Here is a 54,738-nt window from a genome sequence, read left to right on the forward strand (position 1 = left end):
TCCGTTCGCGTCACTTCCCCGATATTTTGGCGAAAGTCCCCGTCGCCAGCCGTCGTTTCTGGCGTTACCCTTCGCATCTGGATAAAAAGTGAAGCATCCGCGAAGAGGGTTCCGGCGATTTGGCCTACGGCGCGAAAGGCGTCGGCGGGGCGCGGCGAAGGATGTTCGCGCAATAGCTTCCACCCTTGTTTTTGCAGTTCCACCCCGCCTGGCGGGACGACTATTTTTCCGCTGCCGGCCTGCGTGGCCGGCGGCTGACTGCCTGAACCGGCCGTTCGAGTGAGCGGCCCAGTATCGAGAGGATCGACCGTGCACAACGTCGTAATCAGTGGCACCGGCCTGTATACCCCGTCCAACAGCATCTCCAACGAAGAGCTGGTGGAGTCCTTCAACGCCTATGTGCAGGCCTTCAACGCCGAGAACGCTGGCGCAATCGAGCGGGGCGAAATCGAGGCCCTGGCCGAATCCAGCGTGGCCTTCATCGAGAAGGCGTCCGGCATCAAGAGCCGCTTTGTGGTGGACAAGAACGGCATCCTCGATCCCAAGCGCATGACGCCGCGCATCCCCGAACGCACCAATGACGAGTGGGGCATCCTCTGCGAGATGGCCGTGGGCGCTGCCAAGCAGGCCCTGGAACGCGCGGGCAAGACCCCGGCGGACATCGACGGTGTGATCGTCGCCTGCTCCAATCTGCAGCGTGCCTACCCGGCGGTGGCGATCGAAGTCCAGGCTGCACTCGGCATCGACGGCTTTGGCTATGACATGAACGTCGCCTGCTCCTCGGCCACCTTCGGGATCCAGGCTGCCACCAACGCGGTACAGACCGGCCAGGCCCGCGCCATCCTGATGGTCAACCCGGAAATCTGCACCGGCCACCTGAACTTCCGTGACCGCGACAGCCATTTCATCTTCGGTGATGCCGCGACTGCAGTGATCATCGAACGTGCCGACCAGGCCACCTCCAAGCACCAGTTCGACGTGGTCGGTACCAAGCTGCTGACCCAGTTCTCCAACAACATCCGCAACAACTTCGGCTTCCTCAACCGCGCTGCGGAAGAGGGCGTGGGTGCCCGCGACAAGCTGTTCGTCCAGGAAGGCCGCAAGGTGTTCAAGGATGTCTGCCCGATGGTGGCCGAACTGATCGCCGCCCACCTGGAAGAGAACAAGCTCAACGTCACCGACGTGAAGCGCTTCTGGCTGCACCAGGCCAACCTCAACATGAACCTGCTGATCGCCCGCAAGCTGCTGGGTCGTGAAGCCGAACCGCAAGAGGCGCCGGTGATCCTCGACACCTACGCCAACACCAGTTCCGCCGGTTCCGTGATCGCCTTCCACAAGCACCAGGACGACCTGCCCAGCGGTGCGCTGGGTGTGCTCAGTTCCTTCGGTGCCGGCTACTCCATCGGCAGCGTGATCCTGCGCAAGCGCTGATGAGTCAACCGGCCGACGCCGACCTGCTTCCCCGCCTCCTGGCCGGGGAACAGGGGGCGTTTCGCGAGTTGATCGGCGCCTACCAAGGCGCCATGCGCGCGGTGGCCTACGCGATCGTCGGCCATCGGCATGCCGACGAGGTCGTGCAGGACGCCTGGTTCGCCGTAGTGCGCAACCTCGAAGGTTTTCAGCAGCGTTCCAGCCTGAAGACCTGGCTCCTGACCATCGTCGCCAATACCGCCCGCAGCCGTCTCAAGCAGAACCGCCGCGAGGTGCTGCTCGACGACCTGCCCGCCCCCCATGGAACTATCGGTGATGCCCGCTTCGCCGAGGACGGTCACTGGGCGGCGATCGTGCCGGCCTGGCACGAGGATTCGCCCGAGGCCCTCCTCACCGGGGAAGAGCTGCGCGAATGCCTGGAGAAGACCCTGCTCAGCCTGTCGGAGATGCAGCGCAGCGTGGTGTTGCTGCGTGAGCGCCAAGGGCTGGAGTTGGAGGAAATCTGTAATTTACTGGAGATATCGCTCTCCAATGTCCGGGTGCTGCTGCATCGTGGACGCCTGAAGCTGTTCGCCACCCTGGAACATTTCGAGGAGACAGGCCAATGCTGACGTGCAAGGAACTGGTTGCCCGCTCCAGCGAATTGCTCGATGGCGAACTCAGTTTTCGTGAGCGTATGGCTGTGCGCCGTCACCTCATGCTGTGCCGCAATTGCCGGCGCTTCATCAAGCAGATGAGGCTGACCCAGGCTGTCGTTCGCCTAATGCCGGAAACCCCGGGTGCCGAAGTGGACGACCTCGCCGCACACCTGGCGCAGAAGCGCCGCGACTCCCTCTAGCCGTCCTTTCCCCGCGACGTAGTAGTCGCGAATCGCCAGATTCGCAAGTCGCCAACTTCATTTCATTTTCGCCCGACGCGCTCGCCAAAATAGGCTGAAAGCCGCGTGCTAGAGCGTCTGCGTGCTTATGAAAATTCGGAGTAAAAAAGTTCCGTTGTCACAAAATATTTATATATAAGCAACTGAGCTGAAATAACCCGCCGCCAAGATTCCCCACCAGCACCGATGAGCCCAGACGCTCTCGTGTTTTCTAACGCTAAAGACCAATAGGGGAACCCTTCGATGATCCGTAAGCACTTCGCCGGTTTTGCCGCCAGCGCCATGGCTCTGGCCATTTCCGCCCAGGCTTTCGCCGGTACCGTTACCACCGACGGCGCCGATATCGTCATCAAGACCAAAGGCGGCCTGGAAGTCGGCACCACCGACAAGGCTTTCAGCTTCAAGCTCGGCGGCCGTCTGCAGGCTGACTACAGCCGCTTCGACGGTTTCTACACCGTGAACGGCAACACCGCTGACGCTGGCTACTTCCGCCGTGCGTTCCTCGAGCTGGGTGGTATTGCCTTCACCGACTGGGCTTACCAGATCAACTACGACTTCTCCCACAACGCCGGCGGCGACAACCGTGGCGGCAGCGGCACCGACTCCAACGGTGACGGCTACTTCGACGAAGCCTCCATCTCCTACCTCGGCTTCGCGCCCATCGCCATCAAGATGGGCCGCTTCGACCCCGACTTCGGCCTGGAAAAAGCCACCAGCTCCAAGTGGGTGACTGCCCAGGAACGTACCGCTGCCTATGATCTGGCTGACTACGTCAACGCCCACAACGGCGGCATGGGCGTACAGGTTTCCGGCAGCTACGGCGCTTCCCTGTACGGCTCCGCCGGCATCATGGCCAACGACGCCACCAACTCCGACAAGGACGGTGACAGCGTCAAGCAGTTCAACGCTCGCGGCGTATTCGCCCCGCTGCACGAAGCTGGCAACGTCCTGCACTTCGGCGTGAACTACGCCCAGCGCGACCTGTCCGACACTTCCTTCGACGGCCGTATCCGCAGCCGCCTGGGCATCCGCGGTGTGAGCACCGACGGTGGCCAGGACGCCGGCAACAACGGTAACCGCCTGGTACTGGCCGGTGCCAACAACACCCCGGTCGGCGCCTACGACAACGACAGCACCTGGGGCCTGGAAGCCGCCTTCGCCACCGGTCCGTTCTCCATCCAGAGCGAATACCTGAAGCGTGAAGTCGAAGCCAAGGCTGCCAACCGCGAAGACATCGACGCCGACGGCTACTACGTTCAGGTTGCCTACACCCTGACCGGCGAATCCCGTGACTACAAACTGGGCAAGTTCGACAAGATCAAACCGTCGAACAACCGCATCGGCGCCTGGGAAGTGTTCTACCGCTACGACAACATCAGTGCTGAAGACGACAACGGCGCCTTCGCGAACATCGACGACGTCGAAGCCAAGGTGCACAACGTCGGCCTGAACTGGTACGCCAACGAAGCCGTCAAGATCAGCGGCTACTACGTCAAGTCCAAAGTGGACAACGCCACCAACGCGGTGGGCGACGACGACGGCGACGGCATGGTCGTCCGTGCCCAATACGTGTTCTAAGAAGACACGGGTTTCCGCTCCTTTGCTTGAGCCCCGCCATCTGGCGGGGCTTTTTTATTGCTGCGGCGAGGATGGCACGGACAAGCGTTCCTGGCAGGCACTGCGTAGCCTACGTATGCTTTGCATCCTTGCCCCCCGGTTTACATGCCCATGCTGCTGATCTCCAACAGCGTCCACCTGCCTGACGACGAAATCGAGCTGACCGCCATCCGTGCCCAGGGTGCGGGCGGGCAGAACGTCAACAAAGTCTCCAGCGCCATGCACCTGCGCTTCGACATCAATGCTTCATCGCTGCCGGACTTCTATAAGGAGCGTCTGCTGCAACTGCGTGACAGCCGCATCACTGGCGACGGCGTGATCATCATCAAGGCCCAGCAGTACCGCACCCAGGAACAGAACCGTGCCGACGCCCTGGAGCGCCTGGCGGAACTGATCCGCAGCGTTACCAAAGTGCAGAAGGCACGACGGCCGACCAAGCCAACGCTGGGGTCGAAGAAGCGCCGGCTGGAAGGCAAGGCCAAGCGCGGGGCGATCAAGGCCGGCAGGGGAAAAGTGGATTTCTAGGACACGCCTGCGCTCCGCCAGGCAGCTTGAAATTAGATCTCCTACACATTCAGTGATGAGCCAGGACTAGTGAGCATGCCCTTCTGCATTCCCATGCCCTTCCTCCTGGGTAACTTCCTCCTCATGCCCGTGGCCTTGGCTTTCCCCACCGCCGTGCTGGTGTCCGTCGCTGGCGTCCACCAATTGGCGATAGCTATCCGCGTCCAGCTCAGGTAGTCGCTTGAGGAAGGCCACCATGCCCCAGATGTGTTCGTCGCTCATGCTCTTGCCCCAGGCCGGCATGCCGGTGGCCTTGATGCCGTGCTTGATCACCCAGAAGGCGGCTGCGGGGTCGCCGTCCACACCTTGTTGGCTCAGGTTCGGTGGAGCGGGGTAGAGGGCCTGGCTCAGCTCGGTGGCGGCGAGGCCAGGGGCCAGGTGGCAGCCTGCGCACATGGCGGCGTAGTTGCCGGCACCGGCGCGTATCAGCCCGGCGTCATTCAGCGGGGGAACCTGGATGTCGCGTGACCGAACTTCGATGGAGCGCTCGCGCGCGGCGGTGAGGAACCTGTGCACGAGAGAGTAGTGCGGGTCGTCTGCGGCGACGTTCACCACGCCGCTGTAGACCACACCGCCCACGCCGGCGGCTACCACCAGGCCGGCGAGGGCCAGGGTTTTTATTGTTCTTTTCATGGTTGGGTTCTCAGAACCAGAAGCGGATACCGGCGACGAAGCGGGCTTCGTCATTGTCGTCGCCTTCTTCGCGGGCGAAGTCGGCGGTGTTGCCGTAGTTCCGATTCCAGTTCACGCCTATATAAGGTGCGAACTGGGGCGTGAACTCATAGCGCAGGCGCAGGCCCAGTTCGGTATTGCCCAGCCCCGAACCGACACCACGCTCGTGGTCATTGCGGCCGTAGAAGTTCACCTCCGCCGCGGGCTGCAGGATGAGCCTGTTGGTCAGCAGGATGTCGTACTCGGCCTCCAGGCGCAGGGCGCTCTGGCTGCCCTCGCCGAGGTAGGCGGTGGCCTTGGTTTCCAGACCGTACAAGGGCATGCCCTGGACGCCGAAGGCCGCCCAGGTTTGCGGCGAACCCGGCTTGAAGTCCTGGCGCACGCCGGTCACCACTTCCCACCAGGGGCTGATGGCGCGGCCATAGAACGCCTGGAGTTCGGCTTCCTCGGTGGTGCCGTTGCCGCGTTCGCCCTCCGAGCGGAACCACAGTCTGTTGATGTCGCCGCCGATCCAGCCGGAAGCGTCCCAGCTCAGCACGCTGGCGTCGTCGGCGTCCTGGTACTCCAGCTGGTCCATCAGGAAGAAGCTGTTGATGCCTCCGGCGTGCATGGTATGGGCCGGCAGCGCTGGAAAGGCCGCTGCGCGGTCGGCAGCGGTCGGTGCGGGAATGGGACTGCGGCTGCCGTATCCGTCGGTTTTGGCCGGCTGCTCGCCATGGTTCATCTGGCTGTGATCCATCGCGCCGTGGTCCATCTGGCCGTGCTGCATCTGGCCATGGTCCATGGTGCCGTGATCCATCTGGCCATGATTCATCTGCCCATGACCCATGGCCCCGTGATCCATGGTTTCGGCGGCCTGCGCACCCCCAGCGACGGCAACGGCCATCGCCAGGGTGAGCAGGGTAGGGCGCTTGAGGCTATCGATCATCGCTGTTTTCCGTTTCGGGCTTGGCGTCCTTGTGCATGGCGCCGTGGTCCATCTTGCTGTGATCCATGTTCTTCATCTGGCTATGGTCCATGCCCTGCATCTGGCTGTGATCCATCTGGCCGTGGTTCATCTGGTCATGGGGCGCGACCTGCTTCTCGGCTGCGGCGGCCTTCTGGTGTGCCGCGTGATCGTTCTCTCCGGCCCAGGCAGTGGGCACCAGCAGTGCAAGGGTCAGGGCGGCGGTTAGGGTCTGCAGCGATCTGTTCATGGTTCTCTCCTTCATTCGTCCACGCGGACTTCGCGGAACATGCCCATGTCCATGTGGAACAGCAGGTGGCAGTGATAGGCCCAGCGGCCCAGGGCATCCGCGGTGACGCGGTAACTGCGCCGGGTGCCGGGAGGCATGTCAATGGTGTGCTTGCGCACCAGGAAGTTGCCCTCCTCGTCCTCCAGGTCGCTCCACAGGCCGTGGAGGTGGATGGGGTGGGTCATCATGGTGTCGTTGACCAGGGTGATGCGCAGGCGCTCGCCGTATTTGAGCAACAGCGGTTCGGCATCGGCGAAGGGAATGCCGTCGAAGGACCAGGAGAAACGCTCCATGTGCCCGGTCAGGTGCAGTTCGAGGGTGCGGCCGGGCGTGCGGCCATCGGGATCGGGGAAGGTGCTGCGCAGGTCGGCGTAAGTCAGCACGCGGCGGCCGTTGTCGCGCAGGCCGATGCCGGGGTCCGAGAGTTTCGGTGTCGGCGTCATGGTCTGCATGTCCACCAGCGGATTATCGGCTTCGGACGCGGGGTGGGCCTGCATCTGGCCGCCCATTTGCGAGTGATCCATGCCCTGCATGGTCGAGTGGTCCGTGCCAGCCATCTGCGAGTGATCCATACCCTGCATGGTCGAGTGGTCCATGCCAGCCATCTGCGAGTGATCCATACCCTGCATGGTCGAGTGATCCATGCCAGCCATCTGCGAGTGATCCATGGCCTGCATGGTCGAGTGATCCATTCCGGCCATCTGTGAATGGTCCATGCCTGGCATCTGGCTGTGATCCATCCCGGCCATCTCGCCCTGGCCCTTGGCGCCATGCCCCATTGCGCCATGGTCCATGCCCATGTCGGCCATGCTGATCAGCGGGCGCGGGTCCGGTTGCGGCACCGGCGCGCTCAGCCCTTGGCGAACGGCGAGGGTGCCGCGGGCATAGCCGGAACGGTCCATGGATTGGGCGAAGATCGTATAGGCCTCGTCGCCTGCAGGCTCCACCAGCACGTCGTAGGTTTCGGCGACGGCGATGCGGAACTCATCCACGCTCACCGGTTCCACCGGCTGGCCGTCAGCGGCGATCACGGTCATTTTCAGGCCGGGAATGCGCACGTCGAAGTAGGTCATCGCCGAGCCGTTGATGAAACGCAGGCGGACCTTCTCGCCCGGCTGGAACAGCCCGGTCCAGTTGCCGTCGGGCGCCTGGCCGTTGAGGAGGTAGGTGTAGGTGGCGCCACTGACGTCCGCGAGGTCGGTGGGGCTCATCTTCATCTCCGCCCACATCTTGCGGTCGGCCATGGCGGCGGCCCAGCCGTCCTTGCTGACGTCATCGATGAAGTCGCCGACGGTGCGCTTGTGCTGGTTGTAGTAGTCCGATTGCTTCTTCAGCTTGGCAATCACGCGCGCCGGATCTTCGTCGGTCCAGTCGCTCAGCATCACCACGTAGTCGCGCTGGTACTGGTACGGCTCGGGTACCTTCGGCTCGATGACGATGGGGCCGTACACGCCCACCTGCTCCTGGGCGCCCGAATGGCTGTGGTACCAGTAGGTGCCGTGCTGCTTCACCTGGAAGCGGTATTCGTACATGCCGTCCGGCGCGATGCCGGCGAAGCTGAAGCCCGGCACACCGTCCATGTTGGCCGGCAGGATCATGCCGTGCCAGTGAATGGACGTGTCTTCGTCCAGGCGATTGCGCACCCGCAGGGTCACGGTGTCGCCCTCGCGCCAGCGCAGCAAGGGGCCGGGGAGGGTGCCGTTGATGGTCTTGGCGATGCGTGCCTTGCCGGTGAGGTTCACCGGCGTCTCGCCAATGAACAGGTCGAACTCGGTGCCACTGAGCACCGTCGGTTGGCCCGGGCTGGTCACCGCCCAGACGGGGGTTTTCCACAGCCCGAGGCCACCGAGTATGCCGCCGGCGGCCAGGCCTTTGACGAAGGTCCGCCGCGAGGTTTTGCACTGCATGCCGTTTCAATCCAGTCAGTCGAAAAAGGCGCCGCGCAACCCGTCGTTGCGCGCTTCAAGTGCAAAACTGCCACATCGGAAAACGGTAGGTGATTACATTTCTGTCAGCTTCCCCAGGCCCGTCGTGCGTGTCTGGTCTATCGTTTCCGAACGGCAGCGGTAGGGCGCAGGCCTTTGCCGGGTTCAAGGACAACCAACCCGTTTGCGGGAGACGCAACATGGCCAACCGCACCCGTTTCAATGCCGTTCTGCTGGCCTTGCTGGCCTGCAATCCGGCCTTCGCCGCGAACGACGCCGGCATCTCCGCCGGCGAAAGTGGCGATACCCCCAGCGCGGGCGTTTCCGCCGTGCCCGAACCAGCGCCCGAAGCCGCGCCGGCGCAAGCAGCCGCTCCCGCTGCCCAGCCGGCCGTGCCCCAGGCCGTGTTCAAGACTGAAGAGCTCGACCAGATGATGGCGCCCATAGCGCTCTACCCGGACTCGTTGCTGGCCCAGGTGCTGATGGCTGCCACCTATCCGGGCAACGTGGCGGACGCGGTCGCCTGGTCCAAGGCGCATCCGGACGTCAAGGGCGATGACGCCGTGAAGCAGGTGGCCAACCAACCGTGGGATCCCAGCGTCCAGTCGCTCGTGGCTTTCCCGCAGGTGCTTGCCACCCTCGGTCAGGACCCAGCCTGGGTGCAACGCGTGGGCGATGCCTTCCTCGCCCAACCCAACGATGTGATGGATTCCGTCCAGCGCTTGCGCCGCCAGGCCCAGGCCGCCGGCAACCTGCAATCCAACGAGCAGCAGACGGTAACCGTGCAGGCGGCTCCGCCACCCAGTTCCACCACCACCGTGGTGCAGCCGGCAGCCAGCAACCAGACCATCGTCATCGAGCCTGCGAACCCGCAAGTGGTCTACGTCCCCAGCTACAACCCGACCGTGGTCTACGGCAGCTGGTCCTACCCGTCCTATCCACCCCCCTACTATCCACCACCGCCCAGCTACGGCTATCCCATCGCTACGGGGCTGGCGACGGGTCTGGCCTTTGGCGTCGGCGTGGGCATCGTCAACTCCCTCTGGGGCGACTGCGACTGGGGCGGCGGTGATGTCGATATCGACGTCAACAAGTACAACAACATCAACAGCAACCGGCAGATCAACCGCAACCAGAACAAGTTCGTCCACAACCCGGTCAACCGCCAGGGCGTGCCCTACCGCGACAATGTCAATCGTCAGCAGAATGGTCTGCGACTGAATGGCAGCCAGCAGCGCGAGGCGGCGCGTGGGTATGACGCCAACCGCACCGCGGAGCGCCAGAAAGCCCGCCAGAGCCTGCAGCAACGCGGCATCGAGGCTCCGGCCCGTACCAACCAGCAGGCTCGCGAACGCGCCCAGGCCGCCACTCGCGACATGCGCAATGACCCGCAGGCACGCCAACGTGCCGAAAGCGCCCGGCAGCAGCGCCAGGCGGGTGATGCCAACCGCCAGCAACGCCCGCGTGCGCAGAACAACCAGCAAGTGCGGCAGCAGGCCCGTCAGCAGCACACCGCCGCCCGTAAGCAGGCACCGCGCAACAACGCCTTTGCCGGCGCGCGGCAGCCATCCCAGTCGCGCGCGGCGACCAGTCGGGGTGAGGTCAGTCGGGCCTCTGCCTCGCGCCCTCAAACCCAAAGGGCTTCTGCCGGCCGGCAAGTGCAACGTCCAGCCCACTCACCGTCTCGTGGCGGTGGTGGCCGTCGGCGCTGAAAGGAGACAGCACATGAATCGCGCAATCCGCATCTTCGCCCTGCTGTCGCTCGCCACCTGCGCCATGGGCGCCGGCGCAATCGAGCGCTTCAAGACTCCGGACGCCGCAGCCGATGCCTTCGTCGCCGCTCTCGGAACCGAAAAGGCCGATGCCAATCGCCTGGCTGCGTTGCTGGGAGCCAACTGGCAGGAGTACATCCCCACCAAGGGCATCGAACGCAAGGACGTCGATGCCTTCATTGCCTACTACCGGGAAAAGCACAGCATCGACACCGCCACCAAGGGCCGCGCCCATGTCGTCGTCGGTAATGACCCCTGGACCCTGCCGATCCCAATCGTCCAGGGCAAGGAAGGCTGGAGCTTCGACGCCAAGGCCGGCGGCGAGGAGATTCGCCTGCGCCGCATCGGTCGCAATGAGCTGTCGGCCATCGAGGCGGCGGAGGCGTATCACGACGCACAGATGGACTACGCCGAGGTCGATCGCAATGGTGACGGCATCCTCGAGTACGCCCAGAAGTTCATCAGCAGCGATGGCCAGCACGACGGCCTTTACTGGGCCGATGAAGACGGTACCGAGGAGAGCCCGCTCGGCCCGCTCTTTGGTGGCCAGACCAAGGGTGATGACTGGCACGGCTATCACTTCCGCATCCTCACCGCCCAAGGGCCGTCGGCCCCCGGTGGCGCTTACGGCTACATGCTCGGCAAGGCCATGAGCCGCGGCTTCGCCCTGGTCGCCTGGCCCGCCCAGTACGGTGACAGCGGAGTGATGAGCTTCATGATCAGCCACGAGGGCCAGGTGTTTCAGAAGGACCTGGGACGCGACAGCGAGAAGATCGCCAAGGCCATGAAGATCTTCGATCCGGACAGCAGTTGGGATGAGGTCAAAACCGACGACACGCCGGACTCGTAATCGCGTAAACGGCCTTCTGCCGATGGGTATCGCTGCGCTCCACGCCATCCTACGGTCAGCGTCAGCAGGTTGATCACTCGCTAGATCCGTAGGATGCGGTAGAGCGAAGCGAAACCCATCAAATTGTCCCAACGAAAAAGCCGCAGGGGCCAATCAGGCCCCTGCGGCTTTTCTCAATAAGGTCGGGCGTCCTTGCCCGCCCACGCTCAGCAGGTAGCGAGCGCGGGGGTCATTCCAGCAGGAACCTTGGCCTGGGCCGGGGTCCGGTTGGCGGCCCACTTCACCAGCAGGGTCATCGCGACGAAGCCGAGGCAGATGAGTACCGGGTAGGCGACCATGATTTCGCCCAGGGAGTATTTCCAGCTCAGCGGACGGGCGATACCCAGCATCGCACCGTAGAACCAGGACACCCCGGAAATGACACCCGAGAACAGCGCGAGGCTACGGGCGTTGATGTCCATCTTCAGCAGGCTGCCGGCCTTGTCCATCGCAGGCATTACCACGCTGTGCAGCACCCAGCCATTGAGGGTCAGCAGGGCGACCACAAGGATCTTGGCCTGGAGTTTCGGGTTGAGGAAGTACATCGCACCCTTCTGCGAGTAATCCAGCGCGAGGATGCCGATACCGGTCACCCAGAGTGCCGCCAGGGCGAGCAGTACGGTCTTCTTCAGCGTATGCAGATGTTCTTTATCGGCCTCGGTGGAATCGCGGCCCTGGAACAGTTGCTTGACCATGGCGATATCGCTGGTCAGGACCAGGCCGATGGCCACGCAGCAAGCGATGAGGTGGGCGTAGACGACGCCCATGCGAGTCAGCTCCATGGTTGCCGGCTGCTGGAACAGGGAAGCAACAAGATGAAAAAGCTCCATGGTTTACCTCTTTCTAACAATTGGGCGCTGTACTGATGCAACAGCGGCATTGGAATTGTGGATTTCTCAGTTCGCCGTGACTGCGAACTTTTTTGGGGACGAAAAATCCCCGGTACATGAACTCATGCACTGTGGAGTTATTCAGGATTTAGATGCCAAAGTCAGGCGCGCTAATCAGTGGTGTTGATGTCAGGGCGCGTCCTGATCGCCGGGGCATAATAATCGCAACCTGCGGATTTTGATCAAAAAACGATCAAAAGTCCGACCAGCGGCAGCGCTGGAGATGGTTATAACGGCTCGTGAAAAGTGAGAGATCGCCTCTAAACCGGTGGTTTCCGATAGCCATGAAGTCCATGTGGACACTGCGGGATTTTGATGAGCGGTAGCTGGTTACTCGGTCATGTGATGGCCTATATGCCGTGTTAGTCAGTTCATTTGCAGGATGTGGGGCAGTGAAGGGGTGCCCATCGATCCGAGTTCTGCGCTCTTCAACCGCATTGCCCGCTTCTCGGTGCACCGCCAACATCAGGTTTCGATTCCGGAGGCTCTCTATGGAAAGCAATGGTTGGTTGCTGTTGGCCGCTTCGGGCACGTTCCTCGCCGCTGCGCTGCATGTCGCTTGCATCTTTCTCGGTCCAGCCTGGTATGACGCCATGGGCGCCGGCGAACGGATCGTCCGCTGGTCACGCGAGGGCCGTCGGAAGCCGGCGCTGATCACCAGCGCGATCATCCTCATGCTCGTGATTTGGGCACTGTACGCACTGGCTGGCGCCGGCCTGTTCTCGACCCTGCCGGCTGCCCGTTTCGTATTGGCCGCGATCACCACCGTCCTGCTGTTGCGTGGGATGGCAGGCCTGGCCCTTGCCCGGTTCAGACCCGGCTACAACGGTGCCCGCTTCTGGATCGTCAGTTCGGCCGCCTGCCTGGTGCTCGGCGGGATGTATCTGATCGGAACCGCCCACGCCTGGTCCCGGCTGTAGCGGCTTCTTTGTAGGAGCGAGCTTGCTCGCGAAAGGTCGGGCTCGGAGGTTCGCGAGCAAGCTCGCTCCTACAGTGCTGGCGAGGCGTAAAAAGGCCTTCACCGTACGTCGCCAAGACCTTGGCACGCCGACGCATGGCAGCCCGGAATCAGGTCAACAACTGGTCAAAAACTATACTGATCTGGCGGGGGTAAAAGCTGGGGGGACCATGCAGGAGGGCTCGCCATGCGTATCCTCAAACCGTTCGTCTTCTTCCTGGCCTGCGCGGCCAGCGGGCTGGTCCTCGCGCAGCAACCCTGGCCGACCTCCAGCAGTTCTGGCGAAACCCTGCTTGCCTGGAATGGCGGCGGCCACGGCGGTGGCAAGCACTTCAAGGGCAATCGCCACGGCTATGGCCACAAGCACTACTACCGCCACCGCGGCTACTACAACCACGGCCCGCGCGTGATCTACGCGCCACGCTACTACGGCGGTTACTACATGGGTGAACGCCCCTATTACTACCAACGCTACGGCAGTCCGCGGATCGTGATTCAGTACTACGACCCGAGGTTGGGGATATTCATCGGGTCGGATATCGGGGGTTATTGAGCAGGTACCTGAACGGCGGGCCGGCACCTGCCGGCCCGCAACGGAGTGAGCGCTCCTGACGTAGCCGTACGTTATTTCGCAGCAGCCAGGTAATACGCCACCAGGGCATTGGCATGTCCGTGGCCCATGCCATGTTCGGTCTTGAGCCAGGCCACCATTTCCATGTGCTTCTTGCCGCTCACGGTTCCCAGCAGCGTCAGCCAATGGGTGATGGGTTGTCCGTATTTCTTTTCGATGGAGGGGAAGTACGAGGCCGGTCCTTTTACCTTGGTGTCTTCCGACATGGTGAAACTCCTTTGGATGCTTTCGGGCGTAACTACGGTAGTTCAGGACGGAACGTGTCGCCTATCGGCCGTGTGCTGATTGCTCTATGTAGGAGCGAACTCGTTAGAGAAGCTTCGGAGCCCGACCTTTTCGCGAGCAAGCTCGCTCCTACAATAGCCTTGGTGCCGCTGGCCGTTTGGGCGCGCTTGAGCGTCAGCTGGAGACATGCCGACAGGTGGTAGGGAGGCGGGAGATTGGAGATTGTTGGAAAGGGGCAGAGCGGGGGGAAAGCAGGCGCCGCCGAGCGGCGGCGCCTTGGAACCATCAGTCCTGACGGCTGGTGACTTCCAGCAGGTGGTAACCGAACTGGGTTTTCACCGGGCCTTGCACGACGTTCAGCGGGGCGCTGAATACGACGGTGTCGAATTCCTTGACCATCTGGCCACGGCCGAAGGAGCCGAGGTTGCCGCCGTCGCGGCTGGAGGGGCAGGTGGAGTGTTGTTTGGCGATTTCAGCGAAATCGGCGCCGCCTTCGATAGCGGCTTTCAGTTCGTTGCACTTCTCTTCGCTGGAAACCAGGATGTGGCGGGCGGTGGCGCGTGCCATGGTGGGTACTCCTCGTCTGTTGAGGGGGCAGAGCCTAGCGGATTTGGCTGCTGATTCAAGATGCCTGGTTGGGATGGAGCATGGATAGGTCGATCCTGCGGATCGATTGGCGAATGAATTCGCCCCCACAAGGCAGTGATGGGCTCCGAACGGTGATTGTTTCCCTCACCCCCGGCCCCTCTCCGGGAGGGAGAGGGGAGAAAAGCGAAGGGGGAGGGGACCTGGGCGCGCATCAGGCGAAGACGAAGTCGTCAGCGGTGATGTTCGCGGCGGGGACGCCGGTCAGGGTGATGCTGCCGATCTCACCATTGACGTCGGCGGTCACCGTGATCTGGGTGCTGCCGAAGAAGTCTGCGATGGTGAGGTCGGCGAAGGTCTGACCGCTGGCGCTGAGGTCGACTTTTTCGACGCCGTCTTCGAAGTCGAATATTTCGTCCTGCCCCCAGATCGCGCCGAACTTGAACTGGTCCGTCCCTGCCGGTGGCTCGAAGAAGACGTCACCCACCATGAAGTCGTTGGCGCTGCTGCTCACCAGCACGTCGTCGCCCGTACCCCCCTGCATGACCGCACCCGCTTCGCCTGAAGTCAGGGTGTCGTTGCCGGCGTCACCGTTGAGGTTGGTCTGGAAGCCGAAGGGGTCAGCCCCGCCGAACAACTGGTCGTCACCGTCGCCGCCGTTGGCATTGGCGAATTCCTGGACGATGAGGGTGTCGTTGCCGGTGCCGCCGAACAGCTCGTCGAAGCCCGGTCCGCTGTCGATGACGTCGTCACCACTGCCGCCGTCGAGGAAGTCGGCGCCTTCCAGACCGAAGATCTGGTCATTGCCGCCCAGGCCGAAGATGCGGTCATCGCCGGGGGTGCCGATGAGCACGTCGTTGCCTTCGGTGCCGGCGACTATGAAATCGGTGTTTCTACCGAAGTCGTCCTGCGTCAGGTTGTGCGTGCCCTGCAGGCGCAGGGTGAAGTCGAGGCTGTCGAGCAGGCCGTCGTCATTCTCGTCGGCGATCAGCCAGGTGTTGCCTTGGCGCAGGGTATAGAACAGGTCGGTCACGCCGTTGCCACCGCCGACCAGCACGGCACCCAGTTGCGGATTGATGTTGACCTGGCCGCGGAAGAAGAACTCTCCATTGAGCTCCAGGGTGTCGCCGCCCACTGCGCCGGCGCCCTGGAAGTCGGTCAGGGTGTCGAAGGTGGCGAATGGCGAACTGGGGTTGAAGCCGGTGAAGAACTCGAACTCGTCGTCGCCAGCGCCACCGGTGAGGGTGTCCTGGCCCGCTTCGCCCATGATCAGGTCATTGCCGGCGCCGCCATTGAGGATGTCGCTACCGGGGCCGGCGAAGATCTCATCGTCGCCGTCCTCGCCGAAGATCTGGTCATTGCCGTCTCCGCCGAAGAAGTCGTCATTGCCCACGCCACCGTTGAGAACGTCGTTGCCGTCGTCGCCGTCGAGGGTGTCGTTGCCTTCGCCACCATTGACGATGTCATTGCCATCGCCACCGGACATGGTGGTGTCGTTGCCGGCGCCACCGTTGAGGATGTCGTTACCGGCGTTGCCGATCAGCAGGTCGCGGTCGGCCTCGCCATTGAGTATGTCGTTGCCGGCACCGCCCGTGAGGCGGTCGATACCCGCGCCGCCGTTGAGGGTGTCGTTGCCGGCGCCGCCATCGACGATGTCGTTGCCGCCGAGGCTGTTGATCACGTCGCCGCCGCCGAGGCCGAAGATGGTGTCGGGATCGTTGGTGCCATTGATCACTTCGCCGCCTTCAGTGCCAGCAATGACGAAGGCGGTGGCGCCGAAGTCGCTCCTGACGAGGTTGTGGATGCCATCCAGTTGCACGGCGAAGTCGGTGGCGTCGAAGATGCCGTTGTCGTTGGAGTCGGCGAACAGCAGGGTGCTGGCGGCACCGATGGCGTAGAAGACATCGGTGAAGCCGTTATTGCCGAAGCCGAGATTGCTTCCCACCGTGGGTACCCCGTTGCGGGCACCCTGGAAGACCAGGCGGCTGGGGAGGCTGGAGATCCGCAGGATGTCGCCGCCGGGCGCGCCCGAGCCTTCGAAGTCGGTAACGCGGTCCAGGCTCACGGAGCTGGATTCGTTACCGGTTTCGACGGTCCAGAAGTAGCTGTCGACGCCGCCGCCCCCTGTGAGGAGATCGGCGCCAAGCCCGCCGGTGAGGGTGTCGTCGTGGTTGCCGCCGAGAAGCGTGTCGTTGCCTGAGTCGCCGGAGAGGTCGTCGTTGCCGTCGCCTCCGTCGATAGTGTCATTGCCGCCGGAGCCGAGCAGGAAGTCATTGCCGCCTTGTCCGTTTATAAGGTCGTCGTCTTCCGTGCCGAATATGAAGTCGTCTCCCGGAGTGCCAGGGAAAGTAGCCATGGATCATTCCTCCCGAAGTGGAAAGAGCGAACCGTTACGGCAGGTTCGAGGTTAGGTATAGACAGGCCGGTCCGGGTGGCCGGAGCGGCTGGACACCCGGTGTGGCGATCGACGGGCAAGCCATGTGGCACCTCATATCAACGCGCCCGATGGGCTCGGGTGTTGCCGGCCGGCATGTGCACTTTTGCGGTGCACCGATCGTGAAGTGCCTAGTTACATCTGCTCATCGTGGGCTTCGACCACCAGCCATTCGGCCAGTTCAAGCAATTGTTGGCTGGCGCCTGGACGCTCCGGGTAGACCAGGAAATAGGCGCCGCCGGTGGGTACTTTGAGGTCGAAGGGGGCCACCAGGCGGCCCGTAGCGAGGTCTTCACCGATCAGCGCCCAGTCGCCCAGGGCCACACCATTGCCTTGGGCCGCGACGGACAGGGCCAGGTCGAGGGTATCGAAGTGGTGCCCGCTGCCGAGCTTGTCGAGGGTGGCGCCTGCGGCCAGAAGCCAGGTTTTCCAGTCCTGATCATCGCGGGTGGGGTGAAGCAGGGTATGCAGGGCCAGATCGGCGACGCTGGTGAGCGCCACGGGGCCGTCCATCAGTTGCTGGGAGCACACGGGCGTGAGCTGTTCATCGAACAGGTGGTGGGCGACTTGGCCATTGCCGGGCTGGGTGCCGTAGATGACGGCGGCGTCGAACTCTTCACGGCGAAAATCGACGCCGTATTGCACGGTGGTGGTCAGTTCCACCGGTACGTCCGGGCGTTCCGCCTGCCAGCGCATCAGTCGCGGCAGGAGCCAGCGCATCACGCAGGTGGGAGCCTTGAGTTGCAGGGCCTGGCGCTTTGCGCCGACCTGTTCGACGGCCTCATCGATCAGGGTGAACACCTGCTGAATACGCGGCAAGAGCTCGCGACCCTGCGTGGTAAGGCTGAGCCCCCGCGCCTGACGCTGGAACAGTGGGTAGCCCAGGTGGCTTTCCAGGCCGGAAATCTGCCGACTCACGGCGCCCTGGGTGAGGTGCAGCAGTTCGGCGGCGCGGGTGAAGTTGCAGCATTGGGCGGTGACCAGGAAGGTGTGCAGCGCTGGCAGGGGAGGGAGGCGTTTCATCAAGGCAGCCATGACGTGAGGACATGGCAAGTATGACGAATTTTGCCTTGTCATGGCCGTCGTCCGACGGGTCCAATTACGCATCCTACCTGCCCCAGCTCTTGCTGCCGCGCATCCAGCGGCAAGGCGCTGAATGTCACCCGCGCCGATTGCAGGTTCGGCGGCCCAGAATCGACGGAATCTTGCTATGCAGAACACGCTCCCGACCTACACCGAAACCCTCGCAGGCGTTTACATCGATGGTCAGTGGCTGACCGGCGGTGCCGAGCTGGTCGTGGTCAACCCGGCCACCGAAGAACAGCTCGCGACGCTGGGCACCGGCGACGCTGCCAGTGTCGACCAGGCTGTGCAAGCCGCCAGCAATGCCTTCCCGGCCTGGGCCCGCCGCAGCGGCGCCGAACGCGGTGCTGTGCTGCGTCGTATTGCCGAGGGCGTGAGCCAGCGCCGCGAAACCCTGATTCAGCTGCAGTCCGCCAACAACGGCAAGCCGTTGTTCGAGGCAGCCATCGATGTTGATGATGTGATCGGTACCTTCGAGTACTACGCCGGCCTGGCCGAAGGCCTCGATGCCCAGCAGGACCGCCCGATCGAGCTGCCCACCGAAGACTTCGCCGCACGCCTGCGCCGTGAGCCCTACGGTGTCGTGGGCCTGATCGTGCCCTGGAACTTCCCCATGGTGACCACCGCCTGGAAACTCGCCCCGGCCCTGGCCGCGGGCTGCACGGTGGTGCTCAAGCCTTCCGAAGTGACGCCGCTGCCGGAACTGGAACTGGCGCGCATCATTCATGAGGCCGGCTTGCCGGCTGGCGTGCTCAACATCGTGTGCGGCACTGGCCTGGCGGTGGGCGCACCGCTGTCGTCCCATCCGAAAGTCGCCAAGGTGTCTTTCACCGGCAGTAACGCAGTCGGTGTGCAGGTGATGCAGCGCGCGGCGGAAACCGTGAAGGGCGTCAGCCTGGAACTGGGCGGCAAGTCGTCGCTGCTGGTGCTGCAGGAGGCCGACCTGGAACTGGCGGTCGAGCTGGCTTGCGGTGGTGCCTTCTTCAACGCCGGGCAGATGTGCTCGGCCACCAGCCGCGTGCTGGTAGCCGAGCCGTTGCTGGCGGACTTCCTGGCGCGGGTACAGGCCCGTGCCGAGGCCACCAAAGTGGGTGACCCCTTCAGTGAGGGAGTGGAGATGGGCGCCCTGGTGAACCAGGCCCAGTACCAGCGCGTGCGCGGTCATATCGAGCGCGGTATCGCCTCCGGCGCCCGTCTGGTGTGCGGTGGCGAGCGTCCGGCTGAGCTGGAACGCGGCTACTTCCTGCGACCCACCGTGTTTGCCGATGTGCCGCAGGACAGCGCCCTGTGGAACGAAGAGATCTTCGGCCCGGTGCTCTGCGTACGCAGCTTTGCCACCGAGGAAGAGGCCATCGAACTGGCGAACGATAGCGAGTTCGGCCTGGTCGCCAGCGTGGTGAGTCGCAACCTCGAAGCGGCTGAGCGCGTGGCCAACGCCCTGCAGGCCGGCATGGTGTGGATCAACTCGCCGCAGGTGATCTTCCCGCAGACCGCCTGGGGTGGTTACAAGCAGAGCAGCATCGGCCGCGAACTCGGCCCGTGGGGTCTATCCGCCTTCCAGGAAATCAAGCACGTGGTACGGGCGGTCTGACGCCCAATAGGAGCTGGTGAGGGGATGCCTCACCTGTGGGGGCGATTTCAATCGCCAAGCAGGCCTCAGGCCCGCTCGACGGAACAGCGGGGCCGCTGCGCGTCCCTTGGCGAATGAATTCGCCCCCACAAAGAGCGCTCATGCTTCACCGATCCACAAGCATTCGCTCCCATATTGCCGGGCTTCGATGCCTCGACTCTGACAAAGCCGCCTTCCGGCGGCTTTGTCATGTCTGGGGTCCAGCCATGCGTTGAGGACATGGCTCCGATGACGAATTTTCGATTGTTGCGCTCTGCGGTGCGCCGCAGGATGGCCCCGCCGGCCAATTCGCTGCCGCAGCTCCATACAAGAACAAGAGGAGTCCTCAATGGGCGAGCATGATCTGAGCAGAAGAAATTTCATCAAGACGGTGGGTGCCGCTTCGGTGGCTGCCGCCACCCTGTCGATGCCCTTCATCCGGGCCAGCGCCAGTGATACCCGCTTCCAGGGCAAGACCCTGCGACTGCTGACCTGGTCGGACGACACCGGGCTTGCGGCACTGCGCAATATCGCGGCCACCTTCGAAGCCAAGACTGGCGCCAAGGTGATCGCGGACCGCACCGGCAGTACCTCGGAAATGGTCGCCAAGCTCAAGGCCGGCGGTGATCGTCCACAGTACGACATCATCACCCTCGCCGGGGTGGGCGCCGAAGGCCTGGCTAGTGCCGGGTTGCTGGAGAAACCCGACCTCAACCGCATTCCCAACCTCAAGGACGTGCCCGTCCAGTACCAGACCGGCGCCAACGGCCACGGCATCGGCTACCTGCTGTGGTGCAACAGCCTGGTCTACAACACGCGCACCGTGAAGGATGTGCCGGACAGCTACGCTGCGCTCTGGGACCCGGCCTACGAAGGCCGCCTGTTCCTGCCGCCGCCGAACTGGACCGAAGCCATGGACCTGATCATCATCGCGGCCAAGCTGGCCGGTGGTGATGTGCATAACATCGAGCCGGGCTTCAAGAAGCTGGAAGAGCTGAAAGACCGCGTGATGACCCTGGGCGAGAACCCCAACCAGATCGCCGAGCTGTTCCGCACCAACTCGCTGGATATGGGCGGTCTCTACGCTCCGGCGTTCTTCCCCAAGCAGATCCGCGATCCCGCCTACAGCCTGGGCGCCACCTTCGGCATGAAGGAAGGCTTCTACACCGACCTGATGCTCTCGGTAATGCCCAAGCACCGTCCGGGCGATACCGACCTGGCCTATGCCTTCCTCGACCATTCGCTGGACCCGCTGGTGCAGGGCAAGATGGCCGAAGACATATTCAACGGTCCGGTCAACTCCAAGGCGATCATCTCCGCCGAGGCGCGCAAGAGCCCCTTCATCCTCACGCCGGAGCAGATCGCAGAGAAGGCGATCATGCACGACAACGCCTTCCTCGCTACGGTCCATGACCAGTGGATTCGCCGCTACACGGAAATCTTCTCTTCCTGATGCAGCCACGGCACCTGCCGTGAGTCGCGCCGGGCGGCTGGCCTTCGGCCGTCCGCTCGGGCGCGTGGTTTCCCTGTTCTGACGAGACGACCGATATGGAACACATTGATCTGACCGAACCGGTCGGCGCGGCGCCGCTGCGCCCGGCGAAGGCGGTTTCTCCTACTGTGCGGGCCTGGCTATTCCTTACCCCTTCGATGCTGTTCCTGGCCGTACTGGTGGCCGCCAGCCTGCTGGTGCTGCGCATGAGCATCGGCGAGAAGGGGGCGGAATGGAGTGGGTTCAGCCTAGCCAGCTATGCCCAACTGGCCGAGCCCTACTACCTGAAGTCGCTGTTGCTGACCCTGCGCCTGGCGCTGTTCAGCGCGATGATCGCAGTGGCCCTGGCGATTCCGGTGGGTTACTGCATGTCGCGCCTGCAGTCGCCATTCCTGCGCCGGATTTTCCTGGCCGCGGTGCTCCTGCCATTGCTGGTGAACCTGTTGCTGCAAAGCTACGGCTGGCTGGTGATCCTCGGTCCGGCGGGCATGCTCAACCAGGCCCTGATGGGGCTGGGGCTGATCGACCGGCCGATGATGCTGCTCTACAACCAGACCGGTGTACTCATGGGCCTCGTGCAGACGGCCTTCCCCCTGGCTGTGCTGCCGATCGCCAGCGCCATGCGCGGCGTGTCGCGCACCTACGAAGAAGCCGCCGCGACCCTGGGCGCCAGCCGCGTGCGGGTGTTCTGTCAGGTCGTACTGCCGATGAGCCTGCCGGGCATCTTCACCGGCGCCACCCTGGTGTTCGCCTACAACGCCAGCAGCTTCGTGGTACCGCTGCTGCTCGGTGGGCGGCGCGTGCCCATGCTGGCGGTGATGGTGCATGACCAGATCGCCCCGCTGATGAACTGGCCCGCCGCCTCCGCCGCTGGCGTAGTGCTGATCGTTACCACCCTGGCGATCATGACTTTCTCCGAATACGTCACTGGCCGTCGCCGCCGCATGCTGGAGGCTTCGCAATGAGCAATCCTTTCCGTTCCCACGCGGCGCTACCGGGGGAAACCGGTCGCTTCGCGATGATCCTTTCCGGCGTCATCCTGTTGCTGGCGGTGCTGCCGATCCTGACCATGATCGTGATGTCCTTCAGCGGCGCGTCGAACCTCGACTTCCCGCCGTCGAGCTACAGCCTGCAATGGTACGAAGCGGCCTGGCGCACCTTCGTTTCGCCTGATGCGAGTGATGTGCTGAGCCTGGGCCAGGCGCTGACCACCAGCTTGCTGGTGTCCTGCCTGACGATGGTGCTGGCGACGTTGGTGGCGGTGCCGGCGTCCTACGCGCTGACCCGTTGCGAGTTCCGTGGCAAGGCGGTGGCGCTGCAGCTGATGTCGCTGCCGCTGGTGTTCCCCATGGTGGTACTGGGGCTGGCGCTGCTGCTGGTGTTCGACAGCCTGCCGTTCCACATGGATACCTCGCGGCTGGTGATCGCCCACGTAATCCTCGCGCTGCCCTTCGTGGTGAAGAACTGCACGGCGGCCATGGTTTCCATCGGCACCGAGGTGGAAGAGGCCGCGCAGATGCTCGGCGCGTCGCCGCTACGGGCGATACGCGATGTGGTGGTGCCGCTGATGCGCTCGGGCATCCTGGCCGGGATGCTGCTGGCCTTCATTGTGTCGTTCAACGAGTTCACCGTTACCTACTTCCTCTACAACATCGATGTGATGACCGTGCCGATCTGGATGTACAGCCGCACCGTGTCGTCCCTCGATCCCACCGTATTTTCCTTTGCCGTGCTGATCGTGCTGATCGACTTCGCCCTGATCTGGGCGTTGGAGAAGCTGGTTGGCGATGGCGGCGTGTCGTTCTGAGTCGAGGTGAAGCATGTCTGGACTGATTCTGCAAAATGTCGAAAAACGATACGGCTCCATCTGTGCCGTGACGGACGTCAACCTGCACCTGCCGGAAGGCAAGCTGGTGTGCTTCCTCGGCCCCTCGGGCTGCGGCAAGACCACGCTGCTGCGGATGATCGCCGGCCTGGAGAGCCTGAGCTCCGGGCAGATCCTCCTGGATGGCAAGAACATCGGCTTCACCCCGGCGCACGAGCGCAACTTCGGCATGGTGTTCCAGTCGCTGGCGCTGTTCCCGCACATGACGGTCGGCGAAAACATTGCCTACCCGTTGCGCCTGCGCAACGTGCCCAAGGCCGAGCAGCAAGCGCGGGTGGCCGAGCTGCTGCAGATGATCCAGTTGCAGCAGATGGTCGACCGGCCGGTGTCGCGGCTTTCCGGTGGGCAGCGCCAACGCGTGGCCATTGCCCGCGCCATCGCCTCGCATCCCAAGCTGTTGCTGCTGGATGAGCCCTTGTCGGCGCTGGACGCCAAGCTGCGCGAGTCGATGCAGATCGAGATCCGCCAGCTGCAGCAGCGCCTGAACATCACCACCATCATGGTCACCCACGACCAGCGTGAGGCCATGACGATGGCCGATATCGTTGTCGTACTGGGCGAGCACCGGGTGCAGCAGGTGGGCACGCCGATCGAGATCTACCGCAATCCGGCCAACGAGTTTGTCGCCGACTTCATCGGCACCGGCAACATCTTCCCGGCCACTGCGCTGGGTAGCGGACGCGTCGGCCTGCCCGGTGGCGCGGCGATCCAGGCGCCAATCTGCAACAGCATTCAGGCCGGCGCGCCGATCAAGTTGCTGGTGCGCCCGGAAGACCTGCAACTGTCGACGCCCCACACCGGCGGCGCCAACAGCGTGCCGGGTACGGTGACCTTCGTGCGGGACATCGGCGCCACCATCGAGACCACGGTGGAGTGCTCCGGCGTTTCCCTCACTGCGCTGACCACGCCTTGCCAGGATATTGGCCTGGCCATCGGCAACCCGGTGTCGGTGACCATTCCGGAGCATGCCTGCCGGGTGCTTTCGGCATGAGTGAGGCGGCGTCGATTGCGCATTGGCCTGCGCCACTGCCGGGTGCACACTGGCGGGTGAATCTGGAAATGGAGTGCTGAACATGGACCTTCAACTTGAGAACCGCAGTGCCCTCATCTGTGGCGGAAGCTCCGGGTTGGGATTCGGTGTGGCCGAGGCCTTGGCCAGGGAGGGCGTGCGGGTCTGCCTGCTGGCGCGCAACCTGTCGAAGCTGGAACTGGCGGTGGAACGCATCCGCAAGGAGGGCGGTGAGGCCCAGGCGGTCGCGGTGGACCTGAACGATCTGGGGGCTGTGGACATGGCCATCGAGCAGGTCGTGGCGGCCATCGGTGCGCCGGACATCCTGGTCGCCAATAACGGCGGGCCGCCGCCGATCAATGCCGTGGAGTTCGATCCGCAACTCTGGCACCGCCAACTGGATGCCATGCTGCTGAGCACCATGGCGCTGGTGGACGCATTCCTCCCCGGCATGCGCCAGCGTCGTTTCGGTCGCATCCTGATGATTTCGTCCACCAGTGTGGTGGAGCCTATTCCTGGTCTGGTCCTGTCCAGCGCCTTGCGCAGCGCCTTGGCCAATTGGGCCAAGACCCTTTCCGGCGAAGTGGCCGCTGATGGCGTTACGGTGAATACCCTGATGCCCGGTTCGTTCTGGACCGAGCGCACCGAAATCCTGTTGCTGCGTGCAGCCGAACGCAGTGGTGCGTCGGTTTCCAGCCTGATGGCCAAGGAGCAGGCGGCGATTCCGGTGGGGCGCTATGGCGCGGCGGAGGAGTTCGGTGCGATGGCGACTTTCCTGGCCAGCCCGCTTGCCAGCTATGTCACCGGGACGCTGATTCCGGTGGATGGTGGGGTGTTGAAGGGTTGAGCCTGTAAGGGCAGCCCTGCGGGCTGCTTCGCGAATGAATTCGCCCCCACAAGTGCGGTTCGTGCTGGTCCTGTGGGGGCGATTTCAATCGCTAAGGGCCGCGAAGCGGCCCCTCATTTCTCACCACGCGCACGACGGCTCGAAACTGTCGGCCCGCGCCATATCCCACATCCGTTCGTAGAAGTCCGCCTCGATCTTTTCCTTGAGCAGGTCGCCCGGATTGAGGAAGAGGTGAATCTGCGAGAACAGGCGGATTTCCTTGTCCGAGACGCGCCGCACCAGATGGCGGGGTTCCAGTTGGTTGGGATGATCCAGGCCGGCAGCGGCGAGCATCTCGGCCAGGGCCTTCAAGGTATTGCGGTGGAACATCTGCACCCGCTGTGCCTTGTCCGGTACCACCAGGGCGCGCTGGCGCAGCTTGTCCTGGGTGGCGACGCCGGTGGGGCATTTGTTGGTGTGGCAGGACTGCGACTGGATGCAGCCAATGGCGAACATGAAGCCGCGTGCCGAGTTGGCCCAGTCGGCGCCAATGGCCAGCACACTGGCGATGTCGAAGGCGCTGATGATCTTGCCGCTGGCGCCGAGCTTGATCTTGTCCCGCAGGTTCAGCCCGACCAGGGTGTTGTGCACGAAGAGCAGGCCTTCACGCAGGGGTACGCCGATGTGATCGGTGAATTCCAGCGGCGCCGCGCCAGTACCGCCTTCCTTGCCGTCGACGACGATGAAGTCGGGGAGAATACCGGTCTCCAGCATGGCCTTCGCGATGCCCATGAACTCCCAGGGATGGCCCAGGCAGAACTTGAAACCCACCGGCTTGCCGCCCGACAGTTCTCGTAACTTGGCGATGAACTGCATCATTTCGATGGGGGTGGAGAAGGCGCTGTGTCGCGAAGGGGAGATGCAGTCTTCGCCCATGGGCACGCCACGGGTGAGGGAGATTTCCTCGGTGACCTTGTGCTTGGGCAGGATGCCGCCGTGGCCGGGTTTGGCGCCCTGGCTCAGCTTGATTTCGATCATCCGCACCTGGGGGCTGCGCGCCTGGGTGGCGAAGCGCTCCGGGTCGAACTGGCCGTCGCTGGTGCGGCAACCGAAGTAGCCGCTGCCCAGTTCCCAGACAAGGTCGCCGCCATTCTCGCGGTGGTAGGGGCTGATGCTGCCTTCGCCGGTGTCGTGGTAGAAGTTGCCGAGCTTGGCGCCACGGTTGAGCGCGCGGATGGCGTTGGCGCTGAGCGAGCCGAAGCTCATGGCCGAGACGTTGAACACCGAGGCCGAGTACGGCTGGGTGCATTGCGGCCCGCCGACCACCACGCGGAAGCTGGACGGGTCGCTGAGCGGTGCCGGGCGCATGGAGTGGCCGATGAATTCGTAGCCGGCGCGGTAGACGTCGATCAGCGTGCCGAAGGGTTTGTCGCCACCTTCATTCTTGGCCCGCGCATAGACCAGCGAGCGCTGGGCGCGGGAGAAGGGGAGGCGGTCGTCGTCGGCTTCCAGCAGGTACTGGCGGATCTCCGGGCGGATGCCCTCGACCAGGTAGCGGATGTTGCCGAGGATCGGGTAGTTGCGCCGCACCGCATGGCGCGATTGCAACAGGTCGAACACACCCAGGGCACTGAGTACTGCGCCCAGCAGCGTCAGGGGCCACACCCATTCTTGGCCGATGAAGGGCAGGCTGATGAGGGTGAACAGGATGCAGAAGGCGAAGAAGGCGTAGCGGCTCAATAGCGAAAGGCTCATGCGGACTCCTTGTTTGCAGGTACCGGCACAGAGTAGTGCGTATGAGCGGGAATTGCCTTGCCGAGGCTCAAGATCGGGATTCCTGGACAGGCTTGGTGCTGGGCGCTTCCTGTAGGTTGGTCTGAGGAACGAAGCCCAACACAGCAACGCTGGACTACGCATCGTTGGGCCTCGCTGCGCTCGGACCAACCTACGGTTTGCAGTCGTGAATGAACGCGTTCCCTTAAACAAAAAAAGCCCGGCATCTGCCGGGCTTCGAGGGTTTGTAGCGAGTTGCGATCAGCTTACGCGTTGGGCTTGCGGCAGGCGGTCGGAACCCCCTTCAGCAACGCGGAAGGCATTGGTGCGATCGGAGCCGCTTTCGGCGATGCGGTTAGCGCCAGTGCGGTCGGAGCCACCTTCAGCGATGCGGTTGGCGCCAGTGCGGTCGGAGCCACCTTCGGCGATACGGTTGGCACCAGTGCGGTCGGAACCGCCTTCAGCGATGCGGTTGGCACCGGTGCGGTCGGAGCCACCTTCGGCGATACGGTTGGCACCGGTGCGGTCGGAGCCACCTTCAGCGATGCGGTTGGCGCCAGTGCGGTCGGAACCACTTTCGGCAACGCGATCCAGCACCATGTAGCCTTCAGCGACAACCGGCTCGATGGTCTGGGAGGAGGACGGCAGAGCGAAAACAGAGCTGCTCAGGGTGGCGATGAACAGTGCGGCGATGGCTTGAGTTTTCATGGTCTGGGCTCCTCGAAGGGGGGCTGGAAACTGAGTACGGAGCCAATCTTACGGATGGGTGAATGATTAAAAAGTGATCACGCCCGATAGAGACCATCAATGCCGTTGATGGTTGATTTAATCCTTTTGCATCAATGGCTTGTGTTGTTTTATCCGCCGGTAGGTAGCCGAGCCGGACTTCATTGGTGGACCGGAAAAGCGGGGTTCACCCTACAAATGCCGGAGTGCCGGAAAAAGAAAACGGCCCCGAAGGGCCGTTTCTTGTACAGCGAGGTCGTCAGCCGCCGAGGTAGGCGTCGCGGACCTTGGGGTCGTTGAGCAGGTCGTCGCCGCTGCCCTGCATGACGATGTGCCCGTTTTCCAGCACATAGCCACGGTCGGCCAGCTTGAGCGCCTGGTTGGCGTTTTGTTCCACCAGGAAGATGGTCACGCCGTCCTTACGCAGTTGCTCGATGATGTCGAAGATCTGCTGGATGATGATCGGCGCCAGACCCAGGGAAGGTTCGTCGAGCAGCAGCAGCTTGGGCTTGCTCATCAGCGCGCGGCCGATGGCGAGCATCTGCTGTTCGCCGCCGGACATGGTGCCGGCGCGTTGCTCGAAGCGTTCCTTCAGGCGTGGGAACAGGTGCAGCACCTTGTCCATCTGCTCCTGGAAGTCGCCCTTGGCGGTGAAGAAGCCGCCCATGGCCAGGTTTTCTTCGACGGTCAGGCGAGCGAACACGCGGCGGCCTTCCGGCACGACGGCGATGCTCTTGCGCATGATGTCGCAGGATTCCTGGCCAACGAGTTCTTCGCCTTCATAGCGAATGCTGCCACTGGCGGCACGCGGTGAGCCGCAGAGGGTCATCAGCAGGGTCGATTTGCCGGCGCCGTTGGCGCCGATCAGGGTGACGATCTCGCCTTTCTTCACATCCATGCTGACGCCGTGAAGCGCCTGGATCTTGCCGTAGAAGGTGGAAACCTTGTCGAAAGTAAGCATGGTTCAGGCCTCCCCCAGATAGGCTTTGATCACGTCGGGGTTGTTGCGGATCTGCTCCGGCGTGCCGTCGGCCAGGGGGGTGCCCTGGTTGATCACATAGATGTGGTCGGAAATGCTCATCACCAGCTTCATGTCGTGCTCGATCAGCAGCACGGTCACGTTGTGCTCGTTGCGCAGCATCGCGATCAGCGCCTTGAGGTCGTCGGTCTCTTTCGGGTTGAGACCAGCGGCCGGCTCGTCGAGCATGAGGATGCGCGGGCGCGTCATCATGCAGCGGGCGATTTCCAGGCGACGTTGCTGACCGTAGGCCAGGGTGCCAGCCGGGCGGTTGGCGAAGTCGGTCAGGTTGACCTTCTCCAGCCAGTGGGCGGCGTAGTCCATGGCCTCGCGTTCGCTCTTGCGGAAGCCCGGAGTCTTCAGCAGGCCGGCGAGGAAGTTGGTGTTGAGGTGGCGATGCTGGGCGACCAGCAGGTTCTCCACCGCAGTCATTTCCTTGAACAGGCGAACGTTCTGGAAGGTCCGAACCACGCCCTTGCCAGCGATCTTGTGGCCCGGCAGGGCTTCGATCTGCTCGCCATCCAGGCTGATGCTGCCGGAGGTCGGCTGGTAGAAGCCGGTCAGGCAGTTGAACACAGTGGTCTTGCCGGCGCCGTTCGGGCCGATCATGGAGACGACTTGTTTTTCCTGTACGGTCAGCCCCACCCCGTTGACGGCCAACAGGCCGCCGAAGCGCATGGTGAGACCGCTTACTTCGAGAATCGGGCGGCTCATTGTTTCAGCTCCAGGTGGGGACGTTGCATCGGCATCAGACCTTGCGGACGCCAGATCATCATCAGCACCATCAGGGCGCCGAACATGAGCATCCGGTACTCGCTGAACTCACGCATGAGTTCGGGGAGCAGGATCATCACGATGGCTGCCAGGATCACACCCAGCTGGGAGCCCAGGCCACCGAGCACCACGATGGCGAGGATGGTCGCCGACTCGATGAAGGTGAAGGACTCGGGGGTCACCAGGCCCTGGCGCGCGGCGAAGAAACTGCCGGCGAAGCCCGCGAAGCTGGCGCCCAGGGTAAAGGCGGAGAGCTTGATGACGGTGGGATTCATGCCAAGTGCACGGCAGGCGATTTCGTCTTCACGCAGTGCTTCCCAGGCGCGGCCCAGCGGCATGCGCAGCAGGCGGTTGATCACGAACAGGGTCAGCAGCACCAGCAGCAGGGCGATCAGGTAGAGGAAGACCACCTTGTTCACCGAGTTGTAGGCGAAGCCGAAGTACTCGTGGAAGGTTTGCAGACCTTCTTCGGCACGACGCTCGAAAGACAGGCCGAAGAAGGTCGGCTTGTCGATGTTGCTGATGCCGTTCGGGCCGCCGGTGAGGCCGGTGAGGTTACGCAGCAGGATGCGGATGATCTCGCCGAAGCCCAGGGTCACGATGGCCAGGTAGTCACCGCGCAGGCGCAGCACCGGGAAGCCGAGGATGAAGCCGAAGAAAGCCGCCATCAGGCCGGCGATCGGCAAGCACACCCAGAAACCCAGGCCGTAGTAGTGCGAGAGCAGCGCGTAGCTGTAGGCGCCGACGGCGTAGAAGCCGACATAACCCAAGTCCAGCAGGCCTGCCAGGCCGACCACGATGTTCAGGCCAAGGCCGAGCATCACGTAGATCAGGATCAGCGTGGCGATGTCGACCGCCCCGCGCGAACCGAAGAACGGCCACACCAGTGCCAGGACGATCAGGCCGAGGATGAACCAGCGCTGGGTCGAAGGCAGAGTCAGGAAGTTGCTGGTCTTCTTCGACATGCCCGGCAGCTTGGGCGCAGCAGCCCAGGCGCCCTGGACTTTTTCACGCATCAGTTGCCAGAAGAACATGGCCACGGCGCACGCCGCGATCGCCAGCAGGGTCGGGGTATTGGCGCCGGTGACCACCAGGCCCACGCCGACGACGCTGAGTTTCAGGCCGAGGACCGGGTAGGCGACGGCCAGCACCAGGAGGGCGCTGAAGAACGCCGTTTTGAGTCGAGTACTCATACCTTCTCCACCTCCGGACGGCCAAGGATGCCGGTCGGCCGGAACAACAGGACCAGAACCAGCAGGCTGAAGGCCACGACGTCCTTGTACTGGTCGCCGAAGATGTCGGCGCCGAAGGCTTCGGCTACACCCAGCACCAGGCCACCGAGCATGGCGCCCGGAATGCTACCGATGCCACCGAGCACGGCTGCGGTGAAGGCTTTGATACCGGCGAGGAAGCCGATGTGCGGGTTGATCACGCCGTATTGCATGCCCAGCAGCACCGCGGCCACGGCGGCCAGGGTGGCGCCGATGACGAAGGTCAGGGCGATGATGTTGTTGGTGTTGATGCCCAGCAGGTTGGCCATGCGGATGTCTTCCGCGCAGGCGCGGCAGGCACGGCCGAGGCGCGAGCGGGAGATGAACATCGTGAGGCCGTACATGACCAGGAAGGTGACGACGAAGATCAGGATCTGCATGTAGGAGATCACCACGCCATTCATGGTGCTCTCGCCAAACACGAAGTTGCCCGGAATCAGGTTGGGAATCGCCTTGTCCTTGGAGTCCTGAGTCAGCAGTACTTCGTTCTGGAGGAAGATCGACATGCCGATCGCGGAGATCAGCGGGATCAGGCGGTTGCTGCCGCGAAGGGGGCGGTAGGCGACCCGTTCGATGCTGTAACCGTAAGCGCTTGCAACGATGATGCTCGCGGCGAAGGCCGCGACGATGATGATCGGAAGGCTTTCCAGACCGAGCATGGTGAGCCCGGCAATCACGATGAAGGCTACGTACGAGCCAATCATGTAGACCTCGCCATGGGCGAAGTTGATCATGCCGATGATGCCGTAGACCATGGTGTAGCCGATGGCGATCAGGGCATAGGTGCTGCCAACGGTGAGCCCGTTAACCAGCTGTTGCAGATAGTGGTAGAGATCAGGCATTCCCTAACTCCTCGGGCATCACGAAAAGCGGCGCTTGTGGCGCAGCGGAGCCCGTAAAACACGGATAAACAAAGCCCACTGCCTAAGCAGTGGGCTTTGCGTTCAGGCGGGAAGCTTATTTAGCTTCGGTTTTGGTGCCGTCCTTGTGCCACTCGTACACCACGAAGCTGAAGTCCTTCAGATCGCCCTTCTCATCGAAGGCCAGGTTGCCGGTCGGGGTTGCGAAGGAGTTGGCGCGCAGGGCGGCAGCTACCTTGGCGGTATCGTCTTCGCCGGCTTTCTTGATGCCTTCGGCGATGACTTGTACAGCGGCGTAGGCCGGGAACACGAACGGACCGCTCGGGTCTTCGTTCTTGGCCTTGAAGGCATCTACCAGGGCCTGGTTCTTCGGATCCTGGTCGAAGGACTTCGGCAGGGTTACCAGCAGACCTTCGGAAGCCGGGCCAGCGATGGCGGAGAGCTCTTTGTTGCCCACGCCTTCCGGACCCATGAAGCGTACTTTCAGGCCTTTTTCAGCCGACTGGCGCAGCAGCAGGCCGAGTTCCGGGTGGTAGCCGCCGTAGTAGACGAAGTCCACACCGGCTTGCTTCAGCTTGGAAACGATGGTGGAGAAGTCCTTGTCGCCGGCGTTGATGCCTTCGAACAGGGCGACTTTCACGCCTTTGCTTTCCAGGGTCTGCTTGACGGCAGTGGCGATGCCTTCGCCGTACTGTTGCTTGTCGTGGATGACGGCAACGGTCTTCGGCTTGATGTGGTCGGCAATGAAGTTGCCGGCGGTCGGGCCCTGCAGGCTGTCCAGGCCGATGGTGCGGAACACCAGCTGGTAGCCACGGGAGGTGATGTCCGGGCTGGTGGAGGCCGCGGTGATCATCAGGATGCCTTCGTCTTCGTAGATGTCGGACGCGGGCTGGGTGGAGCTGGAGCAGAGGTGGCCAACTACGTAGTGGATACCGTCGTTGACGATCTTGTTGGCTACGGCAACAGCCTGTTTCGGATCGCAAGCGTCGTCATAGACCACGCCTTCGAGCTGAGCGCCGTTCACCCCGCCGGCCTTGTTGATCTGCTCGATCGCCATCTTGGCGCCGATGAACTGCATCTCGCCGTACTGGGCAACCGCACCGGTCACCGGGCCAGCCAGGGCGATCTTGATGGTGTCAGCTGCTACGGAGTAGCTGGCGACACCGGCGAGAGCCATGGCGGCGAACAGTTTGGAAATCTGCTTGGTAGCCTTATTCATAGTGCTCCACTCTTGTGTTTTTCGTTGTTGTTGTCCTGTTTGCCGAAGCTACGGGACAAGGTATTGCACCCCGCCGACACGCCCCGACAACTGTACCGGAACAGTGTAGATTGCTGATTTACGGCTTGAAAAGTCGGGTATTGATGGCGGAATGATCTTGTGTCGCTTAATTGAAACAAACGTATAGAAATACGGCGTGTCTTGTGCATGGTTGGCATCGTCAAGCAGGGCTTGTCTGAAAGTTGACCGGCGCTATCATTGCGCGCCCCCAAATCCTTTCGTTACCAACCAACTCAATACAAGCCATGAACGATAACGCTAGCACCCTCTATGCCAAGCTGCTCGGCGAAACCGCCGCCATCACCTGGGAGGAGCTGCAGCCCTTCTTCGCCCGGGGCGCCCTGCTCTGGGTGGACGGTGCCGCGGACCTGGTCGGCGTTGCACTGGCCGTAGCCGAAGACGACAAGGCACAGGTCGCGGCACTTCTGGCGGCCGGCAAACTCAGCAAGGTGGAGGAGTCGCGCGCCCAGGATCTGCTAGCTCGCGATCCGAAGCTCTGGGCCGTGGTGGTAGCGCCCTGGGTCCTGATCCAGGAGCGGGACGAGGCGCCGAGCCTTCACTGAGCCGGCGTCTGATGGATACCAGGGAAGGCGTCCAGGAGTGCGCCGCCCGCCTGATCGTGCACCGGTCAGAGGCGGCCAGCGAAACTGGTGGAGCGGGCTAGACTCAATCCACCATCTTCTCTTTGATAACCACAGGGAGCGTAACCATGTTCGAACCAGGCCATGTACATCGGGCCAGCGTGCCCGGTTTTCCGGGGCAGCAGTTCTCCATCGACCTCTATTACGAAGCGCGTCCGAATGCGAAGGAAGGCACCATGCTGCACTTCCGCATGGTGGGCGAAATCGAGGGCAAGCCATTCTCCGAAGAGTTCGAGATGCATCGCGATACCGCGTTCAACTTCGCCAGCATCGTTTCCAAGGTGGCGGTGAAGAACGGGCTGCACCCGAACACCACACTGATCATGCGTAACCACAAGGAATACGACCTGATCTTCGAAGACATCCGCCGCGTGCTGGGCGCCGAGCCCGGTGAGACGGTGAACCTCGACCATCTCGAGAAAGACGGTTTCTGACCGTTCTCCCCGGTGGAAACCGCTGCGCGGTTTCCACCTGTCCACAAAGGAGGCCTTCGGCCTCCTTTGTTTTTTCTGTGGGGGGATTTCCGGGCTGTAGGGTAGGTTGGGTAGAGGAACGAAACCCAACATGCGGGGCCGAGGCCAGATTACCGATCTTGTGCTTCGCGCTATCTACGCGCTCACCCAGCGCTGGCGCATCCAGCCGCTCAGGGCATCCACCGCCAATACCAGGATCAGCATCGCCAGGATCACGCTGGCCGCCTGCGCTTCCTGGAACAGTGACAGGCTCACGTAGAGCATCTGTCCCAGGCCTCCGGCGCCGACGAAGCCGAGCACGCTGGCCATGCGGATGTTGTTCTCCCAGCGATAGAGCATGTAGGCCACCAGTTGCGGCCAGACCCCCGGCAGGGTGCCGTAGCAGAAGGCAGCGACGCGTCCGCCGCCATTCAACCGGATGGCTTCGGCGGGTTCGGGCGGGGTGTTTTCCAGGGCTTCGGCGAACAGGCGGCCCAGCACTCCGGCGGTATGCAGGGCCAGGGCCAGGGTGCCGGCGTTGGGACCCAGTCCGGCGGCCAGCACCATCAGCGCCGCCCAGACCAGTTCTGGCACCGCACGCAGTGCGTTGAGCAGCAGGCGCGCGGCACCTTGGGCCAGGCGGCCGAAGCGCCCGGCGGCCGGCAGGGCGATGAGCAGGCCCACCAGCGCTGCCAGCAGCGTGCCAAGTGCCGACATGGCGAGGGTTTCCAGGGCACCCCAGCCGATGGCCTTGAGGTGCGTCGCAGAGACATCCGGGTTCAGGAAGCGCATGGCGTAGCTGCCCATCTGCTCCAGGGCGTCGCCGCTGACCAGGGCGCCGAGGTCGATGCCCAGCCAGACGAAGGACGCGACGGCCGCCGCCAGCAGGGCGAGGATCACCAGTATGTTGCCCGTCCTCACGCGAACCTCCCGCGCAGGAAGCGGCTGAGCTGGTCGGCCAGCAGCACCAGGACGAGGAAGGTCAGCAGCATGCTGGCGACTTCACCGCCGGCGAACATGCGCATCGACAGATCCATCTGCTGGCCCAGGCCGCCGGCGCCGACGAAGCCCATTACCACTGAGGCGCGCACCGCGCACTCCCAGCGGTAGACGGTGTAGGAAATCACTTCCGCCGCTGCGTTGGGCAGCACGCCATAGGCGAATGCGGCCAGGCGCGGGCTGCCTGCGGCAAGCAGTGCGCGACTGGGGCGCGGGTCGACGGACTCGAAGATTTCCGCGTAGACCTTGCCGAGCATGCCGCTGTAGGTGATGGCGATGGCCAGGACCCCGGCGGTGGGGCCGAGGCCCACGGCGCGGACGAACAGCAGTGCCCAGACGATTTCCGGCACGCTGCGCAGGAAGATCAGCAGCCCGCGCACCGGCCAGCGCAGCGCTTGCGCCCACCAGGCCGGACGTCCGCCGTGGTGCAGGGCTGACAGCGATAGCGCACGACTGGCCCAGAGCGAGGCGGGCAGGGCGATCAGCAGCGCCAGGCTCATTCCGGCGGTGGCGATTGCCAGGGTTTCCAGCGTGGCGCGACCCAATAGCTGAAGGAATTCCTCGCCGTGTTCGGGTGGCCAGAAGGCGGACAGGAACTGTCCCATGGTGCGGGCGTTGCCCTCATCCAGCAGCACGACCGGGTTCAGCTCGCTCAGTTCGAATCCGGGCCAGAGCAGCGCCACGGCCAGCAGGGTGAGTAGCAGCCGAGGCAGCGCCGCAGGGTCGCGGGGGGCAGTTGTCAGCATCGCGGAATGTGCAGCGCGGGCGCCGCCACTAGCGGCGAGAAGGGCGCATCGCCGCGCAGTTGCTCGTTGGCGTAGAGGGCATCCAGGTCAGCCTGGCTGACGGCTTCTCGCGGGAGATCGAACGCGACGCGACCGTCGCGGATGCCGACGATGCGCGGGAAATGTTCCAGTGCCAGCTCGACGGCGTGCAGGCTCGCCAGCAGCGTGACGCCACGGCGACTGGCATCGGCGCAGAGTACGCCGAGGGTGTGGTCGGCCAGCACCGGGTCCATCGCGGAAACCGGTTCGTCGGCGAGGATCAGGTCAGGCGCCTGGTAGAGCACACGGGCGACGCCGACGCGTTGCAATTGACCGCCCGAGAGTTGGTCGCAGCGTTCGAAGAGCTTGTCGGCCAGGTCCAGCCGGGCCAGGGCGGCCTGGGCGCCGGCGCTGTCCAGGGGGTGCAGCAGACTGAGCAATCCCTTGGCCAGGGACCATTGGCCGAGTTTGCCGGCCAGCACCGCAGTGACCACCCGTTGGCGCGGCGGCAAGGGCGGCGACTGATGGACCAGGCCGATCCGTGCCCGCAGGCGCTGGCGCTCGCGTGCGGAGAGCGACCAGGGTGTTGCGCCGAGCAACTGGAGTTGCCCGGCGGCGGGTACGAGGTTGGTCGCGAGCAGGCGCAGCAGGCTGGTCTTGCCGGCGCCGGACGGGCCGATGATGGCGACCCGCTCGCCGTCGCCGATGGCGAGATCGATACCCAGGAGCGCAGGCTGGCCATTGGCGTGGACCAGGTCCACGCCGTGCAGCGAAAGACTCACTTCAACAAGCCGGCCGAGCGTGCGGCTTCCTCGATGCCCGCGTAGTTCTCGGGCTTGGTCGGAATGAAGCGGGAAGCGGCCTGCAGGTCGAGGATCGCCTTGTGCTCCGGATTGGCCGGATCGAGTGCGAGGAAGGCCTGCTTGATCTTCTCGGCCAGGGCCGGGTCCAGGGTCCCGCGCACGGTCCAGTTGTAGTCGTAGTAGGTCGGGGTGGTGGCGAAGACTTTCACCTTGTTGGTGTCGACCTTGCCGGCATCCACCAGCTTCTGCCAGACGCTGGCGTTGAGCACGCCGCCATCCACCTTGCCGGCCTGGACCCAGGCCACGGTGGCGTCGTGGGCGCCGGAGTAGGCGACGCGGGAGAAGTACTGCTCGGGCACGATGCCGTCCTTCTGCATGAAGTAGCGCGGCATCAGGCTGCCGGACGTGGAGGACACCGAGCCGAAGGCGAAGGTCTTGCCCTTGAGGTCCTGCAGGGACTTCACCGCCGGGTCGGCGCTGATGAACTTGCTGGTGAACTTCTCGTCCTGCTCGCGTTGCACCAGGGGGATGGCATTGCCGGTCTTGAGGCGGGTCTGGACGAAGGTGAAGCCACCGAGCCACGCCATGTCCAAACGGTCGGCCGCCAGGGATTCGACCACGGCGGCGTAGTCGGCCACGGGGACGAACTCCACTTTCATGCCCAACTGTTTCTCGAGATAAGCACCGAGCGGCTTGAACTTGCGCAGCAGTTCGGTGGGAGCTTCGTCGGGAATGGCTGAGACCTTGAGAACTTCGGCGGCCTGGGAAACAGCAGCGGATACAGTCAGCGCGATACCTGCCACGAGGGCGAGAGAGCGTTTCAGCATGGGATTCTCCGGTTCAATAGCGGAAAAGGCAGGCGGATTATAGTGTCCGCTTGAGGGCGCGGCAGGTTCACGTCGCTGACGAGGCGTTTAAGATGTGCGTTTCGCCAACTGCCTGGAGCTCCGGCATGACCGATTCCCTGCCTTCCATTGCCTTCGCCGGCATCGGCCTGATGGGCCTGCCCATGACCCGTCGCCTGCTCGCCGCCGGTTATCCGCTGACTGTGTGGAACCGCTCGCCGGAGAAGTGCGCGCCTCTGGTGGACCTGGGCGCGCGCCGCGTGAAGACCCCGGCCGAGCTGTGCACCGAGGCGGATATCGTGATGCTCTGCCTGGCTGACACGCGCGTCGTGCGCAAGGTGGTGTTCGGCGAGGGCGGCATTGCCGAAGGTGCCAAACCGGGACAGGTGCTGGTGGACTTCTCCAGCCTCGAACCCGCCGCCACCCGCGAGATGGCAGCCGAACTGGAAGCCAGTACCGGCATGCGCTGGATGGATGCACCGGTCTCCGGCGGCACGTCCGGTGCCGAGGCCGGCACCCTGGCGATCATGGCCGGCGGTCATGAGGACGATGTGGAGCGCGTGCGGCCGATCCTCGGACACCTGGGTCAGCGCCTGACCCGCATGGGTTCGGTGGGAGCGGGCCAGGTGACCAAGGTCTGCAACCAGATGATCGTGGCGTGCAATGCGCTGGTGATCGCCGAAGTGATTGCCCTGGCGGAAAAGGCCGGCGTGGATGCCAGCCTGATCGCCCCGGCGCTGGCGGGTGGCTTCGCGGATTCCAAGCCGCTGCAGATTCTCGCGCCGCAAATGGCCGCCAGCCATTTCGAACCCATCAAATGGCATGTGCGCACCCTGTTGAAAGACCTGGATACCGCCGTCCGCCTGTCTCGTGAGCACGACTCGGCAACACCGCTCAGCGGCCTGGCGGCGCAACTGATGCGCTTGCACGGCAGTCAGGGCAATCTGGAACGTGATCCGGCTACGCTGGTGGAAATGTATCGGGAGAATGATTGATGAGAATCGCCGCCAACCTGTCCTTGCTGTTCACCGACCGCCCATTGATCGAGCGCGTCATTGCCGCCCGCGTCTGTGGATTCGACGGCGTCGAGGTTCAGTTCCCCTACGAGTTGCCGGCGATCCGCATGAAGGAAGTGCTGGAAGCCGCCGGCCTGCCGCTGATCCTCTTCAACCTGCCGGCTGGCGACCTGATGGAAGGTGGCCCCGGTCTGGCCGCCGTGCCGGAGCGCCAGGAGCAGTTCGACGATGCCCTGGCCCAGGCGCTGAGTTATGCCGCGATGACCCGTCCGCGCTTCGTCAACGTGCTGGCTGGCCGTCAGGCCGAGGGCGTCAGCCGTGATCGCGCCCTGGCTTGCCTTGCCGCTAACCTGCGCAAGACCGCCGAAGCCTTCGCCGTGCTGCACATCGGCGTGGTCTGTGAGGCGGTCAATCCGCTGGATATGCCGGGCTTCCTGATCAATACGCCGGAGCAACTGGACCTGTTGCTGCGCGATGTCGACCACCCCAATCTCTCGGCCCAGTACGACCTCTACCACATGGCTCGACAGGGCGTGGATGCGGCGGCGGGCATCCGCCTGCTGGCGGGCCGAATCGGCCACGTGCAATTCGCCGATTGCCCCGGTCGCGGTGAGCCGGGCACGGGCAAAACCGACTTCGGCCCGGCCCTGCGCGCCCTGCAGGATGACGATTACCCCGGCTGGCTGGGCGCCGAGTACAAGCCCACCGGCGTCACCGCCGACACCCTCGGCTGGTTGCCGGATTGGAAGGCCAGGTTGGCCTGACATTCCTATGCGCAAAACAATTGTGGGGGCGAATTCATTCGCTGAGCGGACCGAAAGGTCCGGCAACAGATTCCGATGGTGGACGCTGCGCGCCCATTAGCGAATGAATTCGCCCCCACAGGGAACCGATTGAACCGTTTCAGAGAGAGAACAATGACCGACCCCATCCGCCTCACGCAGTACAGCCATGGCGCTGGTTGCGGCTGCAAGATTTCTCCCAAGGTGCTGGAAGTGATCCTCGCCGGCAGCGGCGCGCAGAACCTCGACCCGAAACTCTGGGTAGGCAATGCCTCCAGGGACGATGCGGCGGTCTATGCGCTGGACGACGAACGCGGCGTGGTTTCCACCACCGACTTCTTCATGCCGATCGTGGATGACCCCTTCGACTTCGGCCGTATCGCTGCCACCAATGCCATCAGCGATATCTACGCCATGGGTGGCGACCCTCTGATGGCCATCGCCATTCTCGGCTGGCCGGTGAACGTGCTGCCGCCGGAAGTGGCCCGCGAAGTGATTCGGGGTGGCCGTTCGGTGTGCGACGAGGCGGGCATTCCGCTGGCCGGCGGACACTCCATCGATGCCCCCGAGCCGATCTTCGGCCTGGCCGTCACCGGCGTGGTGGACAAGCGCAACATGAAGCGCAACGACACCGCCACCGCAGGCTGCAAGCTCTACCTGACCAAGCCCCTGGGCATCGGCATCCTCACCACTGCCGAGAAGAAGGGCCGGTTGCGGGAGACCGACGTGGGCCTGGCCCGCGATTGGATGTGCACGCTGAACAAGCCCGGCAGCCGCTTCGGCAAGCTCGCCGGGGTCAAGGCGATGACCGATGTCACCGGCTTCGGCCTGCTTGGCCACCTGGTGGAAATGGCCGACGGCAGTGGCCTGACCGCGCGTATCGACTACGCCAAGGTGCCCAGCCTGCCAGGCGTGGAGTACTACCTGGAACAGGGCTGCGTACCCGGCGGCACCCTGCGCAACTTCGATAGCTATGGCGATCGCCTGGCGCCTCTCGCCGAAGTGCAGAAACTGCTGCTCTGCGACCCGCAAACCAGTGGCGGCCTGCTCGTCGCGGTGGCGCCCGAAGGCGAGGCCGAGTTCCTGGCCGTGGCCGAAGAGCTTGGGCTGCAACTGGCGCCCATCGGCCAACTGCACGAGCGACAGAGTCTCGCGGTCGAGGTGATCTGATGCGCCCGGATACCTCGAACTACCGCGAAATCTTCCTCAACGACGCACCGATGATGGATGCTCGGGCTCCCGTGGAGTTCGTCAAGGGCGCCTTCCCGCACACGGTCAACCTGCCACTGATGAGCGACATCGAGCGGCAGAAGGTTGGCACCTGCTACAAGCAGCACGGCCAGGAAGCCGCCATCGCGCTGGGCCACCAATTGGTCAGCGGCGCTACCAAGGCCGAGCGTATCGAAGGATGGGCTGCCTTCGCCCGCGCTAACCCTCACGGATACCTTTACTGCTTCAGGGGCGGCCTGCGCTCGCAGCTGGTGCAGGAGTGGCTGAAGTCAGAAGCCGGCATCGAGTACCCCAGAGTGACGGGAGGCTACAAGGCGATGCGGACCTTTCTCCTGGAAACGACCCAGGATGCGGTGGCCCGGTGCGATTTCGTCCTGGTGGGCGGCCTGACCGGCACGGGCAAGACCGACGTGATCTCCCGACTCTCGAACAGCCTGGATCTGGAGGGCCACGCCAACCACCGGGGTTCAAGCTTCGGCAAGCGCGCCACCCCGCAACCGGCGCAGATCGATTTCGAGAACGCGCTGGCCATCGACATCCTCAAGAAGCGCGCCGCGGGCCACGAGCAGTTCGTGCTGGAGGACGAGGGGCGCATCGTCGGCAGTTGTTCAGTACCGCTTGAGCTGTACCAGGGCATGCAGGCGTATCCGCTGGTCTGGCTCGACGACAGTTTCGAGGATCGGGTGGAGCGCATTCTTCGGGACTACGTGGTGAATCTGTGCGCTGAGTTCATCGCCACTCATGGTGAAGAACAGGGCTTCACCCGCTTCGCCGAGCGCATGCGCCAGAGCCTGGGCAACATCGTCAAGCGCCTGGGTGGCGAGCGACACCAGCGCATGGCGGACCTGATGGATCAGGCGCTGGTCGAACAGCAGTCCACCGGCAATGTGGAGTTGCATCGGGGCTGGATCGAGGGATTGCTGCGCGAGTACTACGACCCGATGTACGCCTTCCAGCGCGAGAGCAAGGCGTCTCGCATAGAGTTCGCCGGCGAGCAGGCGGCAGTACTCGAATACCTTCGGCAGCGCCAACCGGCGCGGCGCTGACTTCACGCCGGATTGGAATCCTTGGGTCGCAGCGGTAGTACGTTGCTGCTGGTCAGTCCGTGGGAACGGCGGAGGAATTCTTCGATGGCCTCCAGCGACTGCGGACGACTGAGCAGGTAGCCCTGGACGTAGTCGCAGCCATGGCCACGGAGGAATTCCAGCTGTTCGCGGGTCTCCACCCCTTCGGCCACCACGTGCAGATGCAGTGTGTGGGCCATGCCGATGATGGCCTGGACGATCTCCATGTCGGCATGGCTGCCGGGGATGTCCATGACGAAGGAGCGGTCGATCTTGAGCGTATCCAGGGGCAGGCGCTTCAGGTACGCGAGCGATGAATAGCCGGTGCCGAAGTCATCGATGGAAATGCTTACGCCCAGGCCGCGAATACGCTCCAGCAGGTGCAGCGCCTGGTTGACGCTGCACATCAGGGCGTTCTCGGTGACTTCCAGCTCCAGGCGTTGCGGCCGTATCCCGCTTTCCTCCAGGGCACGTTGCACCTCGTCCGCCAGTTCATGGCGACTGAGGTTGAGCGCCGAACAGTTCACCGCCATCCGCAAATCATGGAAGCCCTTGGCGGCCAGGCTGGCCAGGTCACGGCAGGCACGGCGCAGCACCCAGCCATCCAGTTCGGCGATGAAGCCATTGGCTTCGGCCACGCCGATGAAGCGGTCGGGGGAGAGCAAGCCGAGTTGCGGATGCTGCCAGCGAACCAGGGCTTCCAGCTTGGTCATCTGGCCGCTGCTGAGGTCGAGGATGGGCTGGTAGTTGAGGAACAGGCCCTGGTCCCTGGCCAGTGCCAGGCGCAGCTCCTCTTCCAGTTGCAGTTCGAAGGTCGCCTTGTGCTTCAGGTGATGGCTGAAGAAGTGGAGGTTGTTGCGGCCGCTGCTCTTGGCCTGGTAGAGCGCCAGGTCGGCGTGTTTGAGCAGTTCCTCGCAGGTTTCGCCATCGTCCGGGAAGAGGCTGATGCCGATGCTGGTGGTCATGGTGACGTTGCGCCCGGCAAGGGTGATGGGCTCTTTCATGCGTTGCATGATGCGCTCGGACAGGGCCTTGGCTTCGGTCAGGCTACCGAGGCTGGCCAGCACGCAGAACTCATCCCCGCCCAGACGCGCGATGACATCCTCGCGACGCAGCACGCTGCGTACCCGCTCGGCCACGACCTTGAGCAGCTCATCCCCAGCATCGTGTCCGAGGCTGTCGTTGACACGCTTGAAGTGGTCCACGTCCAGGAACATCACGGCCAGCGGTTGCTTGAACTGGGTGTGCTGTTGAAGTTTTTCGACGAAGAACTCGTTGAAGGCACGACGGTTCGGCAGGTTGGTGAGGGCGTCGTAATGGGCGACGTTCTGCAGTTTGACCTTCACCTGTTCCAGCTCATGCAGCAGGTTGCTGACATGCTGCAGGTCGCGCTCCTTGCGTTGCAGCTTCTTGTCGGCCCAGGCCACGCACAGCGCGAACAGCAGCACTATGCCGGCGATCACCGCGAGGCTGAGACCGAGCTGTACGGCGTTGTCGGCTCGCTTGAGGTGAAGCTCGGTCCCCGCGGGAACCGCCAGTTGCAAGGCCAGCATGCCGGTGAAGTGCATGCTGCAGATAGCGCCGCCCATGGCCAGGCTGGCGGGGATCTTCAGCAACTGGTGGCCCTCGCTGCGCTCGCGGAAGAATGCGGAAAGCAGCATGGCAGCCAGGCTGGCGGCGACGGCGACTCCGACCGATACGGCGACCATGACGGGGTGGTAGTACTGGGTTGCCACCGAGCGGATCGCGGCCATGCCGCTGTAGTGCATGAGCGTGATGCCAAGGCCGATGGCCAGGGCCGCTGCCAGGTAGTGGCGGGGTTCGACGTTGGGCCGGCCGAGGGTGTACATGCCCACCAGCGACGCGGAAACCACCATGACCAGGGAGAGCGTGGTGGTGGGGATGTCGTAGTCGATGGTGATAGGCGCTTCGAACGCCAGCATGGCGATGAAGTGCATCGCCCAGATGCCGCCCCCCAGGCACCAGGCTCCCAGCCAGCACCAGCGTCGTCGGGTTTCCGGTTGCTGCGCATGGGCTACGCGTTCGGCCATGTCGAACGCGCAGTAACCGGCGCCTGAGGCGACCAGGAAGGCCAGCAGCACCAGCCAGCTGTTATGGGTACAGGCCAGCAGGATCTGGCCGTCCGCAGGAAGTTCGGTACCGAAGCGCAGACCCAGCCAGTCCATAGAAGGAATCCTATGCAGACTATTGAATATCGGGGGAGGGAGTGCTTGGTGGCACCGTGCCTTCAGTATAGTCAGCGCGCAGCCGCTTCCTGAGACGGACGTACCTGCGCGCCGAACGGTCGTCCGTGGCGGATGGCCGGCCGGGGGGCACTTCGCCTCGGCAGCATCGGGTTACATAAATCACACGAATTTTCGCAGACAGTGGCCGGCCGCACGCTCTAGATTGCCGGATAGACCCCGGCTAGCGGTTGTTCGGGCGCACAACAAGAACGAGACCGACTCATGCAGCAATCTCCCCAAGCGCCCAATGCCTGGCGCGTGCTTTTCCTGCTTTTCCTGGCCAATCTCTTCAACTTCTTCGACCGGACCATCCCGGCCATCATCATCGAGCCGGTGCGCCACGAGTGGAGCCTGAGCGATTTCCAGCTGGGCCTGATCGGCACCGCCTTCACCCTGGTGTATGCGATCGCGGGTGTGCCGCTGGGGCGCATGGCCGATACCGGCGCGCGGAGGAAGATCATGGGCTGGGGCCTGGCCGTATGGAGCGGCCTGACTGCCGTGAACGGACTGGCCTGGAACTTCTGGAGCTTCCTGCTGGTGCGCATGGGGGTGGGCATTGGCGAGGCGAGCTACGCGCCGGCGGCCAACTCTTTGATCGGTGATCTCTTCCCTGCCCACAAGCGTGCCCGTGCAATGGGTATCTTCATGCTGGGCCTGCCGCTGGGGCTGGTGCTGGCGTTCTTTACCATCGGTGCGATGGTGAAGGCTTTCGACAGCTGGCGTGCGCCGTTCTTCATCGCCGCCGTGCCGGGGATCATCCTCGCGATCTTCATGTTCTTCATCAAGGAACCGGCCCGTGGCGCCGCGGAGGCCGTGCAGGTCTCCACTGCCGCCCCGGTGGAAAAACCGCTGCGCCGGGTGCTGGCGATCCGTACGTTCTGGTGGCTGACCGTTGCGGGCTTGACCTACAACTTCGCCACGTATGCGACCAACTCCTTCATGGTGCCGATGCTGCAGCGTTACTTCCTGATGCCGCTGGAGCAGGCGGCCATCGCCACCGGCATCATCACCGGCCTGACCGGGCTGGTTGGCCTGACCCTGGGCGGCTGGGTGGCGGACAAGGTGCACCAGAAATCCGAACGCGGACGCTTGCTGCTGGCGGCGTTCAGCATGGCGGTGGCGGCCATCTGCACCGGCTACGCATTGTTCGCCGGCCGCATCGAGATCGGCCTGTTCGTGGGTGTGTTCAGCCTGGGCTGGCTGTTCGCGTACAACTTCTATACCTGCGTCTATACCGCCATCCAGGATGTGGTCGAGCCGCGCCTGCGGGCTACCGCGATGGCGCTGTTCTTCGCCGGCCTCTACCTGCTCGGTGGCGGCCTTGGCCCGGTAGTGGTGGGGCTGCTGTCCGACCACTACTCCCAGGCGGCGATGCTGGCGGCCGGTGCCAGCGAAATGAACGAAACCTTCAAGGCCGTGGGGCTGCACAACGCCATGTTCCTCGTGCCGGTGGCCCTCACCCTGACCATGCTGGCGCTGTTCCAGGCCGCGCGCTGCTTCGTGCGCGATGCGGCGAACATGCGTCAGGGAATGCTGGCCGCAGCGGCCTGACGGTTCGCCGGAAAGCAAGAAGGCCCGCATTTGCGGGCCTTCTTTTTGGGTGACGGGTATCGAGCCGATGGCTGATCAGCCGGCTACCAGCACCCGGATCGACTCCAGTCGCAGCGCGGCCTTGTCCAGCAGTTGCTGGCCTTCGTCACGCTGGTGACGGACAGCTTCCAGTTCGCTGTCGCGCACGCTCGGGTTGACCGCCTGGAGAGCGGTGAGGCGGGCCAGCTCTTCGTCCAGCTCGGCCTTCAGGCGGCGCTTGGCCTCGGCCACGCGCTCGGCATGGCGCGGGGCGATCTTGGCTTCGCTGGCGTTGATCTGTGCCGCGAGCACATCGCGCTGGGCCTGGACGAATTTGTTGGCGCTGCCGCGCGGCACGCTTTCCAACTGGTCGTTGAGGGTGTCGAAAGCCACCTTGGACGCCAGGTCGTTGCCATTGCCATCCACCAGGCAGCGCAGGGCCTTGGGCGGCAGGAAGCGGTTCAGTTGCAGGGCGCGCGGGGCCACGGCTTCGCTGACATAGAGCAGCTCCAGCAGCACGGTGCCGGGCTTGAGCGCCTTGTTCTTGATCAGCGCCACGGCGGTGTTGCCCATGGAGCCGGAGACCACCAGGTCCATGCCGCCTTGCACCATGGGGTGTTCCCAGGTGAGGAACTGCATGTCTTCGCGGGACAGGGCCTGGTTGCGGTCGTAGGTGACGGTCACGCCCTCGTCGTCGCCGAGGGGGAAACCGGCGTCGAGCATCTTCTCGCCGGGCTTGAGCACCAGGGCGTTTTCGGAGTGGTCCTCACTGTCGACACCGAACGCTTCGAACAGGGACTCCATATAGATAGGCAGGGCGAACTGGTCGTCCTGGTCGAGAATGTCCTCGACCAGGCGTTCGCCTTCGCCAGCGCCGCCGGAGTTGAGTTCCAGCAGGCGGTCGCGGCCATTGTGCATTTCGCCTTCCAGGCGCTTGCGCTCGGCTTCGGCTTCGTTCACCAGGGCATCCCAGGCGCTGTCGTCGCCGCCGTCGAGCATCGGCAGCAGGCGCGGGCCGAAGGTGTGCTGGATCGCGCTGCCGGTGGGGCAGGTGGCGAGGAAGGCGTTCAACGCCTGGTTGTACCACTGGAACAGGCGCTCCTGCGGACTGGTTTCCAGGTAGGGCACATGCAGCTGGATGGTGTGCTTCTGACCGATACGGTCGAGGCGACCGATGCGTTGTTCCAGCAGGTCCGGATGGGCCGGCAGGTCGAACAGCACCAGATGATGGGCGAACTGGAAGTTGCGGCCCTCGGAACCGATTTCAGAGCAGATCAGCACCTGCGCGCCGAATTCCTCATCCGCGAAGTAGGCGGCGGCGCGGTCGCGCTCGAGGATGCTCATGCCTTCGTGGAACACGGTGGCGGGGATGCCGGAGCGCACGCGCAGGGCGTCTTCCAGGTCCAGGGCCGTTTCCGCGTGGGCGCAGATCACCAGCACCTTGAACTTCTTCAGCATCTTCAGGGTGTCGATCAGCCATTCGACGCGCGGGTCGAAGCGCCACCAGCGCTCGGATTCATCGCCGAAGTCCTGCTGGGACTGGAAGCTGACTTCCGGGTAGAGGTCCGGGTGCTCGCCGATGGGCAGCTCCATGTACTCGACCGGGTTGGGCAGCGGATAGGGGTGCAGCTGGCGCTCGGGGAAGCCCTGCACGGCAGCGCGGGTGTTGCGGAACAGCACGCGGCCGGTGCCGTGGCGGTCCAGCAGTTCGCGCACCAGGCGCGGCGCGGCTTCCTCATCGCCGCCGGCAAGGGCCTGCAGCAGACCTTCGCCCTCTTCGCCGAGGAACCCCTTGATGGTCCCTTCGGCCTTGGCGCTCAGGCGGCCCTGGTCCAGCAGTTCCTGGACGGCTTCGGCGACCGGACGGTAGTTGGCGCTTTCTGCGCGGAAGGCCTCCAGGTCATGGAAGCGGCTGGGGTCCAGCAGGCGCAGACGCGCGAAGTGGCTTTCCAGACCCAGTTGTTCCGGGGTGGCGGTGAGCAGCAGGACGCCGGGGATGACCTCGGCCAGTTGCTCCACCAGGCGGTATTCGGGGCTGGCCTGCTCCGGGTGCCAGACCAGGTGGTGGGCTTCGTCGACGACCAGCAGGTCCCAGCCGGCGGCGAAGGCGGCATCCTGGGCGCGCTCGCTGCCTTTCAGCCATTCCAGGGACACCAGGGCGAGCTGGGTGTCCTCGAAGGGGTTGCTGGCATCGCTCTCAGCGAAGCGCTCGGCATCGAACAGGGCGACCTGCAGGTTGAAGCGACGGCGCATTTCCACCAGCCATTGGTGCTGGAGGTTTTCCGGTACCACGATCAGCACCCGGCTGGCTCGGCCGGAAATGAGCTGGCGGTGGATGACGAGGCCAGCCTCGATGGTCTTGCCCAGGCCTACTTCGTCGGCCAGCAGTACGCGCGGCGCAACGCGGTCGGCCACTTCACGGGCGATGTGCAGCTGGTGGGCGATCGGCTGGGCGCGCGCGCCGGAAAGGCCCCAGAGGGACGACTGCAGGAGACGCGAGCGGTGTTCCAGCGTGTGGTAGCGCAGGGCGAACCATTTGTGCGGGTCGATCTGCCCGGCGAACAGACGATCATTGGCCAGACGGAACTGGATGAAGTTGTTCAGCTGGGTTTCCGGAAGGATGCGCGGCTCGTTCTGGGCGGTGATGCCGTGGTAGATCAGCAGCCCATCGATATCCTCGACTTCCTGGACGTTGAGCTTCCAGCCGTCGAAGTGGGTGATCTCGTCGCCCGGAGCGAAGCGCACGCGGGTCAGGGGCGCATTGCGCAGCGCGTACTGGCGGGTCTCGCCAGTGGCCGGGTAGAGCACGGTGAGCAGCCGGCCATCCGATGTCAGGATGGTTCCGAGCCCCAGCTCCGCTTCGCTGTCACTGATCCAGCGTTGCCCCGGTTGATACTGCTGCGCCATGCGTGTCTCCCTGAATTGAAAAAAGCCGCGTATGTTAACGGAACCGAGGGCGCAGGGCGACGCCGGATACGGGCCGACTATCCGCAAAAGTGTAGCGAGCGCCGGTAAAGAAACGCCCCAAGTGGCCGACAGACTGACCAAAGGAGGGCGTCATCATGCTGCCACCGATTCCGCAAGGCCTGGTCCCTGTCACGGCCCAGCAGGACGTGGTCAAGCCGCGCCCCGACATCCCGCCCGTCACTCCCATGCAGGAGAGTGCGCAGGAAAGCGCCGTGGGCCTGGAAAAGCGCCATCCCCAGGAAGCCGAGGAGTTGCTGCGTGAAGAACAGCGACGCCGTCAGCGGCGAGGCTATACGCCCCAGGAACTTGCGGCCGGGGAAGTTGCAGAAGAGGACCAGGCGGTTCTCGAAGAGCTTCCGCGCCAGGGGCTGTGGGTGGATGTGGAGGTCTGAGGCGCGCAGAATGAGGCGTCTCATTTGCTGAAGCCGATAGCGGTGGACCTGTTCGACGATATTCCCCTCCAACTGCCAAATGCCGAACTGCGCTACGAGCCAAATTTCCTTTCCCGGGATGAGGCCAGCGACTGGTTGACGCGTCTGGTGGCCGAGACCCCCTGGGAGCAGCCGCAGGTTTACCTGCATGGCCGCTTTTACCCGGTGCCTCGACTGGTGGCCTGGTACGGCGATGCCGAGGCCCGCTACCGCTATTCCGGACTGACCCACGAGCCTTTGCCCTGGACGCCCTTGCTGGCGGAGATTCGCGCGCGGGTCGTGGCGGCTGTGGGGCAGCCGCTGAATGGCGTGCTGCTCAATTATTACCGCGACGGCCAGGACTCCATGGGCTGGCACAGTGATGATGAGCCCGAGCTTGGGCGCAACCCGTTGGTCGCCTCGCTCAACCTGGGCGGCACCCGTCGCTTCGACCTGCGGCGCAAGGGCAGTAACCGCATCGAACATTCCCTGGAACTGGGCCATGGCGCACTACTGGTCATGAGTGGGCAGACGCAGCATCATTGGCAACACCAGGTGGCGAAGACCCGTACCCCTTGCGCCCCCCGGCTCAATCTCACCTTCCGTTGGATTCGCTGATGAGCAACGACGACAACCTGATCGATTTCGGCGCCGAGCGCGACAAGCGCATCCATGATGTCCATGACAAGCGCCTGGACGACATGCGCAAGGCCTTCGAGCAAGCCATGCCGCTGTCCAAGGGCAAGAAGGGCGGCAAGAAGCCGAAGAAGCGCTGAGAGCACCTCCTCTCCTGCTTCTTGTGGGAGATTCCATGTCAATCAGCCTTGCAGCGACCCTGTAGGTTGGTCCGAGCCGAGCGAGGCCTAAATCGACCTCGCACGTTGGGCTTCGCGGAGCTCAGGCACAACCTAGAAAAGTCGCCCTGCTGTCGGTGGGCGAACTCATTCGCGAATGAATGCGCTCCCACGGTTCGCTTCGCCCCTCCTTCTCCCGGCCACCCCCCCCCCTCGAAAATTGACCTGGATCAGTCTCCCGCAAGCCTGCTCACGGGTGCTCGTCGCCTATTGATCCAGGTCAATTTTCCACTCCTGCCGTGCGAGTAACTTGAACCCATCGAAGCAACAACGCCACAACGCAGGAGGCAGATCATGTTCGTCGATACAGTCGTTCTCGCCGGTATAGGCACCGTCGGTCTCATGGTCGCTTTCTTCGCCGGTGTTGGTTACTTCATCTGGAAGGACTCGCACAAACGCAATCCGCGTTGAGTTTTCTGGGTTTACAGGCACGCAAGGCACCTCGGGCGACTTCGGTCGCCCATTTTTTTGTCCCCACTTTTCTTCCTCCGCGGCCCGCGCCAGACTGGCGCCATGCCGATCCAGACCCTTTCTCGCCTCAATGAACTCGACCCGCAGCAATGGGATGCCCTGCTGCCGGACGATCAGCCTTTCCTGCGTCATGCCTTTTTATCCACCCTGGAAGAAAGCGGCAGCGTGGGCGGACGCAGCGGGTGGCATCCTGCTCACCATGTGCTGCGTGGACCGAAAGGCACGTTGCGCGCCGCGCTACCGGCTTATCTGAAAAGCCATTCCTATGGCGAGTACGTGTTCGATTGGGCCTGGGCCGATGCCTGCCAGCGCGCGGGCATTCCTTATTACCCCAAGCTGCTTGCGGCCGTGCCCTTTACCCCGGTGGGGGGCGCGCGCGTGCTGGCGGTGGACGACGCCTCAGCCAGCGAGCTACTGGATGCGGTAGTCGCCGATGTGGCCGCCGACGACCTGTCCGGCTTGCACATCAATTTCACCGATGCCTTTGCCGACCACCATCTGCGCGGGCGTGAAGGCTGGCTGGAGCGCCTGGGCTGCCAGTTCCATTGGCGTAACCACGGGTATCGGGATTTCCAGGACTTCCTCGACGCCTTGAGTTCGCGCAAGCGCAAGCAGATCCGCAAGGAACGCGAACAGGTGGCGGGGCAGGGGATCGAGTTTCAGTGGCGCCAAGGTCGGGAACTGGGTGAGGCAGACTGGGATTTCGTCTACGCCTGCTACGCCAACACTTACCGGGTGCGCGGCCAGTCACCGTACCTGACGCGTAGGTTCTTCAGCCTGCTGGCGGAGCGGATGCCGGAAGCCATTCGTGTGGTGCTGGCGCTGCAGACAGGCCGGCCGGTGGCGATGGCATTCTCGCTACAGGGTGGCGATACCCTGTACGGGCGATATTGGGGTTGTCTGGCAGAGTTCGACAGGCTGCATTTCGAAACCTGCTTCTACCAGGGCATCGACCAGGCGATTGCCACGGGACTTCAGCGCTTCGATGCAGGCGCTCAGGGTGAGCACAAGTTGATTCGGGGATTCGAGCCGGTGATCACCCGCTCCTGGCACTGGCTCGCCCATCCCGGCTTGCGGGCTGCGGTGGGCGATTTCCTGGTGCAGGAGCGGGGTGGCGTGCTGGCCTACGCCGAGGAGGCGCGAGACCTGCTGCCGTATCGGCGGGATTGATCAGCCGATCTGGGGGAGGTCGGGGGTGGCGGTGCTGCCGCCCCACTCGAGGAAGCGGAGCTTGTGGACTTCGCCGTCGCTGTCTTCGTAGACGAGCGTGACGGGCACTACGCCGGTTTTCTGGGAGGTGTCGGTGCGATGCAGCACTTTCTGGATATCGACTTCCATCCCGTAGTGGTAATCCACCGGCGAGATGCCGGAACCTTGATTCTGAGGGCCATCCTGGGCGAATACGCTGGGCGCGAGGCTGGTGAGCAGGGCGCTTACAACCGAGGCCATTTTCATAGGCTTTTGTTCCTCTGTTGGGTTTCGCTTACAAGGGACTTTATCTGACCGATTGAAGACGGTTAGTTCAAGTGCCCCCGATCCCTGTACCCCATCTGAGCGTTTTTTGATCACTCGCAATCGCCCGAGTTTGAGGTTCTGCGACCGTTTGTCGCAGTCCCTGAAAAAACTTCGATTTTGGTCTAGCTGGTACCAGCGTGCCACGCGTTGCGAGCCGGGTACCCGGAGGATGCCCGGCTCCTGTCGCTCAACTGTTGCTGGTATGGCTGCCCCATTCGAGGAAGCGAACCTTGTGCAGGTCGCCCTGGCTGTCCTCATAGACCATGGTCACCGGCACCACGCCTGTGCGCTGGGTTGCGTCGGTGCGATACAGGACGCGCTGGACGTCCAGTTCCATGCCGTAGTGATAGTCGACTGCGGGAATGCCGGCGCCTACGTCGCGCTGGTGCTCCTGTGCGAACACACTTGGAGCGAGGCTGGCGAGAACGGCGCTGACGGCGGATGCGATCTTCATGGGCTGATCCTCTCGGGTTCCGTAGTGGGTTTCAGGTGAAACCAGATACGGGGCCCATATGACCAGCCGGCTGCGCCCGATTGAAATCAAAGCGCCTTGTAGTGGAGATCAGCCGCGTCGATGAAGCGACGCGGCCAGAACTCATTCCACGCCGACGAATCCACCTGTCTGGTGTTGCCAGAGGCGCGCGTAGAGACCACCGTGCTCCAGCAATTGCGCGTGGCTGCCGCTTTCCACGATGCGCCCCTTGTCCAGCACCACCAGGCGATCCATGCGAGCGATCGTGGACAGCCGGTGGGCGATGGCGATGACTGTCTTGCCGCGCATGAGGGTTTCGAGGCTTTCCTGAATGGCCGCTTCCACTTCGGAGTCCAGCGCTGAAGTGGCTTCGTCGAGGATCAGGATGGGGGCGTCCTTGAGCAGAACGCGGGCAATGGCGATGCGCTGACGCTGGCCGCCGGAGAGTTTCACGCCACGTTCGCCGACATGGGCGTCGAATCCGCGTCGGCCGTTTGCGTCCGAAAGCTGGGGAACGAACTCACCCGCGCGGGCCTTGTACACCGCTTCCAACAGTTCCGCATCACTGGCGCCGGGGCGACCGTAGAGCAAGTTGTCACGGATCGAACGGTGCAGCAGCGAGGTGTCCTGGGTGACCATGCCGATCTGCGCCCGCAGGCTCTCCTGGGTTACCTGGGCGATGTCCTGACCGTCGATGAGGATGCGCCCGCTTTCCAGGTCGTAGAGACGCAGCAGCAGGTTGACCAGGGTCGACTTGCCGGCGCCGGAGGGGCCGACCAGTCCGATCTTTTCGCCAGGCCGCACCACCAGGTCGAGGCCTTCGATCACGCCGCTGCCTTTGCCGTAGTGGAAAGCGGTGTGCTCGAAGCGTACCTCGCCCCGGTCGACCTTCAGCGGTTGAGCGTCCGGTTGGTCGGTCACCTGACGCGGCACGGCGATGGTCTGCATACCGTCCTGCACCTGGCCGATGTTGTCGAAGATGCCGGTGACCACCCACATGATCCAGCCGGACATGCTGATGATCCGGATCACCAGGCCGGTGGCCAGGGCGATGGCGCCGACGCTGATCAGCCCCTGGTTGCACAGCCACAGGGCGAGGCCGCAAGTGCTGACGATCAGCAGGCCACCCATGATGGTCACGGTGGCATCCATGGCGGTGATCACCCTCGCCATCGCCTGGGATTTGCGGGTCTGGTCGCAGATGGCCTCGCGGGCGTAATCCTCTTCCTTTCGGGTGTGGGCAAAGAGCTTCAGGGTGGCGATGTTGGTGTAACCATCGACGATGCGCCCCATCAGCCGCGAGCGGGAGTCGGAGGACTCCACCGAGCGCTGTTTCACCCGTGGCACGAAGTAGTGGAGGGCGCAGAGGTAACCGGCTATCCACAACACCAGGGGAACCATCAGGCGCCAGTCGGCTTCGGCGAACAGCACCAGCGAACTGATCGCGTAGATCAGCACGTGCCAGAGGGCGTCCACCGCTTGCACTGCCGAGTCCCGGAGGGAGTTGCCGGTCTGCATGATGCGCTGGGCGATGCGCCCGGCGAAGTCGTTCTGGAAGAAGCCCAGGCTCTGTTTCAGCACATAGCGATGGTTCTGCCAACGAATCAGGTTGGTCAGGCCGGGCGTGATGCTCTGGTGCACCAGCAGATCGTGCAGGCTGTTGAACAGTGGTCGCAGGATCAGCGTCACCACGGCCATCCAGGCCAGTTCCGCGCCATGCAGCTGGAAGAGTTCGCCCGTGGGGGTGGTCTGGACCAGGTCGACGATGCGGCCGAGGAAGCTGAACAGCGCCACTTCGATCAGGGCAACGATCAGCCCCACCAACAGCAAGGCGCTGAAGATCGGCCAGACCTGGCGCAGGTAATAGGCGTAGAAGCGCAGCACGCTGCGCGGGGGCATTTCGTCTGGCGCCTGGCGAAAGACATCGATCAGGCGCTCGAAGCGTTGGAACAGCATGGCGAATCCATCCGAAGGTGAAGCGATCGGCCCGGGCTTCCTGCCCGGGCCGAGGGCGTCAGAGCCGTTTGGCGGAGAGAATCACCACCGGTTGCAGCGGAACGTTCTGGAACATGCCGCGATTGCCGGTGGGGACATTGGCGATCTGGTCCACGACATCCATGCCGCGTACCACCTTGCCGAACACTGCATAGCCGAAGTCGCGGCTGCCGTGGTCGAGGAAGGCGTTGTCGTTGTGATTGATGAAGAACTGGCTGGTGGCCGAGTTCACCGCCTGGGTGCGGGCCATGGCCAGGGTGCCGCGCAGGTTGCGCAGGCCGTTGTCGGCTTCGTTCTTGATCGGATCACGGGTGTCTTTCTGGCTCATGTCGGTATCGAACCCGCCGCCCTGGATCATGAATCCGGGGATGACGCGATGGAACACCGTGCCGTTGTAGAAACCGGCATCCACGTAGTCGAGGAAGTTCTTCACGCTGACCGGGGCCTTGTCGGCTTCCAGTTCTACCTCGATTTCCCCGGCGCTGGTGGTCAGCAGCACGTGGGGCTTGTCGGCAGCCATCAGGTTCAGGGAGACGAACAGGGCGCAGGCGCCCAGGACAAGTTTCTTCAGCATGGGATTTGTTCCTTGTTGCGCTCCACTTCATCAATGAAGTTGAGCAGGGTGGCGTTGAAACGTTCGGGTTGATCCAGGGGAGTGGCGTGACGGGAGTTCTCGATGACCACCAGGCGCGCGTTCGGCAGTTCCTTCACGTAGGTCTCTTTCTGGGCGACCGGGGTGTAGTCGCTATCGGCGGTGATCACCAGGGTCGGGCACTGGATGCGCTGCAGGCGATCGCGCACGCCCCAGCCAATGATGGCGTCCAGCGCGGAGAGATAAGCGCGCTTGTCGTTCTGCGGCCAGCGCTCTTCGATCTTGCGGCGCAGGTCGGCCTGCTCGGGTAGCGGGAACAGAAGGCCGCCAAGCGCCTTGGCGATGCTTTCGAGGCTGAGCAGGCGCGAGAGTGTCCAGCGCTTGGCGATCTCCAGGAAATCCTTCGGCGTGCGGGGTTTCACCTCGGGGCCGCTGTTGACGATGGTCAGGCTGCGGAGCAGTTCCGGGTGATCGACACCGAGCTGGAAGCCGATCATTCCGCCCATGCTGATGCCGACCAGATGCACGTCGATCAGCTTGAGGTGCTCGATCAGCGCCGCCACGTCATCGGCGAAGGCGGCGATGCTGTATCGCTCATGGGGCTTGTCGGAGCGGCCGTGGCCGCGCACATCGATGGCGATCACCCGGTAATGGGCGGCGAGGGCGGGGACCTGGTATTCCCAGTCGCGGGTGCTGGAACCGAGGCCGTGCACCAGCAGCACGGGCATGCCGCGGCCGTAG

The 54,738-nt window shown here is 63.7% G+C and carries 53 protein-coding genes and 1 pseudogene (1 of these 54 cut by a window edge); 27 read left to right on the top strand and 27 right to left on the bottom strand.

Features of this window, described 5'->3' with window-relative positions; all coding sequences use genetic code 11:
- Positions 1-309 precede the first annotated feature (309 nt).
- From E8E95_RS08920 to arfB, 5 genes are all read left to right on the top strand, one after another.
- Positions 310-1,431: a beta-ketoacyl-ACP synthase III gene (locus E8E95_RS08920; protein ID WP_280349505.1), complete on the top strand. Its 1,122-nt coding sequence runs from the start codon at positions 310-312 to the stop codon at positions 1,429-1,431.
- Positions 1,431-2,042: an RNA polymerase sigma factor gene (locus E8E95_RS08925; protein WP_280349506.1), complete on the top strand. Its 612-nt coding sequence runs from the start codon at positions 1,431-1,433 to the stop codon at positions 2,040-2,042. The genes E8E95_RS08920 and E8E95_RS08925 overlap by 1 nt, the downstream gene beginning before the upstream one ends.
- Positions 2,036-2,269: a zf-HC2 domain-containing protein gene (locus tag E8E95_RS08930; protein ID WP_280349507.1), complete on the top strand. Its 234-nt coding sequence runs from the start codon at positions 2,036-2,038 to the stop codon at positions 2,267-2,269. Before E8E95_RS08925 ends, E8E95_RS08930 begins: the two co-directional genes overlap by 7 nt.
- A gap of 282 nt (positions 2,270-2,551) precedes the next feature.
- Positions 2,552-3,886, top strand: coding sequence for a porin (locus tag E8E95_RS08935; RefSeq protein WP_179060883.1), 1,335 nt, complete (start codon positions 2,552-2,554; stop codon positions 3,884-3,886).
- Positions 3,887-4,036: 150 nt separating this feature from the next.
- Positions 4,037-4,450 (top strand): alternative ribosome rescue aminoacyl-tRNA hydrolase ArfB, encoded by a 414-nt coding sequence (gene arfB, locus E8E95_RS08940; RefSeq protein ID WP_280349508.1) that lies wholly within the window; start codon positions 4,037-4,039, stop codon positions 4,448-4,450.
- A 114-nt stretch (positions 4,451-4,564) separates the two neighbouring features.
- Here the strand turns inward: arfB and E8E95_RS08945 are convergent.
- The 4 genes and pseudogenes from E8E95_RS08945 to E8E95_RS08960 all read right to left on the bottom strand — a co-directional run.
- Positions 4,565-5,122: pseudogene (locus E8E95_RS08945) on the bottom strand (cytochrome c); the annotation flags it as partial.
- A gap of 10 nt (positions 5,123-5,132) precedes the next feature.
- Entirely contained in the window at positions 5,133-6,089 is a 957-nt protein-coding gene (locus tag E8E95_RS08950) for a copper resistance protein B (RefSeq protein WP_280349509.1), read from the bottom strand.
- Complete coding sequence (locus tag E8E95_RS08955) at positions 6,079-6,357, bottom strand: hypothetical protein (protein WP_280349510.1); 279 nt, start codon at positions 6,355-6,357, stop codon at positions 6,079-6,081. Before E8E95_RS08955 ends, E8E95_RS08950 begins: the two co-directional genes overlap by 11 nt.
- Positions 6,358-6,368: 11 nt before the next feature.
- Positions 6,369-8,303 carry a copper resistance system multicopper oxidase gene (locus E8E95_RS08960; RefSeq protein ID WP_280349511.1) on the bottom strand — a complete coding sequence of 645 codons (1,935 nt, stop codon included), beginning with the start codon at positions 8,301-8,303 and terminating at the stop codon, positions 6,369-6,371.
- Positions 8,304-8,521: 218 nt separating this feature from the next.
- On the opposite strand from E8E95_RS08960, the gene E8E95_RS08965 reads away from it, so the two are divergent.
- Both E8E95_RS08965 and E8E95_RS08970 read left to right on the top strand, forming a co-directional pair.
- Positions 8,522-10,033 (top strand): DUF3300 domain-containing protein, encoded by a 1,512-nt coding sequence (locus E8E95_RS08965; protein ID WP_280349512.1) that lies wholly within the window; start codon positions 8,522-8,524, stop codon positions 10,031-10,033.
- A 13-nt stretch (positions 10,034-10,046) separates the two neighbouring features.
- Entirely contained in the window at positions 10,047-10,943 is an 897-nt protein-coding gene (locus E8E95_RS08970) for a DUF2950 domain-containing protein (protein ID WP_280349513.1), read from the top strand.
- 206 nt (positions 10,944-11,149) lie between these two features.
- On the opposite strand, the gene E8E95_RS08975 is transcribed toward E8E95_RS08970, so the two are convergent.
- On the bottom strand, positions 11,150-11,812 hold the full coding sequence (locus E8E95_RS08975; protein ID WP_280349514.1) for a hypothetical protein: 663 nt from the start codon (positions 11,810-11,812) through the stop codon (positions 11,150-11,152).
- A 551-nt stretch (positions 11,813-12,363) separates the two neighbouring features.
- Between E8E95_RS08975 and E8E95_RS08980 the strand changes: the two genes are divergently transcribed.
- Positions 12,364-12,792, top strand: coding sequence for a hypothetical protein (locus E8E95_RS08980; RefSeq protein ID WP_280349515.1), 429 nt, complete (start codon positions 12,364-12,366; stop codon positions 12,790-12,792).
- A gap of 225 nt (positions 12,793-13,017) precedes the next feature.
- Positions 13,018-13,383 (top strand): hypothetical protein, encoded by a 366-nt coding sequence (locus E8E95_RS08985; protein ID WP_280349516.1) that lies wholly within the window; start codon positions 13,018-13,020, stop codon positions 13,381-13,383.
- A gap of 71 nt (positions 13,384-13,454) precedes the next feature.
- Here the strand turns inward: E8E95_RS08985 and E8E95_RS08990 are convergent, their stop codons facing one another.
- The 4 genes from E8E95_RS08990 to E8E95_RS09005 all read right to left on the bottom strand — a co-directional run bounded on the left by E8E95_RS08990 (position 13,455) and on the right by E8E95_RS09005 (position 17,728).
- Positions 13,455-13,667: a DUF4287 domain-containing protein gene (locus E8E95_RS08990; protein WP_280349517.1), complete on the bottom strand. Its 213-nt coding sequence runs from the start codon at positions 13,665-13,667 to the stop codon at positions 13,455-13,457.
- Positions 13,668-13,971: 304 nt separating this feature from the next.
- Positions 13,972-14,253 carry a peptidylprolyl isomerase gene (locus tag E8E95_RS08995; protein ID WP_077526349.1) on the bottom strand — a complete coding sequence of 94 codons (282 nt, stop codon included), beginning with the start codon at positions 14,251-14,253 and terminating at the stop codon, positions 13,972-13,974.
- Positions 14,254-14,485: 232 nt separating this feature from the next.
- The gene (locus tag E8E95_RS09000) at positions 14,486-16,627 is read right to left on the bottom strand and encodes a calcium-binding protein (RefSeq protein ID WP_280349518.1); all 2,142 of its coding nucleotides are present in this window, start codon (positions 16,625-16,627) and stop codon (positions 14,486-14,488) included.
- A 213-nt stretch (positions 16,628-16,840) separates the two neighbouring features.
- Positions 16,841-17,728 carry a LysR substrate-binding domain-containing protein gene (locus E8E95_RS09005; protein WP_280349519.1) on the bottom strand — a complete coding sequence of 296 codons (888 nt, stop codon included), beginning with the start codon at positions 17,726-17,728 and terminating at the stop codon, positions 16,841-16,843.
- Positions 17,729-17,915: 187 nt separating this feature from the next.
- Here E8E95_RS09005 and E8E95_RS09010 point away from each other — a divergent pair, with 187 nt between their 5' ends.
- From E8E95_RS09010 to E8E95_RS09035, 6 genes are all read left to right on the top strand, one after another.
- Positions 17,916-19,379, top strand: a complete 1,464-nt coding sequence (locus E8E95_RS09010) for an aldehyde dehydrogenase family protein (protein ID WP_280349520.1) — start codon at positions 17,916-17,918, stop codon at positions 19,377-19,379.
- Positions 19,380-19,746: 367 nt separating this feature from the next.
- Positions 19,747-20,850 (top strand): extracellular solute-binding protein, encoded by a 1,104-nt coding sequence (locus E8E95_RS09015; protein ID WP_280349521.1) that lies wholly within the window; start codon positions 19,747-19,749, stop codon positions 20,848-20,850.
- 95 nt (positions 20,851-20,945) lie between these two features.
- Positions 20,946-21,854, top strand: a complete 909-nt coding sequence (locus E8E95_RS09020) for an ABC transporter permease (RefSeq protein ID WP_280349522.1) — start codon at positions 20,946-20,948, stop codon at positions 21,852-21,854.
- Complete coding sequence (locus tag E8E95_RS09025) at positions 21,851-22,696, top strand: ABC transporter permease (protein WP_120652227.1); 846 nt, start codon at positions 21,851-21,853, stop codon at positions 22,694-22,696. The genes E8E95_RS09020 and E8E95_RS09025 overlap by 4 nt, the downstream gene beginning before the upstream one ends.
- A 13-nt stretch (positions 22,697-22,709) precedes the next feature.
- Positions 22,710-23,765 (top strand): ABC transporter ATP-binding protein, encoded by a 1,056-nt coding sequence (locus E8E95_RS09030; RefSeq protein ID WP_280349523.1) that lies wholly within the window; start codon positions 22,710-22,712, stop codon positions 23,763-23,765.
- 82 nt (positions 23,766-23,847) lie between these two features.
- Positions 23,848-24,630 carry an SDR family oxidoreductase gene (locus E8E95_RS09035; RefSeq protein WP_280349524.1) on the top strand — a complete coding sequence of 261 codons (783 nt, stop codon included), beginning with the start codon at positions 23,848-23,850 and terminating at the stop codon, positions 24,628-24,630.
- A 120-nt stretch (positions 24,631-24,750) separates the two neighbouring features.
- On the opposite strand, the gene E8E95_RS09040 is transcribed toward E8E95_RS09035, so the two are convergent.
- From E8E95_RS09040 to E8E95_RS09070, 7 genes are all read right to left on the bottom strand, one after another.
- The gene (locus E8E95_RS09040) at positions 24,751-26,364 is read right to left on the bottom strand and encodes an FMN-binding glutamate synthase family protein (protein WP_280349525.1); all 1,614 of its coding nucleotides are present in this window, start codon (positions 26,362-26,364) and stop codon (positions 24,751-24,753) included.
- 279 nt (positions 26,365-26,643) lie between these two features.
- Complete coding sequence (locus E8E95_RS09045) at positions 26,644-27,090, bottom strand: phage infection protein (RefSeq protein ID WP_280349526.1); 447 nt, start codon at positions 27,088-27,090, stop codon at positions 26,644-26,646.
- A 277-nt stretch (positions 27,091-27,367) separates the two neighbouring features.
- Positions 27,368-28,069, bottom strand: a complete 702-nt coding sequence (locus E8E95_RS09050; protein WP_179060865.1) for an ABC transporter ATP-binding protein — start codon at positions 28,067-28,069, stop codon at positions 27,368-27,370.
- Between the two features lie 3 nt (positions 28,070-28,072).
- Positions 28,073-28,840: a high-affinity branched-chain amino acid ABC transporter ATP-binding protein LivG gene (gene livG, locus E8E95_RS09055; protein WP_179060864.1), complete on the bottom strand. Its 768-nt coding sequence runs from the start codon at positions 28,838-28,840 to the stop codon at positions 28,073-28,075.
- The gene (locus E8E95_RS09060; protein ID WP_280349527.1) at positions 28,837-30,093 is read right to left on the bottom strand and encodes a high-affinity branched-chain amino acid ABC transporter permease LivM; all 1,257 of its coding nucleotides are present in this window, start codon (positions 30,091-30,093) and stop codon (positions 28,837-28,839) included. Before E8E95_RS09060 ends, livG begins: the two co-directional genes overlap by 4 nt.
- A complete protein-coding gene (livH, locus tag E8E95_RS09065) occupies positions 30,090-31,013 on the bottom strand; it encodes a high-affinity branched-chain amino acid ABC transporter permease LivH (protein WP_179060862.1) in 924 nt (307 codons plus the stop codon). Before livH ends, E8E95_RS09060 begins: the two co-directional genes overlap by 4 nt.
- A 115-nt stretch (positions 31,014-31,128) precedes the next feature.
- Complete coding sequence (locus E8E95_RS09070) at positions 31,129-32,250, bottom strand: branched-chain amino acid ABC transporter substrate-binding protein (RefSeq protein ID WP_179060861.1); 1,122 nt, start codon at positions 32,248-32,250, stop codon at positions 31,129-31,131.
- Positions 32,251-32,555: 305 nt separating this feature from the next.
- On the opposite strand from E8E95_RS09070, the gene E8E95_RS09075 reads away from it, so the two are divergent.
- Positions 32,556-32,873 carry a DUF2288 domain-containing protein gene (locus tag E8E95_RS09075; protein ID WP_077526363.1) on the top strand — a complete coding sequence of 106 codons (318 nt, stop codon included), beginning with the start codon at positions 32,556-32,558 and terminating at the stop codon, positions 32,871-32,873.
- A gap of 146 nt (positions 32,874-33,019) precedes the next feature.
- Positions 33,020-33,385, top strand: a complete 366-nt coding sequence (locus E8E95_RS09080) for a DUF5064 family protein (RefSeq protein WP_179060859.1) — start codon at positions 33,020-33,022, stop codon at positions 33,383-33,385.
- 174 nt (positions 33,386-33,559) lie between these two features.
- Here E8E95_RS09080 and phnE read toward each other — a convergent pair whose 3' ends face one another.
- Genes phnE through E8E95_RS09100 form a run of 4 tightly spaced genes read right to left on the bottom strand, consistent with a single transcriptional unit; the run spans position 33,560 to position 36,796 of the window.
- On the bottom strand, positions 33,560-34,324 hold the full coding sequence (gene phnE, locus E8E95_RS09085) for a phosphonate ABC transporter, permease protein PhnE (RefSeq protein WP_280349528.1): 765 nt from the start codon (positions 34,322-34,324) through the stop codon (positions 33,560-33,562).
- Positions 34,321-35,148 carry an ABC transporter permease gene (locus tag E8E95_RS09090; protein ID WP_280349529.1) on the bottom strand — a complete coding sequence of 276 codons (828 nt, stop codon included), beginning with the start codon at positions 35,146-35,148 and terminating at the stop codon, positions 34,321-34,323. The genes phnE and E8E95_RS09090 overlap by 4 nt, the downstream gene beginning before the upstream one ends.
- Entirely contained in the window at positions 35,142-35,948 is an 807-nt protein-coding gene (locus tag E8E95_RS09095; RefSeq protein WP_280349530.1) for an ATP-binding cassette domain-containing protein, read from the bottom strand. The genes E8E95_RS09090 and E8E95_RS09095 overlap by 7 nt, the downstream gene beginning before the upstream one ends.
- Positions 35,945-36,796, bottom strand: a complete 852-nt coding sequence (locus tag E8E95_RS09100) for a putative selenate ABC transporter substrate-binding protein (RefSeq protein ID WP_280349531.1) — start codon at positions 36,794-36,796, stop codon at positions 35,945-35,947. Before E8E95_RS09100 ends, E8E95_RS09095 begins: the two co-directional genes overlap by 4 nt.
- 125 nt (positions 36,797-36,921) lie before the next feature.
- On the opposite strand from E8E95_RS09100, the gene E8E95_RS09105 reads away from it, so the two are divergent.
- From E8E95_RS09105 to mnmH, 4 genes are all read left to right on the top strand, one after another.
- Positions 36,922-37,809: an NAD(P)-dependent oxidoreductase gene (locus tag E8E95_RS09105; protein WP_280349532.1), complete on the top strand. Its 888-nt coding sequence runs from the start codon at positions 36,922-36,924 to the stop codon at positions 37,807-37,809.
- Positions 37,809-38,594: a TIM barrel protein gene (locus tag E8E95_RS09110; protein WP_280349533.1), complete on the top strand. Its 786-nt coding sequence runs from the start codon at positions 37,809-37,811 to the stop codon at positions 38,592-38,594. The genes E8E95_RS09105 and E8E95_RS09110 overlap by 1 nt, the downstream gene beginning before the upstream one ends.
- Before the next feature lie 153 nt (positions 38,595-38,747).
- Entirely contained in the window at positions 38,748-39,782 is a 1,035-nt protein-coding gene (selD, locus tag E8E95_RS09115; protein WP_280349534.1) for a selenide, water dikinase SelD, read from the top strand.
- Positions 39,782-40,888: a tRNA 2-selenouridine(34) synthase MnmH gene (gene mnmH, locus E8E95_RS09120; protein ID WP_280349535.1), complete on the top strand. Its 1,107-nt coding sequence runs from the start codon at positions 39,782-39,784 to the stop codon at positions 40,886-40,888. The genes selD and mnmH overlap by 1 nt, the downstream gene beginning before the upstream one ends.
- Positions 40,889-40,890: 2 nt before the next feature.
- Here mnmH and E8E95_RS09125 read toward each other — a convergent pair whose 3' ends face one another.
- On the bottom strand, positions 40,891-43,092 hold the full coding sequence (locus E8E95_RS09125) for an EAL domain-containing protein (RefSeq protein ID WP_280349536.1): 2,202 nt from the start codon (positions 43,090-43,092) through the stop codon (positions 40,891-40,893).
- Positions 43,093-43,374: 282 nt separating this feature from the next.
- Here E8E95_RS09125 and E8E95_RS09130 point away from each other — a divergent pair, with 282 nt between their 5' ends.
- Positions 43,375-44,703 carry an MFS transporter gene (locus tag E8E95_RS09130; RefSeq protein WP_280349537.1) on the top strand — a complete coding sequence of 443 codons (1,329 nt, stop codon included), beginning with the start codon at positions 43,375-43,377 and terminating at the stop codon, positions 44,701-44,703.
- A 75-nt stretch (positions 44,704-44,778) separates the two neighbouring features.
- Here the strand turns inward: E8E95_RS09130 and rapA are convergent, their stop codons facing one another.
- Positions 44,779-47,628 carry an RNA polymerase-associated protein RapA gene (rapA, locus tag E8E95_RS09135; protein WP_280349538.1) on the bottom strand — a complete coding sequence of 950 codons (2,850 nt, stop codon included), beginning with the start codon at positions 47,626-47,628 and terminating at the stop codon, positions 44,779-44,781.
- A gap of 155 nt (positions 47,629-47,783) precedes the next feature.
- Between rapA and E8E95_RS09140 the strand changes: the two genes are divergently transcribed.
- From E8E95_RS09140 to E8E95_RS09160, 5 genes are all read left to right on the top strand, one after another.
- Positions 47,784-48,080, top strand: a complete 297-nt coding sequence (locus E8E95_RS09140; protein WP_077526376.1) for an aspartate-semialdehyde dehydrogenase — start codon at positions 47,784-47,786, stop codon at positions 48,078-48,080.
- A gap of 42 nt (positions 48,081-48,122) precedes the next feature.
- Entirely contained in the window at positions 48,123-48,716 is a 594-nt protein-coding gene (locus E8E95_RS09145) for an alpha-ketoglutarate-dependent dioxygenase AlkB (RefSeq protein ID WP_280349576.1), read from the top strand.
- Complete coding sequence (locus tag E8E95_RS09150; protein ID WP_179060845.1) at positions 48,716-48,874, top strand: hypothetical protein; 159 nt, start codon at positions 48,716-48,718, stop codon at positions 48,872-48,874. The genes E8E95_RS09145 and E8E95_RS09150 overlap by 1 nt, the downstream gene beginning before the upstream one ends.
- 372 nt (positions 48,875-49,246) lie before the next feature.
- A complete protein-coding gene (ccoM, locus tag E8E95_RS09155; RefSeq protein WP_280349539.1) occupies positions 49,247-49,363 on the top strand; it encodes a cytochrome c oxidase subunit CcoM in 117 nt (38 codons plus the stop codon).
- A gap of 102 nt (positions 49,364-49,465) precedes the next feature.
- Positions 49,466-50,593, top strand: coding sequence for a GNAT family N-acetyltransferase (locus tag E8E95_RS09160; RefSeq protein ID WP_280349540.1), 1,128 nt, complete (start codon positions 49,466-49,468; stop codon positions 50,591-50,593).
- On the opposite strand, the gene E8E95_RS09165 is transcribed toward E8E95_RS09160, so the two are convergent.
- The 5 genes from E8E95_RS09165 to E8E95_RS09185 form a co-directional block, all read right to left on the bottom strand.
- A complete protein-coding gene (locus tag E8E95_RS09165) occupies positions 50,594-50,878 on the bottom strand; it encodes a DUF2790 domain-containing protein (protein ID WP_280349541.1) in 285 nt (94 codons plus the stop codon).
- A 247-nt stretch (positions 50,879-51,125) separates the two neighbouring features.
- A complete protein-coding gene (locus E8E95_RS09170; protein WP_280349542.1) occupies positions 51,126-51,392 on the bottom strand; it encodes a DUF2790 domain-containing protein in 267 nt (88 codons plus the stop codon).
- A gap of 141 nt (positions 51,393-51,533) precedes the next feature.
- Positions 51,534-53,366, bottom strand: coding sequence for an ABC transporter ATP-binding protein (locus E8E95_RS09175; RefSeq protein WP_280349543.1), 1,833 nt, complete (start codon positions 53,364-53,366; stop codon positions 51,534-51,536).
- A 58-nt stretch (positions 53,367-53,424) separates the two neighbouring features.
- The gene (locus E8E95_RS09180; RefSeq protein ID WP_179060841.1) at positions 53,425-53,979 is read right to left on the bottom strand and encodes a peptidylprolyl isomerase; all 555 of its coding nucleotides are present in this window, start codon (positions 53,977-53,979) and stop codon (positions 53,425-53,427) included.
- A protein-coding gene (locus E8E95_RS09185) for an alpha/beta hydrolase (protein ID WP_280349544.1) crosses the window boundary here: on the bottom strand, positions 53,973-54,738 show its 3' portion. The gene runs 44 nt beyond the window's last position; only the last 766 of its 810 coding nucleotides appear in the window; its start codon lies off the right edge, out of view; it ends in the stop codon at positions 53,973-53,975. Before E8E95_RS09185 ends, E8E95_RS09180 begins: the two co-directional genes overlap by 7 nt.

This window comes from Pseudomonas sp. BN414 (assembly GCF_029871275.1).
Taxonomy (GTDB): Bacteria; Pseudomonadota; Gammaproteobacteria; order Pseudomonadales; family Pseudomonadaceae; genus Metapseudomonas; species Metapseudomonas resinovorans_C.

What these genes read in the sequence shown, in the direction of transcription:
- E8E95_RS08925 (WP_280349506.1), top strand. Translation starts at nt 1,431, where the DNA reads ATGAGTCAACCGGCCGACGCCGACCTGCTTCCCCGCCTCCTGGCCGGG.
- E8E95_RS08930 (WP_280349507.1), top strand. Translation starts at nt 2,036, where the DNA reads ATGCTGACGTGCAAGGAACTGGTTGCCCGCTCCAGCGAATTGCTCGAT.
- E8E95_RS08935 (WP_179060883.1), top strand. Translation starts at nt 2,552, where the DNA reads ATGATCCGTAAGCACTTCGCCGGTTTTGCCGCCAGCGCCATGGCTCTG.
- arfB (WP_280349508.1), top strand. Translation starts at nt 4,037, where the DNA reads ATGCTGCTGATCTCCAACAGCGTCCACCTGCCTGACGACGAAATCGAG.
- E8E95_RS08950 (WP_280349509.1), bottom strand. Translation starts at nt 6,089, where the DNA reads ATGATCGATAGCCTCAAGCGCCCTACCCTGCTCACCCTGGCGATGGCC.
- E8E95_RS08955 (WP_280349510.1), bottom strand. Translation starts at nt 6,357, where the DNA reads ATGAACAGATCGCTGCAGACCCTAACCGCCGCCCTGACCCTTGCACTG.
- E8E95_RS08960 (WP_280349511.1), bottom strand. Translation starts at nt 8,303, where the DNA reads ATGCAGTGCAAAACCTCGCGGCGGACCTTCGTCAAAGGCCTGGCCGCC.
- E8E95_RS08965 (WP_280349512.1), top strand. Translation starts at nt 8,522, where the DNA reads ATGGCCAACCGCACCCGTTTCAATGCCGTTCTGCTGGCCTTGCTGGCC.
- E8E95_RS08970 (WP_280349513.1), top strand. Translation starts at nt 10,047, where the DNA reads ATGAATCGCGCAATCCGCATCTTCGCCCTGCTGTCGCTCGCCACCTGC.
- E8E95_RS08975 (WP_280349514.1), bottom strand. Translation starts at nt 11,812, where the DNA reads ATGGAGCTTTTTCATCTTGTTGCTTCCCTGTTCCAGCAGCCGGCAACC.
- E8E95_RS08980 (WP_280349515.1), top strand. Translation starts at nt 12,364, where the DNA reads ATGGAAAGCAATGGTTGGTTGCTGTTGGCCGCTTCGGGCACGTTCCTC.
- E8E95_RS08985 (WP_280349516.1), top strand. Translation starts at nt 13,018, where the DNA reads ATGCGTATCCTCAAACCGTTCGTCTTCTTCCTGGCCTGCGCGGCCAGC.
- E8E95_RS08990 (WP_280349517.1), bottom strand. Translation starts at nt 13,667, where the DNA reads ATGTCGGAAGACACCAAGGTAAAAGGACCGGCCTCGTACTTCCCCTCC.
- E8E95_RS08995 (WP_077526349.1), bottom strand. Translation starts at nt 14,253, where the DNA reads ATGGCACGCGCCACCGCCCGCCACATCCTGGTTTCCAGCGAAGAGAAG.
- E8E95_RS09000 (WP_280349518.1), bottom strand. Translation starts at nt 16,627, where the DNA reads ATGGCTACTTTCCCTGGCACTCCGGGAGACGACTTCATATTCGGCACG.
- E8E95_RS09005 (WP_280349519.1), bottom strand. Translation starts at nt 17,728, where the DNA reads ATGAAACGCCTCCCTCCCCTGCCAGCGCTGCACACCTTCCTGGTCACC.
- E8E95_RS09010 (WP_280349520.1), top strand. Translation starts at nt 17,916, where the DNA reads ATGCAGAACACGCTCCCGACCTACACCGAAACCCTCGCAGGCGTTTAC.
- E8E95_RS09015 (WP_280349521.1), top strand. Translation starts at nt 19,747, where the DNA reads ATGGGCGAGCATGATCTGAGCAGAAGAAATTTCATCAAGACGGTGGGT.
- E8E95_RS09020 (WP_280349522.1), top strand. Translation starts at nt 20,946, where the DNA reads ATGGAACACATTGATCTGACCGAACCGGTCGGCGCGGCGCCGCTGCGC.
- E8E95_RS09025 (WP_120652227.1), top strand. Translation starts at nt 21,851, where the DNA reads ATGAGCAATCCTTTCCGTTCCCACGCGGCGCTACCGGGGGAAACCGGT.
- E8E95_RS09030 (WP_280349523.1), top strand. Translation starts at nt 22,710, where the DNA reads ATGTCTGGACTGATTCTGCAAAATGTCGAAAAACGATACGGCTCCATC.
- E8E95_RS09035 (WP_280349524.1), top strand. Translation starts at nt 23,848, where the DNA reads ATGGACCTTCAACTTGAGAACCGCAGTGCCCTCATCTGTGGCGGAAGC.
- E8E95_RS09040 (WP_280349525.1), bottom strand. Translation starts at nt 26,364, where the DNA reads ATGAGCCTTTCGCTATTGAGCCGCTACGCCTTCTTCGCCTTCTGCATC.
- E8E95_RS09045 (WP_280349526.1), bottom strand. Translation starts at nt 27,090, where the DNA reads ATGAAAACTCAAGCCATCGCCGCACTGTTCATCGCCACCCTGAGCAGC.
- E8E95_RS09050 (WP_179060865.1), bottom strand. Translation starts at nt 28,069, where the DNA reads ATGCTTACTTTCGACAAGGTTTCCACCTTCTACGGCAAGATCCAGGCG.
- livG (WP_179060864.1), bottom strand. Translation starts at nt 28,840, where the DNA reads ATGAGCCGCCCGATTCTCGAAGTAAGCGGTCTCACCATGCGCTTCGGC.
- E8E95_RS09060 (WP_280349527.1), bottom strand. Translation starts at nt 30,093, where the DNA reads ATGAGTACTCGACTCAAAACGGCGTTCTTCAGCGCCCTCCTGGTGCTG.
- livH (WP_179060862.1), bottom strand. Translation starts at nt 31,013, where the DNA reads ATGCCTGATCTCTACCACTATCTGCAACAGCTGGTTAACGGGCTCACC.
- E8E95_RS09070 (WP_179060861.1), bottom strand. Translation starts at nt 32,250, where the DNA reads ATGAATAAGGCTACCAAGCAGATTTCCAAACTGTTCGCCGCCATGGCT.
- E8E95_RS09075 (WP_077526363.1), top strand. Translation starts at nt 32,556, where the DNA reads ATGAACGATAACGCTAGCACCCTCTATGCCAAGCTGCTCGGCGAAACC.
- E8E95_RS09080 (WP_179060859.1), top strand. Translation starts at nt 33,020, where the DNA reads ATGTTCGAACCAGGCCATGTACATCGGGCCAGCGTGCCCGGTTTTCCG.
- E8E95_RS09090 (WP_280349529.1), bottom strand. Translation starts at nt 35,148, where the DNA reads ATGCTGACAACTGCCCCCCGCGACCCTGCGGCGCTGCCTCGGCTGCTA.
- E8E95_RS09100 (WP_280349531.1), bottom strand. Translation starts at nt 36,796, where the DNA reads ATGCTGAAACGCTCTCTCGCCCTCGTGGCAGGTATCGCGCTGACTGTA.
- E8E95_RS09105 (WP_280349532.1), top strand. Translation starts at nt 36,922, where the DNA reads ATGACCGATTCCCTGCCTTCCATTGCCTTCGCCGGCATCGGCCTGATG.
- E8E95_RS09110 (WP_280349533.1), top strand. Translation starts at nt 37,809, where the DNA reads ATGAGAATCGCCGCCAACCTGTCCTTGCTGTTCACCGACCGCCCATTG.
- selD (WP_280349534.1), top strand. Translation starts at nt 38,748, where the DNA reads ATGACCGACCCCATCCGCCTCACGCAGTACAGCCATGGCGCTGGTTGC.
- mnmH (WP_280349535.1), top strand. Translation starts at nt 39,782, where the DNA reads ATGCGCCCGGATACCTCGAACTACCGCGAAATCTTCCTCAACGACGCA.
- E8E95_RS09125 (WP_280349536.1), bottom strand. Translation starts at nt 43,092, where the DNA reads ATGGACTGGCTGGGTCTGCGCTTCGGTACCGAACTTCCTGCGGACGGC.
- E8E95_RS09130 (WP_280349537.1), top strand. Translation starts at nt 43,375, where the DNA reads ATGCAGCAATCTCCCCAAGCGCCCAATGCCTGGCGCGTGCTTTTCCTG.
- rapA (WP_280349538.1), bottom strand. Translation starts at nt 47,628, where the DNA reads ATGGCGCAGCAGTATCAACCGGGGCAACGCTGGATCAGTGACAGCGAA.
- E8E95_RS09140 (WP_077526376.1), top strand. Translation starts at nt 47,784, where the DNA reads ATGCTGCCACCGATTCCGCAAGGCCTGGTCCCTGTCACGGCCCAGCAG.
- E8E95_RS09150 (WP_179060845.1), top strand. Translation starts at nt 48,716, where the DNA reads ATGAGCAACGACGACAACCTGATCGATTTCGGCGCCGAGCGCGACAAG.
- ccoM (WP_280349539.1), top strand. Translation starts at nt 49,247, where the DNA reads ATGTTCGTCGATACAGTCGTTCTCGCCGGTATAGGCACCGTCGGTCTC.
- E8E95_RS09160 (WP_280349540.1), top strand. Translation starts at nt 49,466, where the DNA reads ATGCCGATCCAGACCCTTTCTCGCCTCAATGAACTCGACCCGCAGCAA.
- E8E95_RS09165 (WP_280349541.1), bottom strand. Translation starts at nt 50,878, where the DNA reads ATGAAAATGGCCTCGGTTGTAAGCGCCCTGCTCACCAGCCTCGCGCCC.
- E8E95_RS09170 (WP_280349542.1), bottom strand. Translation starts at nt 51,392, where the DNA reads ATGAAGATCGCATCCGCCGTCAGCGCCGTTCTCGCCAGCCTCGCTCCA.
- E8E95_RS09175 (WP_280349543.1), bottom strand. Translation starts at nt 53,366, where the DNA reads ATGCTGTTCCAACGCTTCGAGCGCCTGATCGATGTCTTTCGCCAGGCG.
- E8E95_RS09180 (WP_179060841.1), bottom strand. Translation starts at nt 53,979, where the DNA reads ATGCTGAAGAAACTTGTCCTGGGCGCCTGCGCCCTGTTCGTCTCCCTG.